Annotated in this window: 46 protein-coding genes and 2 tRNA genes (1 of these 48 cut by a window edge); 15 read left to right on the top strand and 33 right to left on the bottom strand. The window is 64.3% G+C overall.

Features of this window, described 5'->3' with window-relative positions:
- The 5 genes from EHH60_RS18650 to EHH60_RS18630 all read right to left on the bottom strand — a co-directional run.
- Positions 1 to 61: the beginning of an acetamidase/formamidase family protein gene (locus tag EHH60_RS18650; protein WP_199751591.1), read on the bottom strand. The gene continues 2270 nt to the left of window position 1, outside the view; 61 of the gene's 2331 nt are visible here — the first part of the coding sequence; its start codon is at positions 59 to 61; its stop codon lies beyond the left edge, outside the window.
- Between the two features lie 160 nt (positions 62 to 221).
- Positions 222 to 1463 carry an acetamidase/formamidase family protein gene (locus EHH60_RS18645; protein ID WP_124160912.1) on the bottom strand — a complete coding sequence of 414 codons (1242 nt, stop codon included), beginning with the start codon at positions 1461 to 1463 and terminating at the stop codon, positions 222 to 224.
- 43 nt (positions 1464 to 1506) lie between these two features.
- On the bottom strand, positions 1507 to 3129 hold the full coding sequence (locus EHH60_RS18640) for an amino acid ABC transporter permease/ATP-binding protein (protein ID WP_124160911.1): 1623 nt from the start codon (positions 3127 to 3129) through the stop codon (positions 1507 to 1509).
- Positions 3129 to 4013 (bottom strand): ABC transporter substrate-binding protein, encoded by an 885-nt coding sequence (locus EHH60_RS18635; RefSeq protein ID WP_199751588.1) that lies wholly within the window; start codon positions 4011 to 4013, stop codon positions 3129 to 3131. Before EHH60_RS18635 ends, EHH60_RS18640 begins: the two co-directional genes overlap by 1 nt.
- A 459-nt stretch (positions 4014 to 4472) precedes the next feature.
- Entirely contained in the window at positions 4473 to 4643 is a 171-nt protein-coding gene (locus EHH60_RS18630; protein ID WP_245454521.1) for a hypothetical protein, read from the bottom strand.
- Positions 4644 to 4897: 254 nt separating this feature from the next.
- Between EHH60_RS18630 and EHH60_RS18625 the strand changes: the two genes are divergently transcribed.
- Positions 4898 to 5104 (top strand): hypothetical protein, encoded by a 207-nt coding sequence (locus tag EHH60_RS18625; RefSeq protein ID WP_124160909.1) that lies wholly within the window; start codon positions 4898 to 4900, stop codon positions 5102 to 5104.
- Positions 5105 to 5173: 69 nt separating this feature from the next.
- On the opposite strand, the gene EHH60_RS37590 is transcribed toward EHH60_RS18625, so the two are convergent.
- From EHH60_RS37590 to EHH60_RS18595, 7 genes are all read right to left on the bottom strand, one after another.
- Positions 5174 to 5320 carry a hypothetical protein gene (locus EHH60_RS37590; protein ID WP_199751554.1) on the bottom strand — a complete coding sequence of 49 codons (147 nt, stop codon included), beginning with the start codon at positions 5318 to 5320 and terminating at the stop codon, positions 5174 to 5176.
- A gap of 729 nt (positions 5321 to 6049) precedes the next feature.
- Positions 6050 to 6123: transfer RNA gene (locus EHH60_RS18620), tRNA-Cys, on the bottom strand.
- Between the two features lie 95 nt (positions 6124 to 6218).
- Positions 6219 to 6953 (bottom strand): tRNA-uridine aminocarboxypropyltransferase, encoded by a 735-nt coding sequence (locus tag EHH60_RS18615; protein WP_124160908.1) that lies wholly within the window; start codon positions 6951 to 6953, stop codon positions 6219 to 6221.
- 36 nt (positions 6954 to 6989) lie between these two features.
- The gene (locus EHH60_RS18610) at positions 6990 to 10094 is read right to left on the bottom strand and encodes an efflux RND transporter permease subunit (RefSeq protein ID WP_124160907.1); all 3105 of its coding nucleotides are present in this window, start codon (positions 10092 to 10094) and stop codon (positions 6990 to 6992) included.
- Positions 10094 to 13243 carry an efflux RND transporter permease subunit gene (locus EHH60_RS18605; protein WP_124160906.1) on the bottom strand — a complete coding sequence of 1050 codons (3150 nt, stop codon included), beginning with the start codon at positions 13241 to 13243 and terminating at the stop codon, positions 10094 to 10096. Before EHH60_RS18605 ends, EHH60_RS18610 begins: the two co-directional genes overlap by 1 nt.
- Before the next feature lie 37 nt (positions 13244 to 13280).
- Entirely contained in the window at positions 13281 to 14672 is a 1392-nt protein-coding gene (locus EHH60_RS18600; protein WP_124160905.1) for an efflux RND transporter periplasmic adaptor subunit, read from the bottom strand.
- Complete coding sequence (locus tag EHH60_RS18595) at positions 14662 to 16134, bottom strand: efflux transporter outer membrane subunit (RefSeq protein WP_124160904.1); 1473 nt, start codon at positions 16132 to 16134, stop codon at positions 14662 to 14664. The genes EHH60_RS18600 and EHH60_RS18595 overlap by 11 nt, the downstream gene beginning before the upstream one ends.
- A gap of 724 nt (positions 16135 to 16858) precedes the next feature.
- Here EHH60_RS18595 and EHH60_RS18590 point away from each other — a divergent pair.
- Positions 16859 to 17893 carry a cysteine synthase A gene (locus tag EHH60_RS18590; RefSeq protein ID WP_124160903.1) on the top strand — a complete coding sequence of 345 codons (1035 nt, stop codon included), beginning with the start codon at positions 16859 to 16861 and terminating at the stop codon, positions 17891 to 17893.
- 59 nt (positions 17894 to 17952) lie between these two features.
- On the opposite strand, the gene EHH60_RS18585 is transcribed toward EHH60_RS18590, so the two are convergent.
- From EHH60_RS18585 to EHH60_RS18560, 6 genes are all read right to left on the bottom strand, one after another.
- Positions 17953 to 20196 (bottom strand): O-linked N-acetylglucosamine transferase, SPINDLY family protein, encoded by a 2244-nt coding sequence (locus tag EHH60_RS18585; protein WP_158626748.1) that lies wholly within the window; start codon positions 20194 to 20196, stop codon positions 17953 to 17955.
- A gap of 121 nt (positions 20197 to 20317) precedes the next feature.
- A complete protein-coding gene (locus tag EHH60_RS18580) occupies positions 20318 to 22558 on the bottom strand; it encodes an O-linked N-acetylglucosamine transferase family protein (protein ID WP_199751553.1) in 2241 nt (746 codons plus the stop codon).
- A gap of 101 nt (positions 22559 to 22659) precedes the next feature.
- Complete coding sequence (locus tag EHH60_RS18575) at positions 22660 to 23397, bottom strand: amino acid ABC transporter ATP-binding protein (protein ID WP_124160902.1); 738 nt, start codon at positions 23395 to 23397, stop codon at positions 22660 to 22662.
- 11 nt (positions 23398 to 23408) lie between these two features.
- Positions 23409 to 24929, bottom strand: a complete 1521-nt coding sequence (locus tag EHH60_RS18570) for an amino acid ABC transporter permease (RefSeq protein ID WP_124160901.1) — start codon at positions 24927 to 24929, stop codon at positions 23409 to 23411.
- On the bottom strand, positions 24926 to 26131 hold the full coding sequence (locus EHH60_RS18565) for an amino acid ABC transporter permease (protein WP_124160900.1): 1206 nt from the start codon (positions 26129 to 26131) through the stop codon (positions 24926 to 24928). Before EHH60_RS18565 ends, EHH60_RS18570 begins: the two co-directional genes overlap by 4 nt.
- Positions 26132 to 26155: 24 nt before the next feature.
- Entirely contained in the window at positions 26156 to 27172 is a 1017-nt protein-coding gene (locus tag EHH60_RS18560; RefSeq protein ID WP_124160899.1) for an amino acid ABC transporter substrate-binding protein, read from the bottom strand.
- A 396-nt stretch (positions 27173 to 27568) separates the two neighbouring features.
- On the opposite strand from EHH60_RS18560, the gene metC reads away from it, so the two are divergent.
- Together metC and EHH60_RS18550 are read left to right on the top strand one after the other, a co-directional pair.
- Positions 27569 to 28753: a cystathionine beta-lyase gene (metC, locus tag EHH60_RS18555; protein WP_124160898.1), complete on the top strand. Its 1185-nt coding sequence runs from the start codon at positions 27569 to 27571 to the stop codon at positions 28751 to 28753.
- Positions 28754 to 28931: 178 nt separating this feature from the next.
- Positions 28932 to 30623, top strand: a complete 1692-nt coding sequence (locus EHH60_RS18550; protein ID WP_124160897.1) for a Na/Pi cotransporter family protein — start codon at positions 28932 to 28934, stop codon at positions 30621 to 30623.
- Between the two features lie 45 nt (positions 30624 to 30668).
- On the opposite strand, the gene EHH60_RS18545 is transcribed toward EHH60_RS18550, so the two are convergent.
- The 8 genes from EHH60_RS18545 to EHH60_RS18510 form a co-directional block, all read right to left on the bottom strand.
- Positions 30669 to 31529 (bottom strand): DMT family transporter, encoded by an 861-nt coding sequence (locus EHH60_RS18545; protein ID WP_124160896.1) that lies wholly within the window; start codon positions 31527 to 31529, stop codon positions 30669 to 30671.
- Positions 31530 to 31599: 70 nt separating this feature from the next.
- On the bottom strand, positions 31600 to 32136 hold the full coding sequence (locus EHH60_RS18540) for a TetR/AcrR family transcriptional regulator (protein WP_245454520.1): 537 nt from the start codon (positions 32134 to 32136) through the stop codon (positions 31600 to 31602).
- 171 nt (positions 32137 to 32307) lie between these two features.
- Entirely contained in the window at positions 32308 to 32646 is a 339-nt protein-coding gene (locus tag EHH60_RS18535; RefSeq protein WP_124160894.1) for a lipid-A-disaccharide synthase N-terminal domain-containing protein, read from the bottom strand.
- Positions 32643 to 33377 (bottom strand): glycosyltransferase family 2 protein, encoded by a 735-nt coding sequence (locus EHH60_RS18530; protein WP_124160893.1) that lies wholly within the window; start codon positions 33375 to 33377, stop codon positions 32643 to 32645. The genes EHH60_RS18535 and EHH60_RS18530 overlap by 4 nt, the downstream gene beginning before the upstream one ends.
- A gap of 64 nt (positions 33378 to 33441) precedes the next feature.
- Entirely contained in the window at positions 33442 to 34287 is an 846-nt protein-coding gene (locus EHH60_RS18525) for a phosphatase PAP2 family protein (RefSeq protein ID WP_124160892.1), read from the bottom strand.
- A gap of 1 nt (position 34288) precedes the next feature.
- A complete protein-coding gene (locus tag EHH60_RS18520; RefSeq protein WP_124160891.1) occupies positions 34289 to 36031 on the bottom strand; it encodes an ArnT family glycosyltransferase in 1743 nt (580 codons plus the stop codon).
- Between the two features lie 50 nt (positions 36032 to 36081).
- Entirely contained in the window at positions 36082 to 38217 is a 2136-nt protein-coding gene (pbpC, locus tag EHH60_RS18515) for a penicillin-binding protein 1C (RefSeq protein WP_124160890.1), read from the bottom strand.
- Between the two features lie 87 nt (positions 38218 to 38304).
- The gene (locus tag EHH60_RS18510; RefSeq protein ID WP_124160889.1) at positions 38305 to 43509 is read right to left on the bottom strand and encodes an alpha-2-macroglobulin family protein; all 5205 of its coding nucleotides are present in this window, start codon (positions 43507 to 43509) and stop codon (positions 38305 to 38307) included.
- Positions 43510 to 43903: 394 nt separating this feature from the next.
- Here EHH60_RS18510 and EHH60_RS18505 point away from each other — a divergent pair.
- Together EHH60_RS18505 and EHH60_RS18500 are read left to right on the top strand one after the other, a co-directional pair.
- Positions 43904 to 43980 (top strand) — tRNA-Arg (locus EHH60_RS18505).
- Between the two features lie 540 nt (positions 43981 to 44520).
- Positions 44521 to 45381: a hypothetical protein gene (locus EHH60_RS18500; RefSeq protein ID WP_124160888.1), complete on the top strand. Its 861-nt coding sequence runs from the start codon at positions 44521 to 44523 to the stop codon at positions 45379 to 45381.
- A gap of 165 nt (positions 45382 to 45546) precedes the next feature.
- On the opposite strand, the gene EHH60_RS37150 is transcribed toward EHH60_RS18500, so the two are convergent.
- The gene (locus tag EHH60_RS37150; protein WP_158626747.1) at positions 45547 to 45708 is read right to left on the bottom strand and encodes a hypothetical protein; all 162 of its coding nucleotides are present in this window, start codon (positions 45706 to 45708) and stop codon (positions 45547 to 45549) included.
- 738 nt (positions 45709 to 46446) lie between these two features.
- Between EHH60_RS37150 and EHH60_RS18495 the strand changes: the two genes are divergently transcribed.
- The 6 genes from EHH60_RS18495 to EHH60_RS18470 all read left to right on the top strand — a co-directional run bounded on the left by EHH60_RS18495 (position 46447) and on the right by EHH60_RS18470 (position 52368).
- Entirely contained in the window at positions 46447 to 46959 is a 513-nt protein-coding gene (locus EHH60_RS18495; RefSeq protein WP_158626746.1) for a class I SAM-dependent methyltransferase, read from the top strand.
- 419 nt (positions 46960 to 47378) lie between these two features.
- On the top strand, positions 47379 to 48512 hold the full coding sequence (locus EHH60_RS18490) for an acyltransferase family protein (RefSeq protein ID WP_124160886.1): 1134 nt from the start codon (positions 47379 to 47381) through the stop codon (positions 48510 to 48512).
- 198 nt (positions 48513 to 48710) lie between these two features.
- Positions 48711 to 49328, top strand: coding sequence for an asparagine synthase-related protein (locus EHH60_RS18485; protein WP_124160885.1), 618 nt, complete (start codon positions 48711 to 48713; stop codon positions 49326 to 49328).
- A gap of 25 nt (positions 49329 to 49353) precedes the next feature.
- Positions 49354 to 50172, top strand: coding sequence for a class I SAM-dependent methyltransferase (locus tag EHH60_RS18480; protein WP_124160884.1), 819 nt, complete (start codon positions 49354 to 49356; stop codon positions 50170 to 50172).
- Positions 50169 to 51830: a hypothetical protein gene (locus tag EHH60_RS18475; protein ID WP_124160883.1), complete on the top strand. Its 1662-nt coding sequence runs from the start codon at positions 50169 to 50171 to the stop codon at positions 51828 to 51830. Before EHH60_RS18480 ends, EHH60_RS18475 begins: the two co-directional genes overlap by 4 nt.
- A gap of 319 nt (positions 51831 to 52149) precedes the next feature.
- Positions 52150 to 52368 carry a hypothetical protein gene (locus EHH60_RS18470; protein WP_245454519.1) on the top strand — a complete coding sequence of 73 codons (219 nt, stop codon included), beginning with the start codon at positions 52150 to 52152 and terminating at the stop codon, positions 52366 to 52368.
- 54 nt (positions 52369 to 52422) lie between these two features.
- On the opposite strand, the gene EHH60_RS18465 is transcribed toward EHH60_RS18470, so the two are convergent.
- On the bottom strand, positions 52423 to 53694 hold the full coding sequence (locus tag EHH60_RS18465) for a hypothetical protein (RefSeq protein ID WP_124160881.1): 1272 nt from the start codon (positions 53692 to 53694) through the stop codon (positions 52423 to 52425).
- A 113-nt stretch (positions 53695 to 53807) separates the two neighbouring features.
- Here EHH60_RS18465 and EHH60_RS18460 point away from each other — a divergent pair, with 113 nt between their 5' ends.
- Entirely contained in the window at positions 53808 to 54035 is a 228-nt protein-coding gene (locus EHH60_RS18460; protein WP_124160880.1) for a DUF2171 domain-containing protein, read from the top strand.
- 117 nt (positions 54036 to 54152) lie between these two features.
- Here EHH60_RS18460 and EHH60_RS18455 read toward each other — a convergent pair whose 3' ends face one another.
- Both EHH60_RS18455 and EHH60_RS37585 read right to left on the bottom strand, forming a co-directional pair.
- Positions 54153 to 54374 (bottom strand): hypothetical protein, encoded by a 222-nt coding sequence (locus tag EHH60_RS18455; protein ID WP_124160879.1) that lies wholly within the window; start codon positions 54372 to 54374, stop codon positions 54153 to 54155.
- A 209-nt stretch (positions 54375 to 54583) separates the two neighbouring features.
- Positions 54584 to 54757, bottom strand: coding sequence for a RuvA C-terminal domain-containing protein (locus tag EHH60_RS37585; RefSeq protein ID WP_199751551.1), 174 nt, complete (start codon positions 54755 to 54757; stop codon positions 54584 to 54586).
- Positions 54758 to 54923: 166 nt separating this feature from the next.
- Between EHH60_RS37585 and EHH60_RS37580 the strand changes: the two genes are divergently transcribed.
- Positions 54924 to 55085, top strand: a complete 162-nt coding sequence (locus EHH60_RS37580; protein ID WP_199751550.1) for a hypothetical protein — start codon at positions 54924 to 54926, stop codon at positions 55083 to 55085.
- A 415-nt stretch (positions 55086 to 55500) separates the two neighbouring features.
- On the opposite strand, the gene EHH60_RS18450 is transcribed toward EHH60_RS37580, so the two are convergent.
- The 3 genes from EHH60_RS18450 to EHH60_RS18440 all read right to left on the bottom strand — a co-directional run bounded on the left by EHH60_RS18450 (position 55501) and on the right by EHH60_RS18440 (position 56983).
- Positions 55501 to 56256, bottom strand: a complete 756-nt coding sequence (locus EHH60_RS18450; RefSeq protein WP_124160878.1) for a hypothetical protein — start codon at positions 56254 to 56256, stop codon at positions 55501 to 55503.
- A gap of 216 nt (positions 56257 to 56472) precedes the next feature.
- Positions 56473 to 56670: a hypothetical protein gene (locus tag EHH60_RS18445; protein WP_124160877.1), complete on the bottom strand. Its 198-nt coding sequence runs from the start codon at positions 56668 to 56670 to the stop codon at positions 56473 to 56475.
- Positions 56671 to 56746: 76 nt separating this feature from the next.
- Positions 56747 to 56983, bottom strand: coding sequence for a hypothetical protein (locus EHH60_RS18440; protein ID WP_124160876.1), 237 nt, complete (start codon positions 56981 to 56983; stop codon positions 56747 to 56749).
- Positions 56984 to 57248: 265 nt separating this feature from the next.
- On the opposite strand from EHH60_RS18440, the gene EHH60_RS18435 reads away from it, so the two are divergent.
- Positions 57249 to 57596 (top strand): DUF6481 family protein, encoded by a 348-nt coding sequence (locus EHH60_RS18435; protein ID WP_124160875.1) that lies wholly within the window; start codon positions 57249 to 57251, stop codon positions 57594 to 57596.
- The last annotated feature ends 75 nt before the right edge of the window (positions 57597 to 57671 follow it).

Raw genomic sequence — 57671 nt, 5'->3', positions numbered from 1 at the left:
GCCAGGCCTCGGGACGGTCGTCTTGCGCGTAGGACTCGCTCGTGAACGGGCGGAAGCTCATCGGATCGACCCAGGTTGCAGTCGATCGAAGCAACCTCTGTGCCAGACGCACGCGGTCGTCCGTCGCCGCGACGGGCCGAAGATGAGGTTCGTCGGTCACCATCCCATCCTGAAAAATGGGCTGCCCTTCAAAGCGTTAGGGCATGACGACGTGGAGAGATTCACTCGCACCGGAAGATGTTCTTGCGGATCGTGCCGTGGACGCCCCAATTGGCGTCGACGACCTGGGTGACACCGAAATCGGCCCCGACCGACATCAGCGAGATCGCCTCGTCCTCGCTGAGGCGATGTACGGTCATCAGGAAACGGCGGAGTTTTCTGAACGCATCGCGCATCGCACGGTCGAGACTGGAGTGATTGGCAATCTCGGTTTGTGCATCGGCGCCGAGCGTGGCCAGATAGTTCGGATAGGTGAAGCCGTAGAATGACCAGGCGTGGTCGGTCTCGAGCATGGGATGGTCGAGGCCCTCGAGGCTGGTGCCGGCGAGGTCGGCCTTCTTGTGCAGGATGAACTCGAAATCTCCGGTCAGCGAGGTCTCGATCGCGGTGCCGCCGAGCTCGCTGTCGCCCTGCGCCGCGTGGGGATCGCCGACCGAGAAATAGGCGCCGGGGACCGCGACCGGATAGAACATCCGCGCGCCCTTGCCGATGCGCCAGTCGTCGATGTTGCCCCCGGTATAGCTCGGCGGGATCGAGCTGACGAAATCGGCTTCCGATGGGGCAAGGCCCATGGTGCCGAAATGCAGCCGCGCCGGCACCTTCACGCTGGAGAGGATGTTCTCGCGCTTCCTGATGGTGGCATGGTCCACGCGCACGCCCGGATAGTCGATGGTCGGATGCACGATGCCGTCAGGGTCGGTCTGCGGCGTCCAGACGTAATTGTAGACGGCCTTCGCATAGGGCTCGCCGGAGGTGTCGAGCTCGAAGATGGTGACGACCTCGCGCGGCTTCGGCTCCTCGATCAGGTCGTGATAGTGGAAACCCCAGTTCGCCGCGACATTGGAGCCGAAGCAGCGGCCGGCATGACAGGCACTGCAGCTCGGCCGCGGCCGGACGTCGAGGATGCGCACCTCCAGGATATCGCCGGGCTCGGCGCCCTCGATCGCGACCGGTCCGGTGAGGAGATGAACGCCGATCCCCTCGCCTGCGCCGCGGATGAACGGGCCCTCTGTCGGGCCTGAGCCGCGACGCGCGACCGCCTTGTGCTCGCGCGTCCACTGAAACACGCTCTCGGCGCCCGGATCGCCCTGAATCATGCGCTCGTAATCGTCGTTGGCGTGATGGGTCAGTGTCTCGATCGTGGCGCGATCCCCGGAGCGCAGCGTCAGGGCCGGCGTGACTGTCTTGGAAAAATAGCCCCAGTGGACGGTTTTCGGCGAAACCGGCAGCGTGACATGCTTCATCAGATGGCCTCTTCGGGAGTCTCGAACCTTGCGGATGCGCCGCTCATCGCACGGCCTCCGGAACCTTGTCGGCTTCCATGACACTGAGGAATCGCGCGGTCAGCGGATTGCGGGGATTGGAGAGCACCTCGTGCGCGGGCCCCTCCTCGATGATCGCGCCGCCGCTCAGGAAGGCGACGCGGTCCGCGACTTGGTCGGCGAAGCGGATCTGATGTGTCGAGATGATCATGGTGAGGCCATCGTCGATGGCGAGACGGCGGATCACCTCCAGCACCTCGCTGACCAATTCGGGATCCAGCGCGGAGGTCGGTTCGTCCAGCAGCAGCACGCTCGGGTTCGGCGCCAGCGCGCGGGCGATGGCGACGCGCTGCTGCTGGCCGCCGGAGAGATGTCGCGGCAGCGCGTGGGCGCGATGCGCGAGCCCGACGCGGTCGAGTAGCTCGGCGGCACGGCGATCGGCGTCGATCCGGGTCATGCCGTGAACCCAGCGCAGGGGACCGGCGATGTTCTCCTTCGCCGACAGATGCGCGAACAGATTGAACTGCTGGAACACCATGCCGACGCCGACACTGGCGCGCTCATTGGCAATCGCCCGCGGCGGCAGCGGCCTGCCATTCTCGCCAAAGCCGAGGCGCCGGCCGCCGACGCGCACGGTGCCGGCGTCCCAATTCTCGAGGTGGTTGATGCAGCGAAGCAATGTGCTCTTGCCGGAGCCGCTGGGCCCGAGCAGCGCGACCACCTCGCCGACGCGCACCGTGAGGTCGAGGCCGCCGAGGACCTTCTGCGGGCCGTAGCTCTTGGCGAGATCCTTCACTTCGACCGCGATATTGTTGCGCGCAATCGTCGCGGCGCGACGGGCGCGCTCCTCGCGCGTCAGGGCCGGCGGCGGGGTGGCGGCGAGCTCTGCTGGTGCGGGCTCGGGATCGGCGACGGTCGCATCTGCGAGTTCGACCTTGGAGACCAGATCGACCCGGCGCCAGGGCAGATAATCGGCGAGCTTGCGCTCGCGGCGCGTGGTGCGGTCGAGATCGAGCCACCATTCGACGAAGAGCTGGATCGCGCTGATGGTCGCGGTCAGCACGAGATAGAGCAGACCCGAGGCGAAGAAGATCGAAAAGAAGTCGAAGGTCGAGGACGCGAGCTGCGTCGAGCGCAAGGTCAGCTCCTGCACCGCGACGACGGAGGCGAGCGAGGAATTCTTCAGCGCGCTCACCGCCTCGTTGCCGAAGGCCGGGATCATCGTGCGGATGGCTTGCGGCGCGATGATCCTGCGCATCAGCACCGACGGCGTCATGCCCAGCGCCTGGCCGGCCGTCAGCTGCCCGCGGTCGACGCCGAGCACGCCGGCACGCAGCATCTCCGCGATGAACGGCGCCTCGTTGCAGGCGAGCGCGAGGCCGGCGGCCAGCACCGCCGGCAGCTTGATGCCGATATGCGGCAGCGCGTCGTAGGCGAACACCATCTGCAGGATCAGCGGCGTGCCGCGGAAGATCACGGTATAGGCCCTGGCGATTGCCGCCAGGGGCCAGAAGCGGGAGAGCTGCATGCCGGCGAGGATTAATCCGAGGATCAACCCGCCGCCGAGCCCGAGGGCGGTCACCTCGAGGGTGAGCTCGATGCCCGCGAGCAGATACGGCATGCTCAGGTAGTGAAGGAACAGCGACATCAGTCGGCCGTGAGAATTTCCGGCTCCATGAAGTTGTTCACATCGAGCCCGTGCTTCTTCAGAAGCTCCATGTGCGTGCCGGCCTTCTGCACCTCGATCAGCGCAGCGAGCACGGCGTCGCGGAATTTGGGCTTGTTCTTGGGCACGGCGATGCCGACGGAATACGGGATCGTCACCGCGATCGCCTTCTCCAGCTTGTCCGGATAGGCCTTTACAGCGCTGTCGACGGTGTTGACGTCGTTGATGTAGGTGTCGGCACGGCCGGCGAGGATCGCCTGAATGCAGTTGGCGTTGTTGTCGTAGAGCTGGATGGTCGGTTCGGGCTTGCCGGCCTTCTTGCACTCCGGGATCAACGCCTGGATCAAGGGCACCTCGACATAGCCGGTGTTTTCGGCGGCAGCGGCACCGCACAGCGACATGTTGATGCCGTTGATGCCCTTCGGATTACCTTTGGCGACCAGCACGCCGTCGAACACCTTCGAGTAGGTGATGAAATCGGCAGCCTTGGCGCGCTCCTTGGTGGCGTAGATGTCGGAGATCACGATGTCGGCCTGCCCCGCGGCCAGCGTGGTCAGGAGCGCTGCGAACGTCACCGGCTTGTAGGTCAGCTTGAAGCCGAGACATTCGCCGATGGCTTCGCCGAGATCGATATCGAAACCGATGTACTTGCTGGGATCCTTGGGATCGATGGTCTCATAGCCCGGCGTGTGCGGGTTGATGGCGTTGACGAGCGTCTTGCCCTTCCAGTCCGGGTATTTCTCCTGGAGCGCGGCGCAGGCGGCGGGCGCTGCGGCCTGCGCGCTCAGCGGTGCGGCGGCGACGAGACCGAAAGCGATGGCGGCGCCGAGCATGAGCTTGCGCCGTGGCAATGATGCGCGCGCCATCTCCCCCCGCGCCTGGGGCCAAACCGATTTCTCCATCTCGCCAGCTCCTCCGAAATGCCATGGCGCCTGCCATGGTCCAGTGATCGGGGCGGAAGCCTGCGGAAGTGCGCCGCGAAAAGCTTGTCCGCGGGCGTACAAAAAATTGGATGGAGTGCGCCCGGCATTTGGGCAAACCGCTGCATAAAAACTGTTCGCAGGCCACGAAGGGGAGTGGGTGCTGGATTTTCGAATTCGGCAGAACCAAATGATCTCGGCTGACGCGGCAATCTGTCTGACCGGAGAATCATTCGGTGAAGCGATTTGACAGAGATATGACGTTTGCCGATGAAGATGCGGCCCATCCGCAGCAAATCAACCGGCCCTCCACAGCCTGTCCGCAGCATATCCACAGGCTCATCATGCCGAATTCGCTAGCCCGTGCGAGATACTTGCTGCGCACAAATCCACACGCCGCGTGGCTCAGCCGCAGCCTGATCGAACACCGCGCGACAGCCCTCGCTCAGGCTGGACCGGTTGCGCTGTGCCATGGGCATGAGCGGTGGAGGCGAACAGCGCCAGGAACAGTCCGACCGTCGAGGCGCCGCGCGCCTGGCTCTTCACGCCCGCAAACCGCAAGAACCTTTCCTTCATGACCAAGTCTCCCGTTCTGCCCGGCCGGCGCTGGCCAATTTGGTGCGAAGACCTAGCTAGGAGAAATAAGTCGCTGGGAATGTGATCTCTCTCACTCCGCGAAGCCGTGGAGGCACGTAAGGTTGCCCGGAATTCTTCAGGGGTCGTTAACCAATCGGGTCGCGATCGCCGGATCGTTAAAATGCGAGCGATCGGGTCAATCCGAACACAAACCGGCTTTGCGACATTGCGTCATCCGCGTTCCGGAGGGTGTGATGAGCGAAGCCGAATTCAACTTGCTGCTGGATGCCGTCCGGGACGTCATGGTCCTCGAGGACCGGGCTCCCGCGCCGGAGGAGGAATTCGTGTCCCGCTCGTGGAGCCTCGACGCGACGCCCAGGACGGCTCCAAAGGCCGCCAATGACAACGAGGGCGCCTGGCCCCTCCTGCCCTTTCCCGACGGCTGGTACGCGGCCAGCTGAGGCTGGCTTCATCGTGAACGGATGCGCCCGCCTGACGGGCGGTTTGGCGACCAGGTCTCCGCGCAACTATCAATTCTTGACGCGTTCCTCGCTGTCCTGCGGCGCCCGGTCGGGTGCGGCCGGTGGAAAGATGCTGTCATAGATCGCGCGCGCCTCGCGAATGAGGCGAGCCCGCTCCAGCTCGGATTTCGGGACAAATCGGACGATCTCGCCCACGGCTTCTCCAGCGCTCGATTGATCGGATATTTCGCCCGATCGATGCGAACTCCATGCCAGCGGGCCTGAATCGGCGGTTGGCGCGGGGGGCCGGACAAATCCGGTGTGGCCCCGCCTGCACCTTGCGGGCTTACGCTGGCGGGCTCTTGCTCGCGCTCAGAGGAATGATGATGACGATCGCCAGAATATCCACCCGGCAATCCCGACGGCTATCATAGCCCGTCCTGTGTCGAACTGGCGGAAGGCAAATGCCACGGGCTGTTTCGTCGGGTCACTTGGCTCTTTCGGCACACCCGGAGGATACCGACGTGCCGATCGAATAGCATGCGGGCGGATCCGCCTTCGCAGGCGCGCCCTTTGCCGCCTCGGGCCCTCGATTAGTCGCCCCCCAGAAGACCGCTAACGCGGCCACAGCCCCGACGATTGCGAGCGCGATCTTGTCAAACTTGACGAAAACGGGACGACGCTGAAGCTCGTCGGGTGCAATGTGCTTCACTTAACGCAACTCGGACTAATTTCGGAACAATCATGGATGAGTTCCGGTTCCCTTGCAAGGCACGGCCACGTGAGCAACCTCGACCGGCCACACAGGAGGTTGCTGCGGCAATGATCATATCGCGTTCAACAGCCGCTCAAAACGGGAGGCGAAGGCCTAGCAATCCGCTAGCAGGCCGGAATTGGCCGAACAGACAAGGAGGAGATTTAGCAAGTAGATTCAGATCTTTATGATGGAGGCCACGACCAGAATTGAACTGGTGTACACGGTTTTGCAGACCGTTGCGTAACCACTCCGCCACGTGGCCCCGTAAGGGCGGAGCAATATAGGGGATGAAGCATTTAGGCAACCGCCTTCGTCCGACTCTGGCGGCGACGCGGCTGTTTCCGATGTGGATCGAAGTCAGGCGCGTTTGCGACGCCGGAAGTCGCGCCGGCGGCCCTTCGGGGCCGGTTTGGGCGCCAATTCCGGCATCTCGGCCTGGACCTCGCGATATCGTGTCAACAGCCGGTCAAAACTCGCATGCAGCGTGTCGGCGATGTCAGGACGCCGCTCTAGTCCGGCAAGGATCGTCGCCGCGGCCTCAATGGTCGAGAGCCCGTCGCTGCGCGGCTCCTTGCGCAGACGCCCATAGCGCGAGGGGTGCGCCGGGTTGAGGATCACGCGCTGACACTTGAGCATCCACGGATTGCGCCACCATAGCGCCTTGGCCTGGCTCCAGGTACCGTCGAGCAGCACCACGCCTTCGAGCTTGCCGAGGATTGCGCGCTGGTTCTCCGCGACCTCACCCTTGCGGTTGAGCGCGACGATCTCGCCTTTGGCCTCGAGATCTGCCGCGCGCGCCGAGCCGAGATAGAGTACGGCCCAGTGCGAGGCGTTCTCGACCGGCCGCCCCAGCGCCTTGGACAGGCTCGGCCAGGACAGGCCGACCCGCACTGTGGCATCGGCGAAATGCCTGGCAAGCAGCCGCGCGGTGCCGAGCGCCCTGTCCTGCTCCTGCGGATGCTGGAGGATCAGGAGCGACAGCCGGTTTTCGATCGGTGTGACGCTGTCGCAGATGCAGAGCGGCATCGGCTTCTGGCAGTGCGGGCATTCGGGAATGGGATCGGCAGCGGCCGTATCTGCTGGGTTCGACATGGGCGCGCTATACGCTTCGTGCGGCGCTTGAACAACCTATTCCGCCGGTGCCGCCAGCGGACGCGGCTCGGACCGCCGCCGCAGGCGGTCGATCAACAGGTAGATCACGGGCGTGGTGTAGAGCGTCAGGATCTGAGAGACGAACAGGCCGCCGATGATGGTGATGCCGAGCGGGCGGCGCAGCTCCGTGCCGGGGCCGGTCGCGACCACGAGCGGAATGCCGGCGAACAGCGCCGCCATGGTCGTCATCAGGATCGGCCGGAAGCGCGTCTGGCAGGCCTCGAAGATCGCCTCCGCCGAGGACAGGCCGCGCTGGCGTTCGGCGTCAAGCGCGAAATCCACCATCATGATGCCGTTCTTCTTGACGATGCCGATCAACAAGATGATGCCGACGAAGGCGATCACGGTCAGCGGCGTATTGGTGAGCTGAAGCGCGAGCAGCGCGCCGAGCCCCGCCGAGGGCAGCGTCGAGATGATTGTGAGCGGATGGGCGAGGCTCTCATAGAGCACCCCCAGCACGATGTACATCGCCACCAACGCACCGAGGATCAGAAGCGGCTGCCGGCCGCTGGTCTTGGCAAAATCCCCGGCATTGCCGTCAAAACTGCCGCGAATGCCTTCGGGCATATGCAACTCTTCCACCGCACGCTGGATGTTCTGGGTCGCCGCTTGCAGCTGCACGCTCGGCAGCAGATTGAACGACACCGTGGTCGAGGGGAACGACTGCGAGTGATAGACCGCGAGCGCGGCGAGCCCGCGGCTCGCGTGCACCACGGCCGACAGCGGCACCTGCGCGTCGCCGGCGCCCGCGACATAGATACGATCGAGGTTGGATGGGTCGACCTGGAATTTCGGATCGATCTCGAGCACGGTCATGTACTGGTTGCGCTGGGTATAGATGATCGAGATCTGCCGCTGCGAGAAGGCGTTGTTCAGCGCGTTGTCGATGTCCTGCACCCTGACGCCGAGCGCCGAGGCCTTTTGTCGATCGATGCTCAGGGTCAACTGAAGCCCGCCGGGATCGCGGTCGCTGGAGATGTCGGTGATGCCCTCGACGCTCTCCATGCGCTTGGCGACGATCGGCGCCCACTTCTGCAGCAGACCAAGGTCGGTGCTGGTCAGAGTGTACTGGTAGTTGGAATCACTCTGCCGGCCGCCGGCACGGACGTCCTGGGCGGCGAACATGAAGAGGCGGATGCCGGGCACAGGATACAGCGCGCGTCTCAGACGGTCGATCACAACCTCCGTCGAGACGTGGTCGCGCTCCTCCGGCGGCTTGAGGCTGATATACATGATGCCGCGGTTCGATGTCGCTCCCCCCGGCCCACCGCCGGCGCCGACGGTCGAGCCGATGCCGGCCACGGCGGGATCCTTCATCACGATGTCGGCGAGCCGCTGCTGGAGGCCCAGCATCGACTGGAACGAGATGTCGGCCGAGGCCCGCGTCGCCCCGATGACGAAGCCGGAATCGTCGGTCGGGAAATAGCCTTTGGGGACCTTGATGTAGAGCGTCACGGTGAGGCCGATGGTGGCGAAGAACACCAGCAGCGTCGCCAGCGGGTAGTCCAGCACGGCGCGCAGGGTTTTGGCGTAAAAGGCGACGATGCGCGTCAGCGACCCCTCGATGAGGCGGTCGAACAGGGTCGCGGTGCTGGACGTGGTCTGCCGGATGTAGTGGGCGCAGATCATCGGCGTGACCGTGAGCGACACGAGCGTCGAGACCAGGATCGCGAAGGTCAGCGTCAGCGAGAACTCGCGCAGCAGGCGGCCGACGATGCCGTCCATGAAGATCAACGGCGTGAAGGCGGCGATCAGCGACAGGCTGATCGAGACCACCGTGAATCCGATCTGCTTCGCGCCCTGCTGCGCCGCCCGGAACGGCCGCATGCCCTGCTCGAGATTGCGATACATGTTCTCGATCATGACGATGGCATCGTCGACCACGAAGCCGACGGAAATCGCCAGCGCCATCAGCGACAGATTGTCGATCGAGAAGCCCGCGACCCACATGCCGGCGCAGGTGCCGGCCAGCGCCAGCGGCACCGAGATGCCGGCCGCGATCGTCGGGGTCAGCCGCCGCAGGAACACGAACACCACGGCCATCACCAGGAACGCGGTCGCAAGCAGGGTCCACTGCATGTCCAGCACGCTGGCGCGAATCGTGCCGGTGCGGTCGACCAAAGTGGAGATCTCGACGCCGGCCGGGATCCACTGCTTCAGCGCGGGGATCAGCGCCTTCACCCTGTCGACGGTGTCGATGACGTTGGCATCACCCTGCTTGGTGATCTGGATCAGGACTGCCGGCTGCTTGTTGAACCAGGCGATCGAGCGGGCGTTGCGGACGGAATCCTCGATGTCGGCGACGTCCGAGAGCCGCACGAAATTGCCGTTGGAGCTCTTGATGAGGATGTCGCGGAACTCCTTCGCGGTGCGCATCTGCCGATTGAGCGCCAGCGTCTCGCTCTGACGCTCGCCTTCGAAAATGCCGACGGGACCGAGCGGGTTGGCGTTGATGATCGCGGTCCGGACGTCGTCGGTGGCGATCCCGGCGTTCGACAGCGCCACGGGGTTGAGCTGCACCCGCACGGCCGGCTGGTCGGCGCCGGACACGGTGACGTCACCGACGCCCGGCACTTGCGAGATGCGCTGCGCCAGCACGGTGTCGGCGACGTCGTAGATCGCGCTCGCCGACAGCGTCTTCGAGGTCAGCGCCAGCACGAAAACCGGCGCGCCGGCCGTATTCGCCTTGCGGAAGCGCGGCAACGTCGGCAGGTCGCTTGGCAGGTCGACCATCGCGGCGTTGATCGCCGCCTGGACGTCGCGTGCGGCCTTGTCGATGTTGCGGCCGATGTCGAACTGGAGCTGGATGCTGGTCGTGCCGAGGGTGGAGGTCGAGGTGATCTGGTTGATCCCGGCGATCTCGCCTAGCCGCCGCTCTAGTGGCGAAGCCACCGTGGCCGCCATCACGGACGGGTCGGCGCCGGGCCGGCTGGCCGAGACAAAGATGGCGGGGAAATCGACGTTCGGGACCGAGGCGACGGGCAAGAAATGGTAGGCGACGACACCCAGCAGGAACAGCCCGATCGACAGCAGCGTGGTCGCGACCGGCCGGCGGATGAAGGGCTCCGAGATCGATGCCATCACTGCATCCCCTCGGTCGCGCCTGCGACCGGCGGTCCCCCGGGTTCGGCCGGCGGCAGCGCCTGCTCGAGGCGGCGGTTGATGCGGTCGAGCGCGAGGTAGATCACCGGCGTGGTGTAGAGCGTCAGCAGCTGGCTCAGTAGCAGGCCGCCGATGATGGAGATGCCGAGCGGAAAGCGCAGCTCGGCGCCGGTGCCGCTCTCGATCGCGAGCGGCAGCGCGCCGAACAGCGCCGCCAGCGTCGTCATCATGATGGGACGGAAGCGCAGCAGGCAGGCCTGCACGATCGCCTCGTTGGGTGACATCCCCTGCCCGCGCTCGGCCTCCAGCGCGAAGTCGATCATCATGATCGCGTTCTTCTTGACGATGCCCATCAAGAGGATGATGCCGATCAGGCCGATCACCGAGAGGTCCTGACCGAACAGCATCAGCGCCAGGATCGCACCGACGCCGGCCGAGGGCAGCGTCGAAAGGATCGTGATCGGATGGATGTAGCTCTCATAGAGCACACCCAGCACGATGTAGATGGTGATGACGGCGGCGAGCAGCAGCCAGGGCTGTCCGGCAAGCGCCCTGGCGAACTCGGCGGCATCGCCGGCATAGACGCCGACGATACTGTTGGGCATGCCGATCCGGGTCTCGATGGCCTTGACCGCCTCGACGGCGTCGCCGAGCGCCGCGCCCGGTGCGAGGTTGAAGCTGAGCGACACGGACGGGAACTGCGCCTGATGCGAGATCGCCAGCGGCGCCGTGGTCCGCTTCAGCGTCGCCACGGCCGAGAGCGGCACCTGGGCACTGGGCGCGCCGACGGTGCTGCTGGCGGCCCCCGGCAGATAGAGTTTTGACAGGATCGAAGGATCGCGCTGGTACATCGGCAACGCCTCCAGCACCACGCGGTACTGGTTGGCCTGCCCGTAAATGGTCGAGATTTGTCGCTGCGCGAAGGCGTCGTTCAGCGTGTCGGTGATGGCCTGGAGGCTAACGCCGAGCTGACCGGCGCGGGTGCGGTCGACATCGAGCTGGGCCCGCAAGCCCCCTTCCTGCGCCTCGGAGGAGACGTCCCGGAACAAGGGATCGCGCCGCATCTCCGCAACCAGCTTGCGCGCCCATTCCGAGACCAGCGTCGCATCGGTGCCGGTCAGCGTGTACTGGTATTGCGAACGGCTCGATTGGGTCGAGATCTGCACGTCCTGCACCGGCTGGAAATAGACGGTCATGCCGGGGATGGCTGATACCCGCTCCTTCAGCCGGGCGACGACGCCTGTGACGTCCTCGCGCCGCTCGCCGCGCGGCCTCAAGCTCATGACGAGCCGGCCGACATTGGTGGTCGGGTTGACCGAGCCCGCGCCGATCACCGAGACCACGCCGACCACATCAGGGTCGGCCCTGATGGCGTCGGCCGCCTCGGCCTGTCGTTTCTTCATCTCCGCAAACGAGACGTCGGGTCCGGCCTCCGTCACCGCCGTGATCGAGGCGGTATCCTGCAGCGGGAGGAACCCCTTCGGCGCGACGACATAGAGCACCAGGGTGGCGATTAGCGTGGCGAAGGTCACGACGAGCGTGGCGCGCTGGCGCTCCAGGACCCACAAAAGCGATCTGTGATAGGCGTCGACCGTGCGGTCGATGAAACGGCTGATCGCCGCCAATCCCGGCACCGCCAGCTCCTGATGGGCATGCTTGAGTAAACGGGAGCACATCATCGGCGTCAGCGTCAGCGAGACCACCGCCGACGTCACGACCGCGATGGTCAAGGTCAGCGCGAATTCGCGGAACATGCGCCCGACGAGACCCGACATGAACAAGAGCGGAATGAACACCGCGATCAGCGACACCGTCAGCGAGATCACGGTGAAGCCGATCTCGCTGGCGCCTTTCAGCGAGGCCTCCATCGCGCTGTCGCCGTTCTCCATGTGGCGGACGATGTTTTCGATCATGACGATGGCGTCGTCGACGACGAATCCGGTGCCGATCGTGAGCGCCATCAGCGAGAAATTGTCGAGGCTGAAGCCGGCAAAATACATGATGCCGAAGCTCGTGATCAGCGACAGCGGCAGCGCGACGCCCGCAATGAGCGTGGCGCGCAGCGAGCGCAGGAACAGCAGCACCACCAGCGTCACCAGCACGACGGCAAGCACCAGCGTGAACTGCACGTCGCGCACCGAGGCGCGGATGGTGACGGTGCGGTCGGAGACGATCGTGAGGTTCACGCCGGCCGGGATCGCGCGCTGCACTTTCGGGATTTCCGCGCGGATCTGGCTGACCACGTCGATGACGTTGGCGCCGGGCTGGCGCTGGATGTCGATGATGACGGCCGGCGTGCCCTGGTACCAGCCGCCGGTGCGGTCGTTCTCGAGGCCGTCGACGATCTGGGCGACGTCGCCAATGGTGACGGGCGAGCCGTTGCGATAGGCAATGATGACCGGCTTGTAAGCGTCTGCGGCGGCGATCTGGTCGTTGGCGGCGATGATATAGGATTGCTGCGCGCCGTCGAGCGAGCCCTTCGGCCCTGATACGTTGGCATTGGCGATCGCTGTGCGCAGATCCTCCATGGCGATGCCGTAGGCGGCAAGGCGCGCGAGATCCGCCTGGATGCGTACGGCCGGCTTCAGCCCGCCGAGCACCGACACGCGCCCGACGCCGGATATCTGGCTCAAGCGTTGCGCCAGAATGGTGTCGGCGATGTCGCTCATCACGCGCAACGAGATCGTGTCGGAGCGCAGCGCCAGCGTCATCACCGGCGCATCCGCCGGGTTCACCTTGGCGTAGGTCGGCGGATAGGGCAGCGTCTTGGGCAGCACGCCGGCCGCCGCGTTGATCGCGGCCTGCACGTCCTGGGTCGCGCCGTCGATATCGCGGTTGAGGTCGAACTGGAGCGAGATCTGGCTGACGCCGAACGAGCTGGTCGAGTTCATCGCCGACAGCGACGGGATCTGGCCGAGCTGCCGCTCCAGCGGCGCGGTGATCAGTGAGGCGATGACGTCGGGGCTGGCGCCCGGAAGCTGCGTCGTCACCTGCACGGTCGGGAAATCGACCTGGGGCAGCGCCGAGACCGGCAGCGCGAAATAGCCCAGCAGCCCACCGATCATGAGCGCAATGCCGAGCAGCGAGGTCGCGATCGGCCGTCGGATGAAGGGTTCGGAGACACCCATGGGATCTGCCTGCCGCTTCAAGCGGCTGTTGTCGGGATCATGGCTGCTTGGCTCCGCTTCCCGATGCCCCCGGCCCCGGTGCCGGCCCGGTCTGTCCCTTCTGGTCGCCTTCGCTGCTCTTCCGCTTGGCACGGAACTCGCCGTCCTTGCCTTGCGAATCCTTCTGGCCTTCTTTGGCACCATCCTTCTTCTGGGCGTCAGGCCCGCGCGAGCGCTTGCGCGGAGCGAGATCCGCCGAGGGGGTCTGGTCGTCGCGGCCCACCATCACCTTGGATCCATCGGACAGATTGGCAAAGCCCGTGGTCACGACCTTGTCGCTCGCCGACAGGCCGCTGGCGACCACGGCGTCATGCTCGTTCTGCTGGGTCACCGTCACGGGCTTGGCCGAGACGATGTTGTCCTCGCCGATGACGTAGCTGAAGGTCCCGATCGGACCGCGCTGCACCGCAGAGGTCGGCACCACCAACGCCTGCGTCAAGGTCTCGACCTTGAGGCGGACATTGACGAACTGGCCCGGCCAGAGCTGGTAATTGGCGTTGGGGAATTCGGCCTTGAGCTTGAGCGTGCCGGTAGTCTGGTCGACCTGGTTGTCGATGCCGGTGAGCTTGCCGGTGTCGATCACGGTGATGCCGTCATTGCCGAACACGTCGACCGCGAGCGGGCCCTTTGCGGCAGCCGCGTTGACGCGCATGATCTGCTGCTGCGGCAGGCTGAACCACACCGCGATCGGCTGCAATTGCGTGATCACCACGAGGCCGGTGGTGTCGGAGGCGTGGACGATGTTGCCCTGGTCGACCTGGCGCAGGCCGACCCGGCCCGAGATCGGCGCCACGATCTTGGTGTAGCTCAGCGTCGCGGCCGCGTTGTCGATCGCGGCCTGGTCGGCTTTCACCAGCGCCTCGGTCTGCGCCACCAGCGCGCGCTGGGTATCGGCCTGCTGCTTGGAGCCGGCATTGGAGGCGGCGAGCTGCTCGTAACGGGCGAGATCGATGCGCTGATTGGCGAGCTGGGCCTGGTCCTGCGCCTTCTTGGCCACCGCCTGGTCGTACTGCGCCTGATAGATAGCCGGATCGATCTCGCCGAGCACGTCACCCTTCTTGACGTCCTGGCCCTCCTTGAAGTTGACCGCGATCAGCTTGCCGTCGACCTGCGAGCGCACGGTCACGGTGTTGAGCGCGCGGATCGCTCCGACGCCGTCGAGATAGACCGGCACGTCCTGGATGCGCGGCGTTGCGGCCAGCACGGGCACCGGCAGATCGGGGCGCTGATTGCGGTTGTTGGCTTGCTGCTGATGCGTGACGATCCAGCCGAGATAGCCAAGGCCGCCCAGGATCGCGAGCGTGATCAGGGTCATGACGAAGCCGCGGCCGCGCGACTTCTTCGCCGCCCCCTCTTCCGCGCCCTGCTTCGTATCCGGCTTAAAGAGCATTGACCAGTTTCTCCATTCGCGGCTCCCAACCGCCGCCGAGCGATTGGTACAGGCTGACGATGGCGAGAAGCCGTGCGAGTTGGGCCTGCGACAGCACGTCTTCCGCCTGGAACAGGGTCAGTTGGGTGTTGAGCACGGTCACGATGTCGGCAGTGCCGGCGCGCAATTGCTGCTCCGATAGGTCGAAGGCGCGGCGCGAGGCCGCAACGACATCGCGCTGCAATTGCAGCCGGATCGTGGTCTGCTTGATCGAGAAAAGCGCATTGTCGACGTCGGCAAAGGCCTGGACGATGGTCTTGCGGTAGGTCTGGAGCAGCTCGTCCTGCCGCGCCTTGGCAAATTCGAAATTGCCGAGGATCCTGCCGCCGTCGAAGATCGGCTGCGTGGCGCTGCCGACGAGCTGGAAGAAGGCCGCGTGCGGCTGGAACAGCGAGACAAGCGCCGAGCTCTGATAGCCGCCATTACCGGTGAGCTGGATGGTCGGAAAGAACTGCGCGCGGGCATTGCCGATATTCGCGGTGGCCGAGGCGAGCTGGGCCTCCTGCCGGCGAATGTCGGGGCGCTGCGTCAGCAGCTCGGACGGCAGGCCGGGCGTCACGCGTGGGATCGCGATCCGGTCCAGCGAGCCGCCGAGCACGCGCACGCTCTCCGGCGGGCGCGAGACCAGCACCGCGAGCGCGTTGATGTTCTGGTCGAGCGTCTGGCGCAGTGGCGGCACCAGGGCCTTCTGGTTCGCAAGCACGCTCTCTTGCTGCGCGACATCGAGATCAGTGCCGGTACCGGCCTTGCGGCGCTCCCTGACCGCATCGAGGATGCGCTGCGCGCTCGCGATGTTGCGCTGTGAGGTCCTGATGCGATCCTGCGAGGCCAGCACCTGGAAATAGGCGTTGGCGACCGCTGCGAGCGTCGTCAGTGCGACAGTGTCGCGATCGAAGCGGTTGGCATTCGCGGTCTCCTCCGCCGTCTGCAGCGCGTCGCGGTTCTGACCCCAGAAGTCGAGCTGATAGCTCGCGCTGAGCGAGGCCGAATAATTGACGACCTCGCGCCCGCCGATGGACAGACCGGAAGCGCTCGAACCCGAGGTGCGCGAATAGGTTTCCGAGCCGGCTGTGGACAGGCTCGGCAGCAGCGCCGCGCCCGCCTGCCGCGCCTGGGCATCGGCTTGGACGATGCGCGAAACGGCGGCGGCGATGTCGAGGTTGACGGTCTGCGCCTCTTCCATCAGCTGCGTCAGCTCGGTTGAACGGAAGCCGCGCCACCAATCCAGCGACGGCGGCGCATCACGCTTGCCCGCATATTTGTACTGCGTGGGAACGTCGAGCGCGGGATCGGGAAGATCCTGGGTCAGCACACAACCACCCGAGCCTATGGTGAGGCACAGTACCGCAAGCCAACGCGCCCGAAATGCAGACCCTAGAGACCGCCGTACGGCGATCGCCGGAACATGCTGTGTCACATCCACCCCCCGCCGGGCAGATCGAGCCGCCACCGCGCAGCCGGATTAGCCGATTCGCGGCAGGACGGTCGGGGGGCTTTTGGCAACTCGTTCACAGGCGATGCTTTCTGCGGAACCTTGAGCTTCATACTAGCCGGACGCGGAACAGGGGGACAGTGCCGCAGTTGCGAGATGCCCGTGCCAATGAGCGGGCAGCGAAGTGACAAGGGTACAAAATGTGCCTGTCTCGCAGTGATTTTTCTCAATACGAAACGTCGGGAAGCCTGATCAAGCTTACCAAGATTTCATGTGGTATTGCTGCCACACCCCGGTGCTGAGCCCCTCGATCCGACTGCATCACGCGGCTTCGGCCCGGTCGCGTCCTCTGGTCGCCTCACAAGATCGTCAATTTGCCGAAAGCCAAGCCGTCCATCGTGCCGATATTTCGTCGGCTTTCCACACGCTGCCCATGCTGCGAACTCGACCCGTCTCGCCCATGGCAAAAATTGCTCGCAAGACCGCTCATGACGAGCGTCATCGTTCCGTGCTCTGACGGAGTTCGGTCATTTCCTCCTACCGATATCCGGCCTCGCGCCCGAGCGCATCATCGCCGCACTCGCCTCTCGGAATATCACCGTCTGAGCGGGCGTTTCGGTCCGGTTCGCCGCAGCGCAAAAGCCTTCCCCTTTGGGCTCCCAGGCACTAGGTTCTGGCCAAAGCTGATCAACCCCTTGTAGTGATTTCCCCTGACATGACCATTCGAAATGACGTTGTCGAAGCCATCGGCAACACCCCGCTGATCAAGCTGAAGCGCGCCTCGGAACTGACCGGATGCACCATTCTCGGCAAGGCCGAGTTCATGAATCCGGGCCAGTCGGTCAAGGACCGCGCCGGCAAATGGATGATCCTGGAGGCGGAGAAGCGCGGCGAGCTCAAGCCCGGCGGGCTCGTGGTGGAAGCGACCGCCGGCAATACCGGCATCGGCCTCGCGGTCGTGGCGAGCGCGCGCGGCTACCGCACCCTGATCGTGATCCCGGAGACGCAGAGCCAGGAAAAGAAGGACTTTCTGAAGCTGTGCGGCGCCGAGCTGATCGAGGTGCCGGCCCTGCCCTATGCCAATCCCAACAACTACCAGCATGTCGGCCGGCGGCTCGCCGACGAGCTGCGCAAGACCGAGCCGAACGGCGTACTGTTTGCCGATCAGTGGAACAATCTGGACAATGCCAAGGCGCATTACGAATCCACCGGCCCCGAGATCTGGGAGCAGACTGGCGGCAAGGTCGACGGCTTCGTCTGCTCGGTCGGCAGCGGCGGCACGCTGGCCGGCGTCAGCCGCTATCTGAAAGAGAAGAACACGAACATCCGCATCGCCTGCGCCGATCCGCACGGCGCTGGCATGTACGAATATTTCAGGACCGGTGAGGCCAAGGCGACGCCCGGCGGCTCGATCACCGAGGGCATCGGCCTCAACCGCGCCACGGCGATCGTCGAGACAGCCAAGGTCGACGATACCCATCTCATTCCCGATGCCGAAGCCGTCAGCGCGATCTACGAGCTGCTGCAGCATGAAGGCTTGTGCCTCGGCGGCTCGACCGGCATCAACGTCGTCGGCGCGATGCGCCTTGCCAAGCAGCTCGGGCCTGGAAAGACGATCGTCACCGTGCTGTGCGATTCCGGCAGCCGCTACCTGTCGAAGCTGTTCAATGCGGACTTCATGCGGGCCAAGAACCTGCCGGTGCCTGAGTGGCTGGAGAAGCGCAGCAACATCAAGCCGCCCTTCGTCTAACCATCGCAGCAATCCTACGTCGGCGAGGCGCGCCGCAAGGCATCCCCAGCTCGGTACGCTTATGCGACTTCGCCGCGTTCCGAGGCCGCGGCACAATAGTCGCGCCAGAACTGCCGATAGCCAGCCTCGACCTTGCGCGTGTAGATCTCGACATTGCCGGCGGCCGAGGCCGCGATTCTAGCCGGCAGTTCCGCCCGCAGCTTCGCCAGATGGGCGGGCTGCGCCGCATATCTGCACGCGATCGCGGCGTAACCCTCGTCGTCCTCGGCGACCCAGTCCTCGAGACCCACGGCCGCCACGATGGAGCCGCCGGCGCGCGACGAGGCGCCGTTGCCGAGCTTGGCGACGACCGGAACGCCCGCATAGAGCGATTCCCACGTGCTGATGCCGCCGTTTTGCGGGAAGGTATCGAGCGAGATGTCGACCTGCGCGAAGGCCAGCAGATGCTCGTGGCGCGAGGTCGAGCCCATGCAGGTGATATTCTCTGCGGCGATTCCATGCGCCACGAACCGCGCGATCAGGCTGTCACGCAGCAAGGGATCGTCAAGCAGTCCGTGCTTGATGATGATCTTCGATCCGGACACCTCGCGCATCACCTTCGACCACACAAGGATGGCCTCGTCCGAGATCTTGTAGATGCGGTTGAACACGCCGAAGGTCACATGGCCGTTGCGGAGCACGGGCAGCTCGGACGGCGGCACGTCCAGCACCGGCTCGATCGTGATCAGGCATGGCAGATCGTGAACCTTCTCGGCCAGCAGATAGCGCGCCGAATGCGGAATGAAGACCGGATCGGCGAGCACGTAGTCCATGGTCTGAAGGCCGGTTCCCGTCGCATGTCCGAAACCCGTGACCTGGATGGGCGCGGGCTTCCGGGCAAACACATGGAGCCTGTTGCCGGTCGTGTGGCCTGATACGTCGATCAGCACATCGACCTTGTCGGCCTGAATACGATCGGCCAGCTCGTCGTCCGAGAGCTGTCCGGCGTCGACCCAGACGTCCGCCAAAGGCTTGAAGCGTTCGGTCATCTCATCCGGCAACGGAAAGCAGGAATAGCAGATGATCTCGAATCTGGCGTGATCATGATGGCGCAGCACCGGCAACAAGGTGAGCGCGGCCGAGTGGTTCCTGAATTCAGACGCGACATATCCGACCACGATCCGCTTGTCCGGATCGAGCTCCCGCGGCGCGAGCGTCCTTCGCGGCAAATTGGCGCCGACCGCATCCCACCAGGATTTTCGCGCCGCCTGCTGGACCGCGAAACCGGCCTCCGAAAGGTAGTCCAGCAGGAAAATCTTGCGCTCGATGGCGTCCGCATAGTCCGGCCTGAGCTCCAGCGCCTTGTCGAGATGCTCGAGCGCCGTCGCGATGTCTCCCTGGCTCGCATGACACGACGCCAGCAGTGCCATGCCGATCTCGGAGCGCGGATTTTCCTCGAGCAAGGTCTTCACGGCCGAAATCGCCTTCGCCGTATTCCCCAGGAGAATGTTGACTTGCGCCTTCCCGCGCAGCGCCAGCTCGAGCGTGGGCGATTGCGCCAGCGCGGCATCGAAGTCCGCGGCGGCCTGCGGCAGCCGCGACAGATCGAAGTTGAGCCGTCCGCGCTGGGCCAGCATCCTCGCCGAATTGGGCTTGATCGCCAGTCCCGCCGCGAGCGCGGCTTCGGCCTCGTCGAAGTGCCGGAGCTCGACGCTCAGCATCCCCTTGCCGGCGATCGCTTCGGCATGACGCGGCTGAAACAACAGGGCGCGGTCGAAACTCTCCCTGGCGCGGTCGAACTGGCCCATCATCAGTTCGGCCATGCCCCGATTGCAGAACGCATCGGCATAGTCCGGCTTCAGCTTGATGGCGCGATCGTGCAGTTCGATGGCCTGCTCGGCGAGCTTCATGTGCAGCAGGGTATTGCCGAGATTGGTCAGCGCGAGCGGAAAGTTCGGCTTCAGCGCGATCGCCCTCTCCTGGCACCTGCGCGCATCCTCGAATCTCTTCAGGTCGAAGTACACGGTCGCGAGGTTGCTGTGGGCTTCGTGCGAACGCGGATCGAGCGCAATCGCACGCTCGAGCAGCTGCTGCGCCTCGGCCAGGCGACGGCCGTCATGGGCGCACAGGCCGAGCAAATGCGTGGCATCGAAATGATCCGGAAGCGCCTTCAGGATCCCGCGGCAAAGCGCCTCGGTCTCCGCATATCGGCCCTGGCCATAGGCGCTCGCCGCGGCGGAGATGACGGCATCCGCCTGCTTAACCAGTTTCTTCTGCAATCGCGCGTTCTGGAATGCGCGGGCGCCGGCGCCGCTGCTCTGCAAGGTTGCTCTCCGAAGGATGGCCGCATGGAGAGTCTAGCTGATTCGCCGCGAAGGCCGCCCGGTCGGCTGGAGCAGCGAAGCCCCGGGGTTTCCCGGTGCTCGGGGCAAGACTCGCCCCGGCCTACGCTACGTCCCCGCCTTCCGGGGCCGCGACGCAATAGTCCCGCCAGAACTGGCGATACCCCGCCTCGACCTTGCGCGTGTAGGTCTCGACATTGCCGGCAGGCGAGGCTGCGATCCGGGCCGGCAATTCTGCGCGCAGCTTCGCCAGATGGGCGGGCTGCGCCGCATATTTGCAGGCGAGTGCGGCATAGCCGTCGTCATCCTCGGCGACCCAGTCGCCAAGACCCACGGCAGAAAGGATCGACCCGCCGGCGCGCGACGAGGCGCCGCTCCCGAGCTTGGCGACGACGGGAACGCCGGCATAGAGCGATTCCCAGGTGCTGATGCCGCCGTTTTGCGGGAAGGTATCCAGCGAAATGTCGACATCAGCAAAAGCCCGCAGATGCTCCTCGCGCGGGGTCGAGCCCATGCAGACGACGTTGTCTTCGGCGATACCCTGTTCGACGAACCGCGCAATCAGGCGGTCGCGCAGCATGGGATCGTCCAGCAGTCCGTTCTTGATGATGATCTTCGATCCGGTCACCGTGCGCATCACCTTCGACCACACACCGATGGCCTCGTCCGAGATCTTGAAGATGCGGTTGAATACGCCGAAGGTCACGTGGCCGTTGCGGAGCATGGGGAGCTCCGAAGGCTGCGCATCCAGGATGGGATCGATCGTGATCAGGCACGGCAGATCGTGAACCTTCTCAGCCAGCAGATGGCGCGCGGATGGCGGGATGAAGACCGGATCCGCGAGCACGTAGTCCATGGTCTGAAGCCCGGTCCCGGTGGCATGCCCGAAACCCGTGACCTGGATGGGCGCAGGCTTGCGGGCAAAGACGTGGAGCCTGCTGCCGGTCGTATGCCCCGACACGTCGATCAGAATATCGATGCCATCGGCCTGGATGCGATCGGCCAGTTCGTCGTCCGAAAGCTGCGCGGCATCGACCCAGACGTCCGCCAAAGGCTTGAACCGTTCGGTCATCTCGTCCTGCGACGGCCAGCAGGAATAGCAGACGATCTTGAACCTGGCGTGATCGTGATGGCGCAGCACCGGCAACAGGGAGTACGCTGCAGAGTGGCGCCTGAATTCGGACGCGACATAGCCGATCACGATCCGCCGGTCCGGATCGAGATTGCGCAGCGCCGGCGTCCTTCGCGGAAGCTTGGCGCCGATCGCATCCCACCAGTATCGTCGCGCCGCCTGCTGGGCTACGAAGTCGGCCTGCGGCAGATAATCCAGCACGAAGATCTTGTATCCGATCGCCTCCGGAAAGTCCGGCGCGATCTCCAGCGCCGCATCGAGATGCTCGAGCGCAGTCGCGATGTCTCCCTGGTTCACATGGCAAGCCGCAAGGAGCGCCAATCCCATCTCGGATCGCGGATTGACCTCCAGCAGCGTCTTGACGCCCACCATCGCCCGCGCCGTGTTCCCCACCAGGATGTCGATTTGCGCCCTCCAGCACAGCGCGAGCTCGAGACGTGGCGATTGTGCCAGCGCGGCATCGAGGTCCGCGGCCGCCTGCTCCAGCCGAGACCGGCTTAAATTGAGCCGTCCGCGCTGCAGCAGAATCCTCGATGACCCCGGCTTGATCGCTAGCGCTGCGTCGAAGGCGGCGGCCGCCTCCTCGAAGTGCCTGAGTTCGAGGCTCACCATGCCCTTGCCGGCGATTGCCTCGGCATGACGCGGCTGCAACGACAGGGCGCGATCGAAGCTCTCTTTGGCGCGTTCGAACTTGCCGGTCATCAGCTCCGCCATGCCGCGGTTGCAAAATGCGTCGGCATAGTCCGGCTTCAGCCTGAGTGCGCGTTCGTGCAGCCCGATCGCGTCTTCGCCAAGACCGATGTGCAGCAGCGTATTGCCGAGATTGGTCAGGGTGATGGGACAATTCGGCTTCAGCGCAATGGCTTTCTCCTGACATGCGCGGGCGTCCTGAAATTTCTCGACCGCGAAATACACGGCCCCGAGATTGCCATGGGCATCGGGCGAACGCGGCTCTAGCGCAACCGCACGTTCGAGCAGGAATTCCGCCTCATCGAGCCGGCCGCCGTCGAACGCGCGCAAGCCGAGCAGGTGCGTGGCGTGGAAATGATCCGGAACCTCCTTCAAAATCTCGCGGCAGAGTTCCTCGGCCTCGGCAAGTCGGCCCTGCCCGAGTGCCTCGATCGCGAAGGACATGACGGCGTCCGCCTGCTTCCTCAACTTCTTCTGCAATCGCGCGTTCTGGTATGCGCGCGCGCCGAGACTGCTCTGCAAAGTTTCTCTCCGGAGGATGGTTCGGAAAGAGACGAGCTGATTCGCATGGTGCCAAGCTTGCGCGGGCAGTCAGACCGGCGAGGCCACCGGATTGCGTGTGCTCACCGCAGGATCTGGCTGAGGAACAGTTTCGTGCGGGCATGCTGCGGGGCGGCGAAGAACTCCCTCGGCGTGTTCGCCTCGATGATCTGGCCGGCGTCCATGAACACCACGCGGTTGGCGACCTCGCGGGCAAATCCCATCTCGTGAGTGACGACCAGCATGGTCATGCCCTCCTCGGCGAGGTCGACCATGGTGTCGAGGACCTCCTTGACCATCTCGGGGTCGAGCGCCGAGGTCGGCTCGTCGAACAGCATCACCTTCGGGTTCATGGTCAGCGCACGGGCGATCGCGACGCGCTGCTGCTGGCCGCCGGACATCTGCCCCGGAAACTTGTTGGCTTGGTGCGGGATCTTGACCCGCTCGAGGAATTTCATCGCGGCCGCCTCGGCATCCTTCTTTGGGATGTTGCGGACCCAGATCGGCGCCAGCGTGCAATTGTCGAGCACGGTCAGATGCGGAAACAGATTGAAGCTCTGGAACACCATGCCGACTTCGCGGCGCACGGCGTCCACGTGCTTGAGGTTGGGACCGAGCTCGATGCCGTCGACGACGATCTCGCCCTCCTGGAACTCCTCCAGCGCATTGATGCAGCGGATCAAGGTCGACTTGCCCGAGCCCGAGGGCCCGCAGATCACGATGCGCTCACCCTTATTGACCGCCAGATCGATGTCACGCAGCACGTGGAATTCGCCGTACCATTTGTTCAGGCCGGAGATCTTGACGATAGGGCCGGACATGGTGACCTCGATCAGTTGCGCCGGTGGGCGTTGAGGCGGTGCTCGACGAACAGCGAGTAGCGCGACATGCCAAAGCAGAAGATGAAGTAGATGATCCCGGCGAAGGCGAAGCCGGTGAACGCGGTCGACGGCGTCGACCATTTCGGATCCGAGAACGAGGCGCGAAGCGAGCCCAGGAGGTCGAACAGTGCCACGATCGAGACCAGCGAGGTATCCTTGAACAGCGAGATGAAGCTGTTGACGAGGTTCGGAATGACGTGACGGAGCGCCTGCGGCAGCACGATTAGCGAGGTCGTTTTCCACCAGGACAGGCCGAGAGCCGCGGCGGCCTCGCCCTGCCCGCGCGGGATCGCGGCGAGCCCGCCGCGGACGTTCTCGGCCTGATAGGCGCCGGTGAACAGCGCGATGCCAATCAGCGCCCGGACCAGGCCGTCGACGGTGAAATTGCCGGGCAGGAACAGGGGCAGCATGTAGGTGGCGAAGAACAGCACGGTGATCAGCGGCACGCCGCGCCAGAACTCGATGAAGGCGATCGAGAAGATCCGGATCAAGGGAATGGTGGAGCGGCGGCCCAGCGCCAGCGCGATCCCGATCGGCAGCGAGGTGACGATGCCGGTGACGGAGACTACCAGCGTCACCAAAAGGCCGCCCCACAGATTCGTCGTTACGACCGGCAATCCCCCACGGTCGAGCCCCATCAGCTCGATGACGATCGCGACGGCAATGAATGTGGCGATGCTGGCTGCCAGAGCCCGCCCGCCGGTACGAGCGCCGCCGCCAAGCACAAAGGCGATCAGGCAGACAATCGCGGCGGTGATGGCGAAATCAGCCCAGACCGGCTGGCCCATCGTCTGGACGTAATCGCGCAGCCAGGTGAGCGGAAAGATCAGCCAGGAGATCGCCGTGCCGACCAGCACGATGAGGCTGCCGACAACCCACAGCAACGGTGCGACGGCGGACGTCTTGCTGAGATTGAGCAGCGCCTGCCCGGCACCGATGATGCTCTCGTCGAACAATTGCAGCAGGCCGGCAATCCAGCTCAGGCCGAAGCCCTTGATGCCGCCGCCGTGCAGCAGGAAGAATGCGACCACCGGAAAGGCGACGAAGAACAGGCTGGCGTTCAGGCCCTTCGCCGGCAGCCGCGGCGTGAGCAGCGGCAACAGCAGGACGACCGCGAGCAAAAATGTCAGATTCACGCGCCAGCGCTCGGCCTCGGGGTAGAAGCCGTAGATCAGTTGCGGGAGTTTCGCCTGGATGTAGGGCCAGCAGGCGCCGACCGCAAAGCCGGCGTTTTCGGTCAGGCAGGCGGTGCGGTCCTGGCCGCTCCAGACCGCATCGACCATCAGGAACTTGACGGAAGGAACGATGGTGAACCAGAGCAGCAGGGCGCCCAGGATCGTGAGCAGGATATTGGTCGGCGAGTTGAACAGGCGCGTGCGCATCAGGCCGATGAAGCCCGTGGTCTTGACCGGCGCGGGACGCTCGGCGAGCAGGTCCTGGCGGACGAAGCTGCTTGAGGTGATGTCGGTCATGCGCCGAGACTCCGGCTGACGCGCCAACCGTAGACGCTCATGACGGCGCTGGTGAGGAGCGAGATCAGGAGATAGATGCCCATCGTCATCGCGATGATCTCGATCGCCTGCCCGGTCTGGCTCAGCGACGTGCCGGCGAACACGGACACCAGGTCAGGATAGCCGATCGCGACCGCCAGCGACGAGTTCTTGGTGAGATTGAGGTACTGGTTGGTCAGCGGCGGCACGATGACGCGCATGGCCTGCGGCACGACGATCAGGCGGAGGGTGGCGCCGCGGCTGAGACCGAGCGAGGATCCCGCCTCCATCTGCCCCTTGTGAACGGACAGGATGCCGGCGCGCACGATCTCGGCGATGAAGGCGGCGGTGTAGGTCGACAGCGCGACCGTCAGCGCCACGAACTCCGGGATGATGCGCGAGCCACCGGCAAAGTTGAATCCCTTGAGCTGTGGCATCTCGAAGCTCAGCGGCAGACCCGATACCAGCATGGTGACGAGCGGCAGTCCGAACAGCAGGCCCAGGACATAAGGCCAGATCCGGACCATCCGCCCCTGCCGAAACAGCGCGCGCCGCGCATAGAAGCGCAGAGCCAGTGACCCCACGATGCCGAGCGCCAGCATCGCCAGGAAAGGCTCGAGGCCGCTCTCGCCGACCGGCCGCGGAATCACCAGACCGCGATTGCTGATGAAGGTGATGCCGAGCAGCGAAATGCTCTGCCGCGGATTGGGCAGGGCCGCGAGCACCGCAAGGTACCAGAACAGGATCTGGAACAGGAGCGGAAGGTTGCGGATGACCTCGACATAGATCTCGCCGACGCGCGACAACAGCCAATTGGGCGACAGCCGGCACAGCGCGACGATGAAGCCGATCACCGTGGCGAAGACGATGCCCACCACGGAGACCACGAGCGTGTTCAGCAAGCCGACCACGAACACGCGCAGGAACGTGTCCGAGCCGGTATAGGGGATCAGGGTCTGGTTGACGTCGAAACCGGCATTGTTCCTGAGGAAGCCGAAGCCGGCGGCGATGTGCTGGTTCTCGAGGTTGGCGCGAGCATTGGAGACGATCTCATAGCCGATCCAGCCCAGGACGGCCGCGAAGGCAAACTGGACGGCAACGCCGTTCCAGCCTGCCTTGCCGCCCAGAATGCGCCGGATCTTCAGCGCGATCTGGGGCGGCGGTTTTCGGGCCCCGGTGCTCATGCCGTTGCCGGCCGATCGGGGCGATCAGCGGATCGGCGGCGCGTACTGAAGACCGCCCTTGTTCCAGAGATTGTTGAGACCGCGATTGATGGCGAGCGGCGAGCCCGCGCCCACGTTGCGATCGAACACCTCGCCGTAATTGCCGACTGCCTTCACGATCCGCACCACCCAATCCTTGGTCAGGCCGAGCTGTTCGCCGAAATTGCCGTCGCTGCCGAGCACGCGCTTCAGCTCGGGATTTTCCAGCTTCGCCTTCTCGTCGACGTTCTTGGAGGTCACGCCGAGCTCTTCAGCGGTGATCATCGCAAACAGCGTCCATTTGACGATGTCGAACCACTGGTCGTCGCCGTGGCGCACCATCGGACCGAGCGGCTCCTTCGAGATGATCTCGGGCAGCACCATGTGGTCGTTGGGCTTGGCAAGCTTCAGACGATTGGCGTACAGGCCCGACTGGTCGGTGGTGAAGACGTCGCAGCGGCCGGCTTCATAAGCCTTGACGGTTTCGTCGTTGGTGGCGAACGCGATCACCTCGTACTTCATGTTGTTGGCCTTGAAGTAGTCGGCGAGATTCTGCTCGGTGGTGGTGCCGGTCTGCACGCAGACCGACGCGCTATTGAGCTCGAGCGCCGAATTCACCTTCAGCGACTTCTTCACCATGAAGCCCTGCCCGTCATAATAGGTCACGCCGGTGAAGTTGGCGCCGAGCGAGGTGTCGCGCGAGATGGTCCAGGTGGTGTTGCGCGAGAGCACGTCGATCTCGCCGGATTGCAGCGCCGTGAAGCGGTCCTTGGCGGACAGCGGCACGTACTTGACCTTGGTCGGATCGTTGAAGATCGCGCCGGCAATGGCGCGGCAGACGTCGACGTCGATGCCGGTCCAGTTGCCCTTGTCATCGGGCGAGGAGAAGCCGGGCAAGCCCTGACTGACGCCGCAGGACAGCATGCCCCGGTCCTTGACGGTCTTGAGCGTTTGCGCATCGGCGGCTTCGGCAGAGAGGCCGGCGGCGAGAGCAAGGGTGAGAGCCAGGGTTACGCGTTTCATGGGCTTTGGGCCTTTCAAGGTCGTCTCAAGGTCAGGAATGTTGTCTTTGGGGTCATCTCTGCCAGGGCTAATCGTAGCAAGGCTAGCCCTGCAAGAGTCATGCTGGAAAACCCTGCCGAACACCCGCCGATCCCGGGAGGCCATACCTTAATCCCCATCGCAGGCGCCCGCCATTGCAGCTGCGGCGCAAGGTCCGGTCGGACATTGGATCGAAGGTCGCGGCAGGCCCCTCAACATGCGGCGACTGAATAGCACCTGCGCATCACAGAACGACTGGCCTGCCGGGTCAAGGGGTTGACGAGACTCTTCTGTGTTCTGTTATTAACGACGACGGCCTTTCGGCTAACCCCCCGGGCGCAGCGCGCCCGATGGAAACGCGATTCTGAAAGCAGGCGCATGGATTCCTCGCCCCCCCAAGAGCAGCACGCCGAGACCCGGCTGGTCACCTCCGGCCGCGACACCAAGGCGCAGAAGGGGTTCGTCAATCCGCCGGTGTTCCACGGCTCGACCGTGCTCTATCCGACCGCCGAGGACCTGCACGCCCATCGCGGCGAGTTCACCTATGGCCGCCACGGCACCCCGACGACCAGAGCGTTCCAGGACACGCTGATGGCGCTGGAGGGGCCGCAATGCGCCGGCGTCGGCATCGTGCCGTCCGGACTTTCGGCGATCTCCACCGCCCTGCTCTCGGTGCTGAAGACCGGCGACCATATTCTGGTCGTCGACAACGTCTACCGGCCTTCGCGCAATTTCTGCAACGGCATGCTCGCCCGCTATGGCGTCGAGACCACCTATTTCGATCCGCTGATCGGCGCGGGCATAGACAAGCTGTTCAGGCCCAACACGCGTGCGGTGCTGGTCGAGGCGCCGGGCTCGCAGTCGTTCGAGATGCCAGACATCCGCGCCATCGCCGAGGTCGCCCATGCCCGCGGCGCGCTCGTCATCGATGACAACACCTGGGCGACCCCGCTCTATCACCGCTCACTCGAGCAGGGTGTCGACATCAGCATGCAGGCGGCCACCAAATATATCGGCGGCCATTCCGACATCATGTTCGGCACGATCTCTGCTAATGCCAAGGCTTGGCCACAGATCAACGAGGGCATCCGCCTGCTCGGCGTCTGCGCCGGCCCCGACGATGTCTTCCTGGCGCTGCGCGGACTGCGTACGCTGTCGGTGCGATTGGCGCAGCATCATCGCTCCGGGCTTGACATGGCGCGCTGGCTCGCTGCCAGACCCGAGGTCGCGCGCGTGCTGCATCCGGGGCTCGAAACCGATCCCGGCCATGCGATCTGGAAGCGCGACTTCACCGGTGCGTCAGGCCTGTTCAGCATCGTGCTGAAGCCGGCACCGCAGAAGGCGGTCGACACCATGCTCGATACGCTGAAGCTGTTCGGCATGGGCTTCTCCTGGGGCGGCTTCGAGAGCCTCGTGATCCCCTTCGATTGCGATGCCTATCGCACCGCGACCAAATGGGCGCCCGGCGGCCCGACGCTGCGTCTGCACATCGGGCTGGAGAGCGTCGACGACCTCAAGGCCGATCTCGATCGCGGCTTCGCTGCCCTGGAAGCGGCAATGTGAGCCTGCTCGCAAGGCAGCGTGCCTCGGGACACGGCAATCGCGCTCCGGCGGCCGCGCAATCGCGCGCCGTTGGAACGCGCCGCTGCCGTAAACGTTAACGCCGATGCGCCGACAAAGGGTTTGATCGGCTGCCGTTTGGCGCTAGCCTCACCAATCGACTCCAATCCGGATACGGAGCATGGGAACGTTGGTTCTGCTCGATCTCATGGGCGGCGTTGCACTGTTGTTGTGGGGCCTGCACATGGTCCACAGCGGCATTTTACGTGCCTTCGGTCCCGACCTGCGGCGCCTGCTCGGCAAGGCGCTGAGCAACCGCGCAAGCGCCTTCGCCGCCGGTCTCGGACTCACCGCGCTGCTCCAGAGCAGCACGGCGACGGCGCTGATCACCTCTTCGTTCGCCGCCGAGGGCCTCGTCAGCCTCGCCGCTGCGCTCGCCATCATGTTGGGAGCCAATGTCGGCACGACGCTGATCGTGCAGGTGCTGTCGTTCAACATCGCAGCCGTCGCGCCGGTCCTGTTCGTGCTCGGGCTCGTCGCCTTCCGCTCAGGCCCGCGCTCACGGATCAAGGACATCGGCCGCGTCTGCATCGGCCTTGGCCTGATGCTGCTCTCGCTGCACATCCTCCTCGACACGCTGGCGCCGGCGGAGAACGCCCCCGGGGTCCGCGTCGTGATGTCGGCCATCACGAGCGATCCCATTTTGTGCATCGTCGTCGCCGCCCTCGTCACCTGGGCGGTGCATTCGAGCGTCGCCAGCGTGCTGTTGATCATGTCGCTGGCCTATTCGCAGTTCATCTCGCCCGATGCGGCGCTGGCGCTGGTGCTGGGGGCCAATCTCGGCAGCGCCATCAATCCCGTGTTCGAGGGTGCCAGGCGTGACGATCCCGCGAGCTATCGCCTGCCGGTCGGCAATCTCGTCAACCGCGTGGTCGGGATCGCCCTCGTCCTGCCCTTCTTGAGCGTGATCGCCGAGCACATGCACGCCTGGCAGCCCGACCTCGCCAAGATGACGGCGGCTTTCCACATCGCCTTCAACGTCGGCACGGCCATCGTCTTCATCGGCCTGCTCGACACCATGTCGCGCCTGCTCACCCGCCTTCTGCCGGATCGCGTGCAGGAGGCCGACCCGGCCCGGCCGCGCTATCTCGACGAGACCGCGCTGGAGACACCGTCCCTCGCGCTCGCCGACGCCGCCCGCGAGACGCTGCGCATGGGCGATCTCGTCGAGGTGATGCTGCGCAAGGTGATGGCCGCCATGATGACCGGCGACCGGGCGCTGGTCGACCAGGTCTCCAAGATGGACAATCTCGTCGACGGTCTCGACGAGGCCATCAAGCTCTACGTGACCAAGCTCATGCGGGGGAGCCTCGACGAGAGCGAAGGACGCCGCGCGATGGAGATCATCTCCTTCGCCATCAACCTCGAACATATCGGCGACATCATCGACAAGAGTCTGAGCGAGCTCGCCACCAAGAAGATCAAGCGGCGTTTTCAGTTCTCGGCGGAAGGGGCCGACGAGCTCGCGGCCTTCCACAAGCGCACGATGGACTCGCTGCGTATCGCGTTCGGCGTCTTCATGTCGGGGGACGCCAACGAGGCGCGCAAGCTGCTGGTGGAGAAAACTGCGCTGCGCAACACCGAGCTTGCCGCGGTCGAGCGGCATCTCGACCGCCTCCGCGAGGGCCGCCCCGAAACCATCGAAACGACGTCGCTGCATCTGGACGTGCTGCGCGACCTGCGCCGCATCCACTCGCATATCTGCTCGGTCGCCTATCCCGTGCTCGACGCAGCCGGCGAGCCCTACCGTAGAACCGAGGCGGATACGGCCGCCCTGCCCGCGTCAGGCGCGGCGTCGGCGCTGCCGCGATAGGCGGCCCTGCGCCGACTGACGTCTGCACGACTCGAGGCTCAACGATCAGGCTGGTTGGACGCGTGGGCGCATCTGCGTTATGGCGACGCCTGAGATCGCGAGCAGCCCGCCGAGGATCAACTTTGGGCTTATGCGTTCGCCGAGGAAGACAACGCTGCAAGTCAATGCGAACACCGGAAGCAGCAGGCCGAAAGGCGCGACGCGCACCATCGAGCAACGGGCGATCAGCCAGAACCAAAGGCCAAACCCGACAATTCCGCCGATGAAGATCGTATAGGCGAGCGCCAGCCAGCCACGCTCGTCCGCCGTGACAAGGCTCGCCATTTGTCCGGATTCGAGCAGCAACGACATCAGCATGACCTGCGGCACCGTGAACAGCGACGACCAGCCCATCAACATCAGGGCATCAAAAGGGCCGTAGCGTTTCGTCAAGACGTTGGACACAGCAAATGCGAAAGCTGCCCCGACCACAAGCAGCAGCGGAAACGCGTTTGCCGACAGGCCAGGCCCCGCCGCCAGCACGACCACGCCGACGAACGCTAGTCCCACGCCGGCGGACGTGGTTAGAGACGGCCTCTCCGCGAGCAGCGGCCATGCCAACAGAACGGTGAAGGGCGGGGCAAGTTGATAGGCGACGGCAGACATGCTTCCCGAGCCGAGGCCGAGACCAACGTAGAACAGGCCGAAGTTCAATCCACCAAGGAAAAGCGAAATGGCTGCGACAGGCCCGAGTTGCCGACGCTTCGGCCTTTCGACGAACGGAACGAGCAGCAGCGCGATGGCCAGGAAGCGAAGTGCGAGGAAGAAGAGAGGCGGAAACTCCCCCACGCCCACTTTGATGACCACGAATTGATAACCCCAGAGCAAGGGAACGACCACCGCGCAGACAACCTGGATGGCGGACATGGCATCGCTCTTTTCAAGACCATTCGGTCCAGATATGGGCCTGCGAACGGCGGAAGGGTCCATGGTTTGTCTACCTGATGAAGCGGTCGAGAAGAGCGTCGACGGTGGCTTGCGAAATGATCCGGGTCGGCGCCGTCTTACCGACCACCCGCAGGCCTTCGACAAAACAGACGAGAATTCGGGCGGCGCTCGAAGGCTCGACGCCATCGGCGAGTTGGCCCGCTGCCTTCGCACGGGAAAATGCTTCAGCCACCCGAGCCTCCATGGCTTTGAAGAAGTTCCCGATGCGACGATCGACCTCGACGTCACGTCCGGCCAGTTCCATGGCTGTGGCGACCAGCAGGCATCCACGCCGACCATTGGCACCGCTGTTGCGCTCAACGTAGCCGGCAAGATAGGCCCTCAGGCCGTCGACCGGCTCGCTGCGGTGGTCGAGTTCGGTATCCATCCGCGTCAAGGCAATAGCAATGTAGCGATCGAGCGCGCGCAAGAACAGCGAGTGCTTGTCACCAAAAGCAGCGTAAAGGCTGCCACGCGAGAGCTTCGTCGCACGAAGCAGGTCCGGCAGCGCCGTGGCGTGATAGCCGCGCGACCAGAATACGTTCATCGCGCGTTCGACGGCGGCTTCCGTGTCGAAACTCCGGGGGCGGCCACGGGGCAGCTGTACTGGGGCGGGGCGACGCATGGAAATATATGGACCGATCGATCTTGAAATAGCAAGAGTCGATTGGGTCACATTCACGCGATTTTCAGGGGGAATTCGGAGTCCGGTTTGGGATCAGCGATCCAGCGTCTTCGACGCGGTGCCGTGATTCTTCCAGATCAGCATGATGTTGCGAAGATAGATGATGGTCGCGAACATCTGGCCCAGGATGATGATGGGCTCCCGCTTCACGATGCCGTAGATCAGGGTCATCACGCCGCCACCCATCGAGCAGAACCAGAATGCCATCGGCACCACGCTATTGCCGGCCCGCTCGCTCGCGATCCACTGCACCAGGAATCGGGCCGTGAAGAAGAGTTGCGCGACCAGGCCGAATGCGAGCCAGAAGTCGAACTTGGCGACGAAGACGTCGTAGAAATAGTTGCTGACCGCCTGGCCGTATTGAATGATCATGCCTTCACCTCAGTCACGTCTGGTGTCGGTTTCTTGCGGCGGATCAGCCACCACACGCCGGCGAGATCCATGATCCCGATCCATAGCCGGTCGAAGAAGCCGTAATTCGAAACTCCGGAGTGGCGCGGTCGGTCGATCACGTCGACATAGGCGATCTCGTAGCCCTCTCGGCGCACCAGCGCCGGCAGGAAGCGATGCAGCCCGTCGAAATAAGGCAGCATCAGGAAGACGTCACGCCGAAACGCCTTCAGTCCACAGCCGGTGTCGCGCGTGCCGTCCTTCAGGATGGCGTTGCGAACGCCGTTTGCCACGCGCGACTGGAACTTCTTGAAGCCGGTGTCCTTGCGTCCGACCCGCTGGCCGGCGGCGAGCCCGACGCGCGGGCTTTTCTCGACCGCCGCGATCAGGTCCGGCAGGAAGGCGGGATTGTTCTGGCCGTCGCCGTCGAGCGTCGCCACGATGTCCGCGCGCGCCGCACGCACACCACTGCGCACGGCCGCCGATTGGCCGCCCGACCGCGCATGGCTGAGCTGACGCAGATTGCTCCGCTGCTTCATGATGGCGGCAAGCCGCTCGCCGGTCGCATCGGTGGAGCCGTCATTGACGTAGATGATCTCATAGGCCCAGCGTCCATCGAGTGCTGCACCAATCTCCGCGATCAGCGGCGCAATATTATCGACTTCGTTGCGCACGGGAACGACGATGGAAACCGAAGGTTGGGACGTCGACAAAGGAGGCTCGTGGTTGGATTTGGCCTGCGCCTTGGGAACCGGCGGCCCCGGCAGGCAGCCGCTTTTATGGGGCGGATGCCCCGTGGGCAACCCTTTTGAGGCGGCCCCAGGCCGCTCCCGGAAGAGGCACGATGGTGCCGTCGGCGCGGACCGCAAAGCCGAGCCGACGGGCCGCGAACCAGTAGCGGACCGCCATGGCGCCGACCATTCCGACCAGGGCGCCGGCCACCACGTCGCTCGGGTGATGCGCGAGCAGCACCAGGCGTGTCAGCAGGATCACGATTGCGTAAGTGAACATAAACACGTGCAGGCGCGGCCACAATGCCGACACGGCAAACGCCAGGGCGAACGCTGCCACTGCATGTCCCGACGGCAGGCTGGCATGGGCCCCGGTCCCCTCGAACGGTATGAAGTTGAACGGATTGGCCTTGCCGCCGACGAACGGACGTCCGCGGCCGATGAGATATTTCAGGATCTCGGCAACGAACGCCGACACGGCAACGGACAGAAATATGTATTGAAGCCGCGTGCCGAAGCCGAGCAGCAGTGCGCGGCGAGTCCCGTGCAACCCTGCCGCAACGAACGCCACGGCCACCAGCGCAGCCCCTAGCACGATCAGCAGATACTCGTCCTTGCCGAAGTCGGTGAGGATGCGGATCGGCCACAGGCTTGGTGTGCCGCGCGGCGGCATCAACTCGATCTCGGCCTGATCGAACCCGACCATCAGCACGATGACCAGCGCTGCGCCCGCTATGCTGAGCCAGAGCGAGTGCCGCGCCAGCTTTCGGGCCGCCTCGGCCCGGCGCGAATGCGAGGGCGACCGCACGAGTTGCGCCAGCGCGCCCCGGGACACGGCGAGCAATTGCGCGGGATAGCCGGCACGCGGCGCAATGTCGGTCGGCGCCCGCATCCTATTCGGTGCCTTCCGAGCGGAAGATCGAGATCGAGATCGCGCGCCCTTGCGAGAAGTTGTAGCCGTCGATGCGCGTACCCACCTTGTAGCGCAGCCCGATCGCCTCGGCGCGCTGCACGAAGCTGCGCTCCGAGCGCTGCTCGATCAGCGCGAAGCGGCAGCTCCCCTGCCGCAGGAAATCCGCAGCACCGGAGCCGTCGGTGAGCAAGGTCTTGGTGCCGACCAGGAAGACGAGGCTCGGCTCGTGATAGCCGGCCGCAGCCGCCTTCGGTCCGACGCAGGTAACGTTGCGAAGGGCGCGCGCGATCTCGATGCTCGGAAACAGCGGCATCAGCGACGGCAGCACGATGCCGTAGATCGTCACCGCCAGCATCAGGGCTGCGACCAGCGCGTTGAGCAGCGAGCGCTCGGCGCGATTGTTGTCGTAGAGCCACCAGGCGAACAGGCCGAAGATCAGCGAGGCCGCGATGAACGGCCAGGCCACGAAGGCCGGCTGCCGCGTCAGCATCACCGCGCCGACGACTGCGGTGATCGAGGCGGCTGCGGGGATCGCGAACCACCAGGCCGAACCGCGCATCAACCAGGAACGCGACAGCACACGCCGCTCCACCGCGCCTGCGGTGAGGATCGCGATCGCCGGATAGAGCGGCAGCACGTAATGCGGCAGCTTGGTCAGCACCGCCTCGAACACGATCCAGGACGGAATCAGCCAGGCGAGCAGGAACTGCGCGCCGGGCTCACGCCGCGCCCGCCACACCGCGGGCGCCGCCATCGCCGCAAGCGGCGCGCCGGGCCAGAACGTGATCCAGAACAACGCGAGATACAGTCCGGGCGGCGCGCCATGGGATTCCTGGGCCCCCAACTTGCTCAGCATGTCGCCGCCGACGGAATCGGCGAAGAAGGTATCGCCCGCTCGCCAGAAGATCGCGACGAACCAGGGCAGCACCAACACCAGCATCCACATCAGCCCCCAGAGCGGCCGCAGCTTCCACAGCCAGGAGGCATCGCGATCCTGGATCGCAAGCACGACGATGGTGAGGCCTGCGAACATCAGGATCAGCGGGCCCTTGATCAGGATGCCGACAGCGAGCGCGGTCCAGAAGATCGCGGGCCAGCTCCAGGGCGGACGCGTCTCGTCCTCGGCGCGCTGCCAGGACAGATAGGCCCGCGCCATCGCGCCCATCGCGGCGACGACGCAGAACAGCAGCATGGCATCGGTCTTTGCCAGCCGCGCCTCGACGCCGAGCAGCACGGAGGCGCACATCATCAGCGCCGCCAGCACCGCGGCGCGCCGCGTGACGAAGCCGAGCGCGGCCCAATAGGTCATGAGGACGGCCCCGATCGCGCCCATCAGCGACGGCAGCCGGTAGACCCAGATGCGCAATTCGGCCTTCGGCAGCTTGAGCATCGACGCGGCTTCGACGGTCGCCGATTGCAACCAGTAGATGCCGACCGGCTTCTTGTAGCGGACGTCCTCCTGGAAGCGGATATCGACGTAGTCGCCGCTCTCGACCATCTGCTTGGTGGCCTGGGCGAACCGCGCTTCGTCGCGATCGATCGGCGGGATGGTGAAGAATCCCGGCAGAAACAGCAGCAGCGCGCACAGCACCAGGAAGCCGACCGCGCGCGCATGGCTGGCCGTGACGATGTCGAGCATGCGCACGAGTCCACTGCCCGGATTTGCGGGTGATTTCGACTCGCGGGGTGCTCCAAAACGGGGGCTTGGGTAGGTCTCGGCCATTGGTTCCGCTTACGCTGAAACCGCCATCGCCACAACCGCTTGAGGCAGGGTCATTGAATTCGAATGACGACTGTGTCCGCCGCGCCAGTGGCGTCGATCACGGTGACCCGGGCGAAGCCCGGTCCGGGCGGATCGATCAGCCGCTGACGGCGGCCGTCGATCTCGCCTAGCGCGGTGCCGTTAACCATGACGGTCATGGGCAGTACGCCGCCGGCGACCTTGACCGGCACGGCTGCGTTCTCCCGGCTGCCTGATCGATCGACATCGATCCGCGAGCCGTTCAGCGGAAACTGAATGTGCAGCGCCTGATCGCTGCCGGTCCGCACCAGTTCCCCGACCGGGCGGAACCGCTTCAGGGGCACCGGCAGCTTGGTGTTGCCTGCCACCAGGGTTCCCCTGGGCGCCTTCGGCAACGGGGCGAGCGTCTTGCCGGTCCTGGCAAAGGCGTCGAACAATATCGGCGCGGCAGCGACGCGCCCGATCAGCCCGGGAACCGGGGCGCCGTCGGGCCGGCCGACCCAGACGCCGATGGTCATGCGGCCATCGAAGCCGACCGACCAAGCGTCGCGATAGCCGTAGGACGTCCCGGTCTTGAACGCGATCCGGTTGTGGGCAGCGTTTTCCGGCGGCGGCGTTCCCAGCAGCACGTTGCCGACCTGCCAGGCCGCGACCTGATCGAGCAGCCGAAGCGGCTCGCGATCGTCCCGATCAGTCACGACCTCGCGCAGTGGCTTGGTGGTGCCGAGGCGGGCGAAGCCCGCATAGAGCTGGGCGAGATCCTGGAGTGTCACGCCGACCCCGCCGAGCCCCATGGCGAGCCCTGGCGCCTCGCCCCTGGGCAGAACCAGGTTGCCGCCTGCCTGACGCAGCCGCGACGCCAACCGGCTGGAGCCGACGCGGTCGAGCAGCGCGATGGCCGGCACGTTCAGCGACAATTGCAGCGCCTTCCTCACCGGTACCGTGCCCTGGAAGGTCATGTCGAAATTCTCCGGCGCATAGGAGCCGAAGCGGACCGGCCGGTCGTCGATCAGGCTGTCGGGATGGACAAAGCCGTCCTCGAAGGCGAGCCCGTAGATGAACGGCTTGAGTGTCGAGCCCGGCGACCGGATCGCGTGGGTCATATCGACCTGCCCTGCCCGGCTCTCGTCGAAATAATCCGCCGAGCCGACGCGCGCGAGCACGTCGCCGCTTTCGTTGTCGACGACGATAATCCCGACCGAGATGTTCGGCCCGAGCGCGATGGCGCGGTCGCGCGCCAGCGGCTCCAGCACCTTCTGCAAGCTCGCATCGAGCGTCAGCTTGATGACCGGCGTGTTCTTGACCGTCGAAAGCGCGGTATCGGAGGCATGCGGGGCCAGGATCGGCATCGGCTTGCGCAGCTTCGGTACCGGCACGGCCTTGGCCTGGGTTGCGTCCTCAGCGCTGACCACGTGCTCCTCGACCATGCGGTCGAGCACGCGGTCGCGCGCCTTGCGCGCCGCGTCCGGATAGCGGTCGAGCCGGCGGGTTTCGGGCGATTGCGGCAACGCGACCAGCAGCGCGGCCTCCGCCAGCGACAGCCGCTTCGGCTCCTTGCCGAGATAGGCGATGGAGGCCGCACGGATGCCTTCGAGATTGCCGCCGTAAGGGGCGAGCGAGAGATAGAGATCGAGGATCTCCTCCTTGCTCAGCGTCCGCTCCAGCTCGATCGCGCGCACGATCTGCCGCAGCTTCGCATGAAGCGAGCGCTGCCGCCGCGGCTCCATCAGGCGCGCGAGCTGCATGGTGATGGTCGAGCCGCCCGAGACGATGTGGCCGCGCGTTCCGAGCTGCAACGCGGCGCGCCCCAGCGCCAGCGGGTCGAGGCCATTGTGGGCGTAGAAGCGCTGGTCCTCGTAGGCGAACAGCAGTTTCAGATAGGTCGGATCGACATTTGCCTTTGTCTCGATCGGCAGCCGCCAGCGTCCGTCCGCCATGGCATAGGCGCGCAGCAGCTTGCCATTGCGGTCGACGATGGTCGTGGAGACTTGCCGAGCCTCGTCGAGCGGGAGAGGACCGAGCGAGTAGACCCAGCCGACGAAACCGATGACGGCGAGGATGAAGGCGAGTGCGACGGCTGAGAGGGCACGAAGGCCCCTGCCCCGCACTCCGTCATGGCCGGGCTTGTCCCGGCCAACCGCGTTTTTGCCAGCGGCGCCCAAGTCCATGGATGCCCGGGACAAGCCCGGGCCTGACGACTGAGAATGTGACGCCACGTCGCTCATACAATCCCGCTTACGTTCGAACCCACCACCTCACTTCGCCGTCCGCACCTCGACGCTTCCCGTGCCGGTCCGCCCATAGCGCGAGGGATTATACATATCCTCGACATAGGCTTGCGGCAGCACATATTTGCCGGGCGAGACCGCGCGCACGACATAGGCGACGGTGAAGACCGATTTGGAATCCGAAGCGCGGTCGACCGCCGCGGTGAACCGGTCGTCACGGAACTCGGTATCCTCCGGCTCCTCGCCATCCTCGATCCAGTCCAGCGTGCCGCTGTCTCCGGAGGACACCAGCTTCGGATTGTCGATCTCGAGGCCGGCCGGCAGATAGTCCGACACCATGATGTGGGCGTACTCCGGCTTGGCCTCGGTGATCTTCAGCACCACCGCAAAGCGCTGGTTTTGCTTGATCTTGCTGATGTCGGCGGGCTTGCCGTCGAGCGTGTAGTAACCGCGCTCGATCTTGAAGCCGTTGGACGCCGCCGGCTCCGGCGTCACCGGCGAGCCCGACACCGAGACCACCGCCTGTACCGGCGCATCGCCGGTGTTCGTGATCTTCAGCGGCTTGCCGTCCAGCGCCGCAGCCTTGTAGCTGCGATAGAGCGCGGTCTTGATCGGCTGGCCGTCCACTTCCATGGAGAGGTTCTCCTTGGCGAGCGCCCGCGCCGCCAGCACCAGCCACGCATTCTCCTGCGTGGAGGTGTAGGGCGTCAGTCCGCGCGCGGTCTCGACCCGCGACACGGCCTGCGTCAACGTCGCCTTCGGCGCGTTGCCTTCGCTGGCGAGCGAGACAAGCGCTGCGGCATCGCGGAGCTGCGAGCCGTAATCGGTGCGGCCGAACTCCAACACCGGCTTCGGCGCGAGGCTGTCGAGCGCGGCACCATACACCCGCTCGGCGCGGTTGCGGTCGCCGACCAGCGCCAGCGCTGCCGCAAGCTGCGACTTCGCAATCGGTGTCGCGAGGTTGTTCAGCTTGGTGTCGGCGAGATAGCGGAGGTCACCGATCGGCGCCGCGCCATTGCGTGCGAGCACGTAGAGGCCATAGGCGAGATCGCGGCCGCCGTCCTTCTCGGGCTCGTTGGCATTGACCACGGAGTTGCGGATGCGATCGAGCGCGTTCTTGAACAGCACGTCCGGCACCACAAAGCCCTTTTCGCGGGCGCGGGTGAGGAAGTCCGTCACGTAAGCATCGAGCCAGGCATCGTCGCCGCCCGCCGACCACAGGCCGAACGAGCCGTTCGAGCCCTGGCGGGCCAGCAACCGCTCGATCGCGTCGCGGATGCGCTGGTCGACCTCGGTGTCCATCGCGAGATGCGCGCCGGCGGCGAGATCGTTGACATAGAGCAGCGGCATGGCCCGGCTCGTGATCTGCTCCGAGCAGCCATAGGGATAGCGATCGAGCGCTTTGAGGATCGTCGCAGCATCGAGCGCAGTGGACAGGCTGGCCGAGACCGAGACGGTGCCGGTGCCCGGCACGAGATCGGAGAACATGTCCGAGGTCAGCGTCAGGCTCTCGCCTTTCGCTAGCGTACGGATCGAGCGCCGTGCCAGCACCTGCGTCGCCGGCTTGACGCCGAAGGCATAGTGGCGCGCCAGCGCGAGGCCATTCGGCCCCTTGATGTCGACGTCGAGCGTCGCCTGCCCCGCCGCAGTCGCATCGAGCGCGAGCGAGAACGCGTTGCGCTGCTTGGCGGCGAGCTTCACGGTGGTCGCGGGATTGCCGGTCATCTTCACCGGGCCGTCCGTCTTCACGTTGATGACGTAGTCGCCAGCCTCGCCCTCGACATTGTCGATCTCGAGATTGACCGTGCCGTGGTCGCCATTGAGCAGGAACCTCGGCAGGGTCGTGGTCAGCACCACGGGATCGCGGATCACGACGTCGGTGTTGGCGCGGCCGAGCTTCGTGGCGGTCCACGCCACGGCCATCACGCGCGCGGTGCCGGCGAACTCCGGGATGTCGAAGCTCACTTCGGCCGTGCCGTCAGCGGCGACCGTGACGATGCTCGAATACAGGGCCAGCGGCTTTTGCGTGGGCGGCGAGCCCTGGAGCTCACCTGCACCGGCGTCGCCGCCGGACTTGATCTGGCCACGCGTGCCCGACATGCCGTCGATCAGCTGGCCGTAAAGGTCGCGGATCTCTGCGCTCAGGCGCCGCTGACCGAGATAATAATCGTCCGGTGCCGGCGGCTTGTAATTGGTGAGGTTGAGAATGCCGACATCCACCGCAGCGATGACGACCTTGGCGTCCTCGCCCGGATTGAGCCCGTCGAGCTTGACCGGAATCTTCAGCGACGAATTCGGCCGGATCAGCGCCGGCGGCGTCAGCTTCACTTGCAGCGTGCGGGCCTGCTTGTCGATGCCGAACCATTTCAGCCCGATCGCCCGTCCCGGCATGCGCTGGGCAGCTGCATCGAGCGGACGGCGCAGCGTCGCCACCACATAGGCGCCGGTGCCCCAGTCCTTGCCGACCGGGAGCTTCACCTGCGCGGTGCCTTCCTTGACGTCGATCGTCTGGGTCGTGAGCAGGCGGTCACCGAGCACGTTGATGGTCAGCTTGCCCGCGCTACGGACGTTGACCGACACCGTCATGGTGTCACCGGAGGCGTATTGCGGCTTGTCGATCGAGGTCTCCAACAGGTCCGGCGTGTCCGCGCTGCCGTCGGAATACCAGCCGACGTCGAACTGCACCGAGGTCGCCGGGCCGTCGGCGTCGTTGGACTTGACGTCGAGCCTGTAACGGCCGGGCTGGGGGCTGAGCGAGATCCGCGACGGCTTGTCGGCCGCGATCGTGACGTCACCGTCGGCGACGCGCGAGGTCGATTTGACCGGCTCGTACTCCCAATAATTGTTCTGGCGGTACCACTGGTAGCGCGACTCCATCTTCAGGAGTTCGTAGCGCAGGCCGTCGCGGGGCAACGTCTTGCCCTCGGAGGAGACGAACACGATTTCGAACTCGGCCTTGTCGCCCTCGGCGACGTTCTTGTCACCGAACAGGGGCTTGATGCCGATTTGCGCCGCCGCGGGCGCGACCGGCAGCACGATCTTGCGTTCGACGGCGCGGCCACCGGTCTCGACCATGCGGACGAAGATCTGCGCCTCCTGCGGACGCGTCGAGGCCGGCTGCTTGTCCAGCGTCACCGGGAAGGTCGCGACGCCATTGGCATCGGCCTCGGGCAGGTTCTCCAGCGGCGTGCGCTCGTTCGAGGTGGTCTCCTCGTCATCGACGCCGAACTGATAGCCGGCGAAGCCGGGGCGTTCGCTCGCAGGCGCCACCAGCATGTCGCCTTCGAGCTGGAGGCCGGAGGCCGGCGCGCCATAGAGAAAATGGCCGTTCGCCTTGAGCTCCACTGGAGCATTAGCTTTGATCAGCTTGTCATTGGCAGACAAGTCGAATTCGATCCGGTCGGGGACGTAATCCTCGACCATGAAGGTGGTCTCGCCGACGGACGATCCCTTCGGATCGGTGAAGGCGCGAACCCGCCACGTACCGGTGGGGACGGCCGAGTTGAGGGGTACGGCCAGCGTTCGGCCGCCGGCGCCCTGGTCGGCCAGCACGGCGCGGCGGAATTCGACGCCGTCAGGACGCTCGATCACCAGCGTCATCGGCCCGCCGGTGACGGCATTGCCCTGGCCGTCGCGCAACAGTGCGGTCAGATAGACGGTCTCGCTGGAGCGGTAGACGCCGCGCTCGGCATAAACGAACGCGTCGGCGCCGGCCGGCACCGCACGACCCGAAACGCCACGGTCGGACAGATCGAAGGCGGAGGATTTGAGGCTGAGGAAGGCATAGTCGGCCTTCTCGCCGGTGACGGTGAGCATTGCCGGCGACAGCCCACCCTCGCCGCGCGCGAGGCCGGCCTCGAACAGCACGTGACCGCTGTCGTCGGTCCTGCGGGTGGCCAAAATCTCGTTGTTGCGGGCGACCAGCCGCACCTCGGCCTTGCCCACCGGATCGGTCGAGGCCAGCGAGTTGACGAAGACATGGATGCCGTCATTGCCCGAATAAGCGGAGACGCCGAGGTCGGAGACGATGAACCATTGCGTCGCGAGCTGGTACTCGTCGTCCGAGCCGGGGCCCTTGGCCGCGGCCGTCATTACGTAGACGCCGGGCTGGAGCTCGCCGAGCGCCTGGTCCACCGGGAATGCGGTGGTGACATCCTGGTTCAGCGTCATCGCGGTCGCGAGCTCGCCGGACCAGACCTTGACGCCGCGCTGGTCGCCGAGCTCGGAGAGCTGGTATGTCGATAGCGTCCTCTGGAAGTCGCTGTCGACCACCGTGTTGATCAGATTGCGGTCGCCGATCCGGAAGACGTTGATGTTGACTGCGGGCGTGTTGACGCTGACCACGGGAATGCCGCGCTGGCCGGTCCGCGGCAGCACATAGGCGCGGCTGGTGAAGCGCACGAAGGGTTTGCGGTCGCGGACATAGACGTTGAACTCGGCCGATTTCGGCAGGCCCTCCTTCACCGTGGACGGCAGGCCGGCGCGCAGATTGATGTTGTAGCGCTCGCCGTGCTTCAGCCCGTCGACGCAGAGCTGCTTGCCTTCTGCCGACAGCGCCGGCTTGTCCTGCCCCGCCAGCGCCAGGAACGGCGCGAAGTCGGTCCGTTTGGCAAGCTCTTCCGAGAACTGGAAGCAGGCGCGCGGGCTGGCCGAATCCGAGTCCACGGTATAGTCGAGCAGCCGGAAGCCGTGCTCGTCGCGCATCTTCTCATACTGGCCGCGGACGTCGGCGACCTCACGCATGTCGAGCGACAGCCGCAATGCATCCAGCGCCGGCCGCCACAGTTTTCGTTCGGCCAGCGACTTGCCGAGCACGGCGAGCGCGTCGGCCTCCTCGCCCGGGTTTCCGGCGCGCTGATAGGCGATATAGGCGGCGGTCGAGGCGCGCTCGAGCAGGAAGGTCTGCTCGCTCGAGCTCTTCGGCGAGATCTGGAAGATGACCTTGGCAAGCCGCAGCCAGTTGCCGGCATCGTCCGGCGCGGTGGCCACGATCTGGCCGAGCACCGAGAGGCCGGTGCGGACATCGTTGCGCCGGAAGGCGGCGTCGGCGTCCGTGCGCAGCGTCGCGCCGCTCTTGGCGACCGGCCCGGCCTCGCTCTTGATCTGGGCCTCGAGCTTGATGGCGGAATCGGCGAGATCGTCGCGTTTGAACGCCTTGTCCGCGGCCTGCGCGGCGGCAAGGCCGAACGCCAGCGTGACGCAGAGTGTGACGGCGCGAACCAGACCGATCATGATAGAATCCCGGATATCGCAGCGAACGCCGCGGTCAGATGAAATGCGCGGAAAGGTGACGGACTCAAGGCCATGGAACCAGAAGTGCAAAAACCAGCATTGCGCCATGACAAGCCCAAACAGACCGACAAGCATCGCCCCGCACGCCGCCCTGATGGCGCGGCAACACCCAGCCGGTCGACCGGCGGCCGTGTCCCGGAAGCTCTTCAGCGGTCCCGGCGATGTGATCCATCGTCAAGTCCGCTGCCGCCCAACCCGGCACCCTGACACCTCACCGTTCCGCTTTGTCGCCGCATTGAGGAAAACGGTTCGGTTCAGGCTTGGCGAAACACGAGATTTTTCATATTGGCATGTTAGATGAACGGCCGGCCGCCCAGACCGGCCCGCTCAAGACGGTCCCGTAGCTCAACTGGATAGAGTAGCGGATTTCTACTCCGCGGGTTGCAGGTTCGAGTCCTGCCGGGATCGCCAGAAATCTGTAAGATTAGTGGGTTAGAAAGCGGTTAGCCGGCCGACGCCGCCCAGTCAGGTCCGATCCTTCGCTTCGTCGGAGCCAACGTCGAGCAAGCGACCGGCGAAGTCTATAGCGAGGCGCACAACGAGGTGCAGAAGAGCATGGCGCAGATGTGCAAGGCCCTGAAGGTGCCGGCAGCGAGCGATGATGCCGCCAAGACGATTAAGGAAGGCGCCAATCGCTTCGGTGCACACTAGGTCAAGCGCCGCGGTACCGTCGGCTTGGACGCGTAGCCCGCGTTCCGGAATACCGAAAAGCAGCTCAAGGGCCTCCGGGCGCTCGACAGGACACGCGCCGGGACAAGACAATGGGCACCAAGACCCGCTCCGAGACGATCGCTGACCTGCACAAGCAGATGCGGGAGTGCAGGAGGAGGCCCGCAAAGCCTACCGGGAGATCGAGAAGCGGGAGCCGACGCTCTAGACTAGCCGCGCCGGCTCGATGCGCAGGCGCATTGTTTCCGCGCAGAAACTTGGGTACTGGTGCAGTCTTAATCCATGGATACCGCAGCGATGACGGCCCGGGGGCTCACGTTCATCTACGTTGAGTATGGCGACATGGAGCGGCTCCAATTGGAGCTCAGGTACAGTCTCTCAACCCTGCTTTATTGGGGCTGCCCATTTCAGTTGGATGTAGTCGTCTACACCGATAAACCGGCGCGCTACGGCGACTTGCCGGTTCGCGTGGTGGACATCTCCCGCGACATTCCGGAGTTCTCCCGCAGCGGCCTTTACCATCACCGGATCAAGCCATGCGTCCTCCTGAAGGAGATGGAGGCGAACTCGAACTACTGCGTGATGGCAGACACCGACACCTTCTTCCGAGAAGGGTTCTTCGAAAAGCTGTTGGCGGCGCTGAGATCCGGTGCAGTGGCCGTCGATCGCCGTCACGGTCGCAACCCCTTCCCAGCGCTCGCCGGGCTCACGGCCGATCTGCCCAACGCCGGCCCCTATCGGTACGATCCAAAGCTCGCCATCGAATACAACAGCGGGCTGACGGCGGTCGATCCAAAGCTCCACCTTCCCGTGGTGCGGGATGCAATCGCGTGGATCGATGCCGTGCTCGATCATGGCGCGCGGCTGCTGACCATCGAGCAGATCGCTCTGTCGGAATGCTTACGTGTTCACGCGATCGCCGTCGCCACGATGCATCCGGTTTTCGGGCACTACTATCGGGTTGCTCACAAGCGATACATGCAGTGGCAGCTGCGACGCTGGAAGGCAACGGATGGCCGGCTGTTTCGGCCGCAGCCAGACACGATCCCGTACACGCGGCTCCGGGTGAGGTGGTTCAGGATCTTCGCCAAGATCAGTGCGACGCTCGGGCGCAATGTCGAGACGCAGACACGGTGGCGATGACGGTCACGGCCGGCGCCAGAAGAAGAGCGCGATGATTGTGACCAGAGGAACCAGCACAGCGCTGATCCGGCCAACCCACCTGGCCATTCTTTCGATCCGGAATTGAAGCACCAGGTCGCCTGCTGAAGCAGCGGGTTCGGATGGTTTCCTACGCATGGCAGCCTTCTAGCTGATCCCCTTCAGCTTGGCACGCTCGGTTCGAGCGTACTCCTGGGCTGCCTTCAACGCCTCTACCTCGATCGTCTTGGAGGTCATCGAGATCGACCGCCGGCCGGCGCGCTCGACCCGGCGGAAGTAGACGCTCTCCCGCCCATCCGCGTATCGCACCTCGAAACTGCTGGTATCGGGTATGCCCTTCGGGCTGTGCGGGACGATGCGCGCATAGGGTCGCCTTCGGTCATGGGCCCCCTTTCAGCAGGTTAGCCAGGGGTCGAGAACGGGCGACCAACATGCTGGCGAACCGCCCCAGTTAACCTACTGAATAATAACAAGATTGCCATTCATGCCGGGGATCGCCAGGTTTTCTTCAGCTTTCGCTTTTTGAATGACTTACGTCCGGTTGGCAAACTGGTCTTTCGGTTGGCCAATCTCTGTTCTTGAAAGGATCTCCTAGCCGCGCCCTCGGGGAGCCTGATCCAGTTCGTTTGTTCGGTATAGCGCTGCGCCTCACCGATCCCAATCCAGCCGAACGATGCCGTCAGTTTCGGGAGTCGCGCCGTTGAGCGCGTGACGACCCGCTGCGGCTTTTCGCAGACCCTATGCGGAGCACTGCGACAGCCGGCTTCATTGTGACGATCGCGAAACCAGTTGCTAAATTCTGCCCGCGTAGACGCATCTTCGCCAGTTCCGCCAAGATAGTTGCTCTTGGTCTGCACAACCGACTTCCTCTCGGGGACCGCCCTGTCGCGAGGATTGGATTGAACTAAGGTCAGCGGCCAGGCTCGACGGGCTTGGCCCCATATAGTATGCGTTAGAAAATCACCACACGTCCAGGATGCGAGAATGAGTGAGGCCCGGCTAGCGTCCGTACCTGCCCTTAAGGGTGCGGAGACATATTCGTCCGCGATGGCTGACGCGAAGAACTATATCTCGTGGATTCTCGCCTCGTTCTCGGAATACCTTGCCGCACCGGTGCTCGAAATCGGCGTTGGACACGGTAGCTATGCCAGTGTGCTGCGCGACTACGGCGACTATATCGGTATCGATATCGATCCTGCTTCGGTGGAGGAAGGACGCCAGCGGTTTCCCGGTCTCGATCTGCGCGTTTCAGACATCACGCGTCCGGAATTTGTGGCGCTTGCCAATGAACGCAAGGTGAAAACGATTGTGTGCCTGAACGTGATCGAGCACATCGAGGACGACGGCAAGGCGGTCACGAATCTCGCCCGGGCGCTTCAGCCTGGCGGCCATCTCCTCGTGAACGTTCCGGCTCTGGATCTCCTTTTCAACGATCTGGACCGCATGGCGGGCCATCACCGCCGCTATAGCCGCGCCGAAATGCGATCGCGGCGTGGCGGCCGGGACAGGTCTTGGTGGTCTTTGGATCGTCGCGATGGAAGTGCAGCCCGCGCAAGTTGAAAACATAGGATAGGGATCGGGGCTGATGCCGAGCCAACGTGCAGGCACGCCTGGCCCTCGGCGTAGCGATTCGCCAGATCCGGGGTGAAGGCCTCGCTGTGGCGCACTCGACGCCCCATGAATTGGCGTTGAACGAGACCGCATGCACGCCGCGCTTTTCCGGCAGCCACAGCACGCGGAAATTGTCGGGGTGAAGAAGAAGTGCGGCCCCGCGCTCCAGCCGAGCTCGCCGCCATAATAGCCCGCGAGGTTGCGCATCCACTGCGCGTCCGTGATCGGCACCTTGCGATTGCCGGGGGCATAGGTCCGCCAGGTCGGCAACCAGCCACCAACATGGGCGGAATGGTCGTGGCTGGTTGCCGGGAGAGTTGTTCGATTAGTGGTTGTGGTGATAGCTTCCAGACACATTTGGAAATGGTTTGGAACTCAAAGCAATGCTCGCCCTAAACAACGCAAATGACACGTCCGTTACGTTAGATGCGCTCCGTACGGCCGCGGCTCAGATGGTTTGCGTTGGTCATGGGCTTTCGTTTTTTCAAATCGGAAGCGCCGCACGACCTCCTCACCTGCCGTCGATGCAGAATGTCGGCGTTCTGTTGTTCTTCCTGATGTCAGGGTTTCTGATCACGGCAACGCTGGTGCGCAAATCAAGCGACCCGGACTACACATTCGCTCGCTATTTCGTCGACCGGTTCTCGCGCATCTATTCCGGCCTGGTGCCAGCACTCGCTTTCGTTGTCGCCGTCGACGGACTAACGATTTTGCTGACGGCTGAGCCTACAATCGTTCGGTACTACGACTTTCCGACATTGCTCGCCAACTTGGCGATGCTGCCCGGTTATCACGGCGTCTATGATCAGAGCCATCTTCAATGGTCGGCCTTCGGATCAGCCAGCCCGCTTTGGACGCTGGGAATCGAATGGCATATCTACATGTTCGTTGGGGCGATCTTCTTCATCGTCAAGAGGCGCGGCCTTTGGTTGCTTCTGCTCCTGCCCCTGGCCTTCTTCGGCCAGACCCCGGTTCACTATCTGGCAGGATCGCTGCAAAACGACGGCGTCGGTGCCGGCCTGTTCTCGCTCTGGCTCGCAGGTTCAGGAACATTCCTGCTGCTCAATCGCTTCACAATCCCGCCGCTTTTTTCCGCCGCTGCGGTCGCGCTAGGCATCACCGTCTACTGCATCAACGTCGTGCCGGGCCACGAATACGCGATGTCCACCTATCCGGCGCTTGCTCTGGCGTTCGCCGGTCTGATCGCACTCTCCCAAAAGACCACGATGGTTCGCAGCTCTGGCTACGTGCGTCTTGCTGCCGACTTCTCTTTTACGCTCTATCTCATCCATCACACCCTGATGACGAGCGTCCACTTCCTCTTCCCTCAAGCCAATGGCTGGATTGTCTTCATCGTTGTCGTTGCCGCAGCCAACGTGTTGGCGTGGTCGATCGCTCGACACTGCGAGATGAAACACAAGAGACTCTCCGAATGGCTTTTAGCGCAGGCGCGCTGGCTATCGGAAAGAGCAGGATATGTTGCCAATCGCGCCGCCCGGTAGCCCGTGCTCGCGCAAGTAGTCGGGTAGATGCGCCCTGCCATCGGCTTTACAAGGCTCCTCGCTTTCGACTTTCTTCCGGTATCAAACGGCTTGAAGGTCCTTGTTCTCCTCCGTCTTGATCGGCTCACCTGACGGCTGCGGCTCACCGCTGGTCCGAACGAAGCGCACGCCTGCTGGCGCCGCTACGTCCCGCAATTCATGCTTTCCAAACTTTACGGCAGCGCGTTGCGCCCTCTCCTCGGGGAGGATCCGTTCCGCGGCTACAAGGCGGAGATTGCAAACGCGGAAGGCGATCTCATCGATCGTTGTCTGGTTGCCGATCAGCGCTGGCACCTGCCGGCTGGACTTCTGCTGAAGTCTGACGCCATGAGCATGGCTCACTCGCTCGAGCTGAGGGTCCCGTTTCTCGACCGGCGGATCATGGACTTCGCAGGGCGCTGCCATGCCGATCTGCTGCTTTCACGGCAGGGCGAAAAGAAGGCCCTGTTGCGGCGCCTCGCCCGCCGGCTGAAAGCTCCCAGCGCAGTCACCGAGGGAGCCAAGCATGGCTTCAATGCGCCACTGGCCGGTCTGCTGCGCCACGAGCTGCGGTCGACCGCCGAGCGAATTTTTGAACGCGAAGCCGACGCCCTCGCCCCCTTCATCGTAGCGGACGAGGCGCGGCTGCTTTGGCGGGAACATGCCGAGCATCGACGCGATCATTCCTATGCGATTTGGCCGATTCTGCATTTCGGGATCTCCAGAACATTGTCGCGCAGTGTGGTGTCCACCCCGGCGGCCTCCGCTGATCTGAAGATGCTCGACTTCGGGACGTGACGACGAAAAGGGACGTACCAGTATAATGCAGCACGATCGGGCGGCAAGAAACAGCGATCGCGATCAGACCATCCACGACTTCGGAGAGCAATGGACGCGCCACACGGAGAACCCGGACTATTACGGCAGCGTTGAACTGTTCGCCGACATCATCGCGCCGTTTCTGACACTCGAAGATATCAAAGACCGCAGATGCGCCGACATCGGGTCGGGCACCGGGCGGATTGTCCTGATGATGCTCGCGGCCGGCGCCGCGTCGGTGACTGCCGTCGAGCCCAGCCGGGCCTACGACGTTCTCGTGCGCAACACGGCAAAAGCCGCTGACCGCGTGCGCAGCCTCAATGTGACGGGAGAAGCACTTCCCAAGGATGATTTCGACCTTATCCTGTCAATCGGCGTGCTTCATCATATTCCGGAGCCGCGGCCTGTGGTGAAAGCCGCGTACGAAGCGCTTCGTCCGGGCGGAAAGATGCTGGTCTGGCTTTACGGCCATGAGGGCAGCCGCACTTACCAGAGCATCTTCGTGCCGATCCGCTTCGTCACCAGGAACCTGCCCGTCGTCGTGAACGAAACGCTCGCCTGGCTACTCTATCCCGTCGTTCTCGCTTATGCGGCACTCGCCGGCCGCTGGCCCGGACTGCCGTTGTCGAACTATCTGGCAAATGTCTTCATGCGTTTCCCGCCGGCCGAGCGGCGGCTCGTCATCGTCGACCAGATCAATCCCCGCTGGGCAAAATTCTACAAGCGCGAGGAGGCTGAAGCGTTGCTGCGGGATGCGGGCTTCAAGAACGTAAGGCTGCATCATCGGCACGGCTATTCCTGGACCGTGTGCGGGACGAAATGAGAAATGGCCAGGAGCAAACGGGCTCGCAGACCGGCTCACTCGTAAAAACCTCGCGGATTTCGTGGCTTGCAGATCATATCCTTTGGCCCGCCATCTGGTTAGCGGCCGTTGCTCTGGCGGCCCTGGTTCATCTTGCTTTCTTCGTGGCATGGCCCGACAACTTCATTCACGAAGACAGCGCGGCATATCTTGACGAGACCCGCGCCATTCTGACGGGCCATTACGTGGAGGACATGAACGGCCGCCCCTACGGGCTGGCTTTCTTCTTTTTCATGCTGTCCAAGCTTTTCGCGCCCGATATCCGCCTCTTCGTGGCAGCCCAGCATGTAATGTCGGTTGTGACGGGGTTACTGATCGCAGCGATCGTCCGCTTCGCAGGAGCGCCCCGAATATTTTCACTGCTCGCCTTCCTGCTGGCGACGCTCTATGCGCGAACAGTCCACTACGACAATACGATCGGCGCCGAGACTACGTCGGTCTTCCTAATGAGTCTGGCTGCTTTCATGGCGGCTGGCATAGTGTTCCGGAACTGGTCGCCGTTTCGCGCCGCAGCCGGAATCGGACTCAGCATCGGGGCGGTGATGCTTTGCCGGTCCGCCGCCGTGGGCGCGGGATTCGCGATCCTGCTGTGGCTATTATTGGCGCTCGACATGCGTCTGGTTCGCCGGCTCGCCGTGTTGGCCGTCGCGACCGGCTTCGGCCTGGCCGTGTATGCAATTCCCATCGCCATCAACGCGATTGTCGAAAAGCGGCCGGCAACTGACGTCGTAAGCGTGATGGCTTTTGTGATCGGTTATTCCGGCGATTTCGACCACGGAGTCCATCTGGAGCGCAAGGCGCAGGCGAGGCAGTTTGTCACCGCGATGCGCGGCGCTGACGGTCCGCAAGGCTGGGCTGACATCGAGCAGTATCAATGGCCGCTCTATGCGATCGAGCGCATGCGCCGGCCTGGCGACAGCAAGGCTGATTTTGAACGTATCGTGCGGGACATCTTCGTTGAAACGGTGACCACGCCCTCGACCCTGTGGAGACACGTCAGCCAACATTTCACGCGCGAAATGTTCTTCCTCCTGTTCGACGGCAATTATCCGGCGAGTCGGGCCTCTAGGCCCGACGATTACGAGTACTTCGTCAAACGCGATGTGTTTGAGATATTCCACAGCCCTACCGGGCTGAAGAGCGGAACTCTGATTCGTGACCACTATGACCCGCCTGCGGTATTGTCGCGGCTACTGCCGTCGGCCGATGGGCTGCAGGCGTTCCTGCACAAGCTGTTCAGCCTCGGCTATGCACCTCGCTACGATCGGGCACCGCTCTGTTGCGGATTATCGATCTCCAGCGAATACGATTTTCTGCCGGGGCCTATTCGCTGGTTGTCGGCGGGCACCTTGCTGCTTGCCGCACTGCTGCTTGCATGCAGGATTTTTGATCGACCGGAACGGAACGCGCGGCTGACACGCAATCTGGCCGCAGCTGGCATATTGATGCTCATGCTGGCTTTCATCAATGCAGCGTTTCCAGCGTTTCTGGTCTATGGTTTCAATCGATACGCCTATTACGTGACCCCGTTCATGGCAGGGGCATGCGGCATCCTCGGCGCCGTACTGGTTCTGCTCGTCCGACGGCATCGTCATCGCGCGCCAATGAGTCGTTTCTGACCACATGCCGGCGCCTCTGCGCGCCGGCCGTTCTTTTCCTGTCGCCATCAGCGGTGACTGCAACTTGGCTAGACTAGGCTGGCGCTTCAGGAAATGACGGATAGTGAAATCCGAGATCGATGGCTTCTTGGCTGACGCCAAACGCTGCATGGATCGGGCGTAATTCCGACCCCGCAGCTCCCTGCCGACGCCGTCCAGTTCTTCACGAATGCGTGGGTAACTCCGCTCCGGCCTTTGAACCGAGCACATCAGCCCTATCTATGGGCCGGGCGAACTGCACCCGAAAAGGATCCCGATGCGTCAATCGGAGTGGACGAGAATGGCGATCGCATCTGCGGTGGCGATCGTCGCGATGTCGTATTTGGCAATTGACGCAGGCGTCGTGAGCATCAACGTGATCAAGAAGCCCGTCGAGATGGCGCAGGCATCGATCGTCGGCGCCACGGTGGGTCAGCATCACCTGGCCTTCGCGGTTCAGGAGTGGGCGCGTCGCAGCCACGAGAAGCCGGCCCTGGAGCAATGCCTGGCGATCGATTGATGCGAGGCGCGCCTCGCGCGGCTCTTGACGTGGCCTCGCCATTCATCCTCCACCTCACGCCTGATGCGCAAGCCACCACCGCGCAATTGCGGTGGCCAGATCATTCCAAAGCTCCGTCGGAAGATCGGGGACCGCCACCCGGACGCTATACTGGTCCGTGGTCGCATCGTGAAACCATTCGGTCGCCGCGAAATCGAAGCCGAAGCTGCCGGCGTGGCGAATGGGGAACCCCTCCCCGCGCAATTCGCTGCTCATCTTTTCGGCCGCCTGCCGCGCTGCCGCCTCGTCGAGCACGCGCTTTCCCCGGAGGGTCACGTACAGACCGTGGGTGAAATGAAGCTCGGCCGAGAGCGCCGGGAGCTTCGCGGCGAAATATCGAGCCGTGCTGCGGCCGTTGCGCAAGATCGCCGCGACACGCCTCTTCGTGAGGGCCCAGTACGCCGCACTGCCTGCAAAGGGCGGGAAATGCGCCGGCAACGCCGCGCCGCCGAGCAGCCGCACCGCGCTTCGCGTTTCGGACGCAAGGCGTGCCCACTCGACGCCCCCTGCCCGCTGCTGATGCTCGCTCCCTTGCTCGAAAACGGCTGAGCCGAGGCGGCCATATTCCGCTCCGAGCGAATCGAGCTTGTTGTGGCTTCGCACCAGCACCAGCGGAACTCCGTATCGCCGGGCCCATCTCATGACACGCCTGATACGGCCTGACCTGCCGGCGAAGCATGTCGTGTCGAAAACCAGGAGATCGAGACCCGAGCCGTCACAGCGCAGCGCCGCCTCGAAAGCGCCGGCGAAGGAGCAGGAATCCAACAGAAGTATCCGCGGCGCGTTCGCCGGAGCAAACGCATCGCCCAGGGGCAGCTTCAAGGCTTCGAGCCGCATATGCGGGACGAAGCCCCGGATCAGCTCCAGCGTCTCTCCATAGGAGCCTGGAAGCACCAGGACATCAGCCTTCTCGACGATTTGCGCGGAGGCGAGCAGCACGGCGGAGATCGCGGCCATGCCTGAGGCGGTATAGATCGCAGTGTTCCCGCAGCCGCAGTCGAACTCATAGAACGAAGGACCGCGCACCGTAAGATCGGCCCGCTGGTAGTCGTAACTGAACTCGAACGGCCCGCTGGCGGGAGCGGCCGTATGCGACCAGGCTGTCTCCGTCGCCTTCCATTCATGGAATTCGTGCTCCGCCCTCAGCGCCGCAGCGATCTGGAATTTGGACCTGACCACCTCGTCGACGGAACGCGGACACGCCAAATCGAGCCGGCTTCTCAGGCAGTCATTCAACAGCCCGAGTTCCTCGTGCTTTCGCTCCAGATAGGCTCGAACGGTCTCCATGAGCTTCTTGACAGATCCGATGGGGCGTCAACGTCTGGAAAACGCCCTGGGTCCAACGCGCCCGCTGCAACGAACACGCCTCTTTGCAGTTGAACCATGCAAAGGAGAACAGCATGACCGACATCAGAGAGCACATGAAGATCATCGGCAAGGACGGCGCACATGTCGGCACCGTCGATCGCGTCGAGGGCAATCGCATCAAGCTGACGCGCAGGGACAGCCCGGAAGGTCACAAGGACCATCATCACTACATCGACAGGAAATATGTCGGTGCCGTCGAAGGCGATATCGTCAAACTGTCGGTGAATGCCGACGCCGTACCGAAGACGGAAGCCGCCTGAAACACTGAGCCCCTTCGGGGGCTTTTTGTTTGTTCACGATCCGACTCCCCTTCGTTCGCAAAGCACGAATCGCGATCACATATTGCGGAGCCGAGGATTCGTTAACGACTGGTTCAATCAGATCGATCCTGCACTCACTAACATAGGCCGCAACCGATAAGCATCGATGGCGGCATTCGACAGCAGCAGCCTGCGTCGCTCTCCACGCAACATCATGCGGTCGATCCGGTTCAAGATGAAGCGGGCGGAATCCTTGGTCTCGCCCGTGAGCAGGCCGGACTGGTCGAGATATCGCCAGGCGATCTCGAAGGACTGTGCGCGTAACTCGGGATCGGTCATAGCCGCACAACGCTGCCGCGGAACGAATGTTCCTGCGCGCCAAGCGCGCGAGCCGTGCAGGAGTCCAACGCCCGCGGATCGACGCGGAACGAACACGTGATCAGAGCGTTGAACGACCGACTTGAGTGGTGCCGACCTGCCAACCCCGGTCGGCTTTGAAGAACCCCGTGCTTGTCCCCCGAGCACGGGGTTTTTCTCATGTCGGCCGCCTATCCAATCCGAGAGATGCGCCCGGCTGAAGAATGCTCATCCTGCGGATCGCGGGCGAGTTGATGCCACGCCAGGGCCAGCCGGATAAGCCGTTGCCGGTCGGCGCCTTCGGCCTCCGCGGCCCGCTTCATCGCGGCCTCGGCTTCGCGCTGTGGATCATACCCGGTGTACATGGGGCCGACCCTAGCCGGCCATCTGGACGAGCGCGTGACCGTTTCGTCCGTATGATTGCGGGGTGGTGTCTTCGGGCCTCATGGACAGATCTGTGAACTACGTCACAGCCTGTTGCCGGCATCTCCGCTAAACGTTGCCTGGACGCTTCTTGGGTGAGGTCGGGTCATGACACGCAAAGCAGCCACGGAAGTCATCGTCCAGAGGCAGCGACATGGCTCGAATCTGCTCGGCATCGCGTATCTCGGCACCATCGGCGTCGTCATGCTGGCCTGGATCGGCAGCCTGGTCTGGGCCACGATCGCATTCTTCGGCTGGCTCGTGTCCTGATGCACGAGGCGATTGACTATCGCTTCGCCCATAGAGGTTGCGGACGCCGGTTGCGTGCTACGACACGATCCGGACAATTGTGCAGCGGTTTTCCCTCGCGACGCGCGGAACGCGTTTGCGCGGAGATCATGCTCAAACAATAACCTAAAGCGTCTGTTTCATCCTGAGCTCATTGCGCTTTAGAACAGCCAAGGCAGCGCCTGAGAGAGTTTGATCCCGCCGCAAACGATCATGGCCCAGAGCGCCACGCTGATCTGGATGGCATCCAGCATGTCCCACATCCCCCGAATCATCCGACATTTTTCTTTTGAAATTTGCGCGGGGCCGCCACCGGCGCCAGCACTCATTTGAGCCTGCGCCCAAAAAAAGAGGCGGGCCTGGCCCCGCCTCCGCGCTCCAAATCCGGTTGGAAAACTCAGTAGCACGCGCGGGGATCAGCCTGCACGTATTGGCCGTTCGGATAGCGATAGTAGCAGGTGCCCTGCGCCCAATAGTATCCGGGCTGGGATGCAGCGGTGGCACCGGCGATTGCGCCCGTCGCACCGCCGAGAACCGCGCCCGCGGCGGCCCCCGTTGCGTTGCCCGAGATCAGGCCGCCCAGCACGCCGCCGACGATCGCGCCGCCAAGCGCGCTGGCACCGGGATCAGCCGGAGGCGGAGGCGGAGGTGGCGGCGCGTAGGCGACGGGGGGCGGGGCATAGGCCACCGGCACGTCATCGATATAGTCCTCGGAGATGTAGGCAGGCGGGCCAGCCACCCGTTGCGGATAATAATACCAGACGCCACCAACGTCCCACCACCAGCCGGACCGGCCGTTGCGGACCTCATGACGCCAGCGGCCGCCTTCCCAGGCGCGATTGCCGCGATAGGTGTGTCCGCCCCAGTCACGTTCCGGAGCGGGCCCGCGAGCGATGTGACGTCCCGGCGGCGGCCCGCCGGCATTGTGCCGACCGGGACCCCCATGGGGCTGGTCAGCGGGCCGGGCCGCCTGCTGCGGAGGACTTTGGCGCATGTTCTGATTGGGCGGGGGTGGCGCGCCCACGCCCTGGCGGCCTGGCGGCGGAGCGGCATCCCTCGACGGCCTTGCGTCCTGAGCTTGCGCCGAAAGCGCCAGCAACGACATGGCCGAAACCAGCGGAATAACGATCTTCATGCGTTTGGACGCATTCATGCGTGCTCGCCCCCTACTCTCTCGATGGCCGTCGTGCCCGGCGCGATAGACGATTCGCCGCGCACCGGGTTGATACCGGCCGACATAACTGACCTGCTTGATCGGCTAAGTCCCGTTACAAATGATTAAGATCACGGCAATTTTTGGCCGCAACGGCTTCCGGCGGGCCACGTTGAAGCGCCTCTAGCGAGCCGGCTCGATCACGTTGCAATTGCTTCACCCGGACATCAGGCAATCCTGCATCTTGCTGGCTGCGGTGAGATCCCGGGCAAGCCACCAGCCGACGCCAAGAATCACGATCGCGATGATCAATCCAGCGATCGCGCCGCGACGGTCGTCACCGGGCTGGCGCTCGGATCTACGGCCTCGTCGCGGACTAGGCTTCTCGCCGGGTTCGGATTTGGGCTTGGACATGGCCGCCTGATCGCGCTGGCAAACCGGCTTTATCACCTCTGCGGCGTCGCGTCACATCCCGATCAGCCTGCCCCATTCAGCCTCGGGGCGGCGCTGTCGCGTCCTTGCGCGAGGTTTCGACCGCCGGGATCGCCCGCTGGACCCGCGGTGCGCAGGTCGTGAGCACGAATGCGGTCTGGCTGCATTCCCAGCCCGCGCCCAGCACGGCACTGTCGACCGGCTGCGGGCGCGCGACGAGCACGGCGGCACCGGCCACACTTGCCAGGACGAAGGCGATTGCGAGCGCCTTCAGGCTCGGTCGGAAGGTCATCATGCCCGTGCTCCGTCTCGTTCCGGGCGGACGCTAGGCGTCGCGCTCGTGCTCCCTTATGAGGGACATCACAATTCAGCAGTTTTTCCGGGCTACGAGAGATCGTCGGGGAGGCGATTTTTCGTTGACCTGATCGGCTGCGATTATGGGTGGCTTCGCGACGCGCGCCGATGTACACGCTACAGCGTCGCGTGGCGCCTGCTATGCCCAGCCGACGTACCAACAGGCACCGATGTAGGATCGAAAGCGAGGAAGACAAGGCTCGTAGATGAGTGGATTCAGGGAACCCGGCTTCACAGACCGGCAAAGGGCGGCGCAGGAAGCCCGCAAAAATCTTTTGAACAAATTCAAGTCGCAACCGGGACCCGACGATCCGGCGGTGCTGGCGCGCCGTGCTGAACGCGAGGCACTCGCGGCCAAGCGCGCCGAGGCGAAGGCTGCGCGCGAGGCGGAGAAGGCCGAGCAGAAGCGCCTCGAGGAAGAAGCCAAGGCTGCCGAAGCCGCACGGATCGCGCGCGAGGCTCAGGAAGCCGCCGAGAGACAGGCTGCGCTCGAAGCCGAGCAAAAGGCCAAGCGCGACGCGCGCTACGCCGCCCGCAAGGCGAAGCGCAAGTAAGGTGCGCTCGTAACGTCCTATTGAACCTGAACTAAAGCATAGTTCCGGAGGCGGTCCCAAATGCCGCCTCCGAAA

It is taken from the genome of Bradyrhizobium sp. RP6, assembly GCF_003837805.1.
Classification (GTDB): Bacteria; Pseudomonadota; Alphaproteobacteria; order Rhizobiales; family Xanthobacteraceae; genus Bradyrhizobium.
Note: the sequence above shows the minus strand (reverse complement) of the source record. Positions and strands in the feature narration are given on the sequence as shown.

Excerpts from the sequence above, each read along its gene's own strand:
- EHH60_RS18465 (WP_124160881.1), bottom strand. The coding sequence starts at position 53,694 with ATGGAGACCGTTCGAGCCTATCTGGAGCGAAAGCACGAGGAACTCGGG.
- EHH60_RS18480 (WP_124160884.1), top strand. The coding sequence starts at position 49,354 with ATGCAGCACGATCGGGCGGCAAGAAACAGCGATCGCGATCAGACCATC.
- EHH60_RS37585 (WP_199751551.1), bottom strand. The coding sequence starts at position 54,757 with ATGTACACCGGGTATGATCCACAGCGCGAAGCCGAGGCCGCGATGAAG.
- EHH60_RS37580 (WP_199751550.1), top strand. The coding sequence starts at position 54,924 with ATGACACGCAAAGCAGCCACGGAAGTCATCGTCCAGAGGCAGCGACAT.
- EHH60_RS18525 (WP_124160892.1), bottom strand. The coding sequence starts at position 34,287 with ATGCGGGCGCCGACCGACATTGCGCCGCGTGCCGGCTATCCCGCGCAA.
- EHH60_RS18440 (WP_124160876.1), bottom strand. The coding sequence starts at position 56,983 with ATGATGACCTTCCGACCGAGCCTGAAGGCGCTCGCAATCGCCTTCGTC.
- EHH60_RS18450 (WP_124160878.1), bottom strand. The coding sequence starts at position 56,256 with ATGAATGCGTCCAAACGCATGAAGATCGTTATTCCGCTGGTTTCGGCC.
- EHH60_RS18485 (WP_124160885.1), top strand. The coding sequence starts at position 48,711 with ATGCTTTCCAAACTTTACGGCAGCGCGTTGCGCCCTCTCCTCGGGGAG.
- pbpC (WP_124160890.1), bottom strand. The coding sequence starts at position 38,217 with ATGGACTTGGGCGCCGCTGGCAAAAACGCGGTTGGCCGGGACAAGCCC.
- EHH60_RS18630 (WP_245454521.1), bottom strand. The coding sequence starts at position 4,643 with ATGAAGGAAAGGTTCTTGCGGTTTGCGGGCGTGAAGAGCCAGGCGCGC.
- EHH60_RS18625 (WP_124160909.1), top strand. The coding sequence starts at position 4,898 with ATGAGCGAAGCCGAATTCAACTTGCTGCTGGATGCCGTCCGGGACGTC.
- EHH60_RS18520 (WP_124160891.1), bottom strand. The coding sequence starts at position 36,031 with ATGGCCGAGACCTACCCAAGCCCCCGTTTTGGAGCACCCCGCGAGTCG.
- EHH60_RS18445 (WP_124160877.1), bottom strand. The coding sequence starts at position 56,670 with ATGTCCAAGCCCAAATCCGAACCCGGCGAGAAGCCTAGTCCGCGACGA.
- metC (WP_124160898.1), top strand. The coding sequence starts at position 27,569 with ATGGATTCCTCGCCCCCCCAAGAGCAGCACGCCGAGACCCGGCTGGTC.
- EHH60_RS18560 (WP_124160899.1), bottom strand. The coding sequence starts at position 27,172 with ATGAAACGCGTAACCCTGGCTCTCACCCTTGCTCTCGCCGCCGGCCTC.
- EHH60_RS18460 (WP_124160880.1), top strand. The coding sequence starts at position 53,808 with ATGACCGACATCAGAGAGCACATGAAGATCATCGGCAAGGACGGCGCA.
- EHH60_RS18475 (WP_124160883.1), top strand. The coding sequence starts at position 50,169 with ATGAGAAATGGCCAGGAGCAAACGGGCTCGCAGACCGGCTCACTCGTA.
- EHH60_RS18645 (WP_124160912.1), bottom strand. The coding sequence starts at position 1,463 with ATGAAGCATGTCACGCTGCCGGTTTCGCCGAAAACCGTCCACTGGGGC.
- EHH60_RS18610 (WP_124160907.1), bottom strand. The coding sequence starts at position 10,094 with ATGGCATCGATCTCGGAGCCCTTCATCCGCCGGCCGGTCGCGACCACG.
- EHH60_RS18435 (WP_124160875.1), top strand. The coding sequence starts at position 57,249 with ATGAGTGGATTCAGGGAACCCGGCTTCACAGACCGGCAAAGGGCGGCG.
- EHH60_RS18455 (WP_124160879.1), bottom strand. The coding sequence starts at position 54,374 with ATGACCGATCCCGAGTTACGCGCACAGTCCTTCGAGATCGCCTGGCGA.
- EHH60_RS18600 (WP_124160905.1), bottom strand. The coding sequence starts at position 14,672 with ATGCTCTTTAAGCCGGATACGAAGCAGGGCGCGGAAGAGGGGGCGGCG.
- EHH60_RS18565 (WP_124160900.1), bottom strand. The coding sequence starts at position 26,131 with ATGAGCACCGGGGCCCGAAAACCGCCGCCCCAGATCGCGCTGAAGATC.
- EHH60_RS18575 (WP_124160902.1), bottom strand. The coding sequence starts at position 23,397 with ATGTCCGGCCCTATCGTCAAGATCTCCGGCCTGAACAAATGGTACGGC.
- EHH60_RS18545 (WP_124160896.1), bottom strand. The coding sequence starts at position 31,529 with ATGTCCGCCATCCAGGTTGTCTGCGCGGTGGTCGTTCCCTTGCTCTGG.
- EHH60_RS18500 (WP_124160888.1), top strand. The coding sequence starts at position 44,521 with ATGGATACCGCAGCGATGACGGCCCGGGGGCTCACGTTCATCTACGTT.
- EHH60_RS18640 (WP_124160911.1), bottom strand. The coding sequence starts at position 3,129 with ATGTCGCTGTTCCTTCACTACCTGAGCATGCCGTATCTGCTCGCGGGC.
- EHH60_RS18635 (WP_199751588.1), bottom strand. The coding sequence starts at position 4,013 with ATGGCGCGCGCATCATTGCCACGGCGCAAGCTCATGCTCGGCGCCGCC.
- EHH60_RS18470 (WP_245454519.1), top strand. The coding sequence starts at position 52,150 with ATGGCGATCGCATCTGCGGTGGCGATCGTCGCGATGTCGTATTTGGCA.
- EHH60_RS18510 (WP_124160889.1), bottom strand. The coding sequence starts at position 43,509 with ATGATCGGTCTGGTTCGCGCCGTCACACTCTGCGTCACGCTGGCGTTC.
- EHH60_RS18605 (WP_124160906.1), bottom strand. The coding sequence starts at position 13,243 with ATGGGTGTCTCCGAACCCTTCATCCGACGGCCGATCGCGACCTCGCTG.
- EHH60_RS18570 (WP_124160901.1), bottom strand. The coding sequence starts at position 24,929 with ATGACCGACATCACCTCAAGCAGCTTCGTCCGCCAGGACCTGCTCGCC.
- EHH60_RS18550 (WP_124160897.1), top strand. The coding sequence starts at position 28,932 with ATGGGAACGTTGGTTCTGCTCGATCTCATGGGCGGCGTTGCACTGTTG.
- EHH60_RS18540 (WP_245454520.1), bottom strand. The coding sequence starts at position 32,136 with ATGAACGTATTCTGGTCGCGCGGCTATCACGCCACGGCGCTGCCGGAC.
- EHH60_RS18590 (WP_124160903.1), top strand. The coding sequence starts at position 16,859 with ATGACCATTCGAAATGACGTTGTCGAAGCCATCGGCAACACCCCGCTG.
- EHH60_RS18495 (WP_158626746.1), top strand. The coding sequence starts at position 46,447 with ATGGCTGACGCGAAGAACTATATCTCGTGGATTCTCGCCTCGTTCTCG.
- EHH60_RS18535 (WP_124160894.1), bottom strand. The coding sequence starts at position 32,646 with ATGATCATTCAATACGGCCAGGCGGTCAGCAACTATTTCTACGACGTC.
- EHH60_RS18615 (WP_124160908.1), bottom strand. The coding sequence starts at position 6,953 with ATGTCGAACCCAGCAGATACGGCCGCTGCCGATCCCATTCCCGAATGC.